This is a genomic window from Lysobacter silvisoli (assembly GCF_003382365.1).
GTDB lineage: Bacteria > Pseudomonadota > Gammaproteobacteria > Xanthomonadales > Xanthomonadaceae > Lysobacter > Lysobacter silvisoli.
Window position 1 is genome coordinate 168,670 of sequence record NZ_QTSU01000005.1, and the last position, 55,844, is coordinate 224,513.

Genomic DNA, 55,844 nt, shown 5'->3' on the forward strand with positions numbered 1-55,844 from the left:
GACCTCGCTCACGTCGTAGCTGGCGCTGACCGGCGCGGCGAAGGAGTCCTGCGACTCGCCGCTCTGGCGCAGCGGATCGGGGTTGAACTCGCCGCGGTAGCGGCGGTGCTCGACGCCGGCGGCGAAGCCGGCGGCGCGGTCGCCGATATCGAACAGGTCGCCGGTGATGTTGGCCGAGAACAGGTCCAGGACCTGCTTGCTCGAGTCGATCTGGCGGGTGCGGATCCAGTCGATCATGGCCTGGGTCATCGGACGGCCCTGGCCGCCGAACAGATCCAGCGGCACGCAGCCCGGCACCGCCGCGCACACGGTCGGATCGCCCAGGGCGAGCTTGATCTTGGCGACGTTGTAGCCGTTGAGGAAGGTCTGCTCGGCCTTGTTCTCGGAGTGGACGTAGTTGGCGTCCCAGCCGAAGCCGCGCTCGCCGATGTCGAACACGCCGTCCAGGCCGATGTTGAAGTAGGTGGTGTCCACGTCCTGGTGGAAGATGCGCGGGCCGACTTCGATCGGACGCTTGGTGATCCAGCCGAAGTTGGTGGCCGGGTCCAGGGTGATGCCGAACGGGTTGTACGGGTTGTTGGCGTGCACGATCACCGTGTCGGCGATGCCACCGGTGCCGGCGAAGGGACCGACGAAGATCGGTTCCGGCGCGGCCTGGTTGGTCGAGGTGCGGTTGTTGTACAGCGCCTTGACGTGCAACCGGGTGTTCTCGGTCAGGTCGTAGTTGATGCTGGTGAACAGCGCCTTGCGCTTGCTTGGGGTCAGCAGCAGGTTGAACGGCGCGAAGTTGAAGCGGTCGGCACCGCTGAAGCCGTGGTAGGTGCCGCCGTTGGGGTTGTTCGGGTCGAACACCGGCACGGTGGTGCCATTGTTGAGGGTGATGTCGTACCAGTTGTCGCCGGCCGCGTCGCAACCGCCCACGCCCGTCACCGGGCGGCTGGGGTCGCAGAAGGTGAAGCGGCCCTGCGGCACGCCCGAGCTGCCCGCGGCCAGGCCCGCGCCCGGTACCGGTTCGGACGACTGCTTCCACTTGCCCGAGCTGATTTCCTTCTGCTCGAAGTAGCTGGCGCTGAACACCGCCGACCAGCGCTCGCCGCTGCCGCCCAGGGTCAGGCTGGCCTCGGTGGTGTCGCCGCCGCGGTCCCACTGGCCGAAGTAGCCGTGGATCTCGGCGCCGTCGAACTTCTTGCGGGTGATGATGTTGACCACGCCGGCGATGGCGTCGGAGCCGTAGATCGCCGAGGCGCCGTCTTCCAGCACTTCGATGCGCTCGACGATGGCCAGCGGAATGGTGTTGACGTCGGCGCTGCCGCTGACGCCCGAGGCCGAGGATTCGTTGACCCAGCGGATGCCGTCCACCAGCACCAGCACGCGCTGCGAGCCGAGGTTGCGCAGGTCGACCTGGGCCGAACCGGCGCCGATGCCGCCGCCGTCGGGCGGATAGCCGAAGTTGCCGGAGGAGTTGAACTTGGCGTTCAGCGCCTTGCCGCCGGCGGTGAGCTGCTGCAGCACTTCGCCGACGCTCTGCACGCCGGTCTTTTCGAGCTTGGCGCGGTCGAGCACGAACACCGGCTGGGCGGTGACGGCGTTGGTCTGCTTGATGCGGGTACCGGTCACGGTGACCGTGTCCAGCGTGGTCGCGGACTGGGCGGGTGCGGCGGGTGCGGCGTCCTGGGCGGCGGCAAGGCCGGGCAGGCTGATCAGCAACGACAACTGGATGGCTTTCGCCAAGGACTGGCGGCGCAGCGGCTTCATCTCTCTCTCCCTAAGACGTGGCTGGATTTTTTTTGTAGGCGCCGCGTCCCCTGGCTGCGGCGTCACGAGGTTGTAAACAATTCGTGAATCCGCCACAAGCGGCAAAGTGCCTGCGCCGAGACCGAATGCTCAATTCCGCACACAAGCGCCCGCCGCGCCCCCTGTTCAGGGGCACGTTTCTTGCACAATCAATACGTTACACGTTCAGCCGCCGATCAGCAGGCTGACTGCGACCGTGACCAGGAAGCCCGCGAACACCCGCTTGAGGGTCAGGCCGTTGAGGCGGTGCGCCAGGCGGGTGCCGTAGGGCGCGGCGACCACCGAGGCCAGGGCCACGCCGATGGCGGCGGGCAGGTAGACGTAGCCGATGGCGTGATGCGGCAGCGCCCCGGGCGGGGCGTGCAGGGCATAGCCCACCGCCGAGGCCAGGCCGATGGCCACGCCGCAGGCCGAGGAGGTGCCGACCGCGCGCACCGGCGCCACCCCGCGCCAGACCAGCAGCGGCACGGTCATGCTGCCGCCGCCGATGCCCACCACCGCCGACACCGCGCCGATGCCGACCCCGGCCGCGCTCATCGGCACGCCGCGCGGCGGCGGCTCGTGGTCGGCCACGGTCGGCCGGTTCTTGCCGAACAGCAGCTGCGCGGCGGCGATCAGGCAGTAGCCGGCGACGATGTAGCGCAGCAGGTCGTCGTCGATGCGCACCGCGACCAGGCTGCCCAGCCAGCCACCGATGAGCAGGCCCGGCACCATCCAGCGCACGGTCGGCCACAGCACGCTGCCGCGTTTGGCGTGCGCGCGCGCCGAGGCCGCCGCGGTCAGCACGATGCTGGCCAGCGAACTGGCCAGGGCGGTGTGCATGGCCGCTTCCTGCGGCACGCCCACCCACGGCGCCAGCCACGACAACGCCGCCACCAGCACCAGGCCGCCGCCCACGCCGAGCAGGCCGGCGAGCACGCCGGCGATCGCGCCCAACAGCAGAAATACCGCCCAAGCGATCGTCACTGCATCGTCTCCGTCGTGGTGGCTCGTACCGGTCCGCGATCTTCGCGCGAAACACGCGTCGCGTCATTCGCATCGCCCGCACGTCGGAACGGCCACGCCTCCAAACATCCGCCCGCACCCGACACACCGTCATTCCGGCGAAAGCCGGAACCCATTTGGATTCCCCCCCTCGTCCCAGCCAAGATCAAAGTGGGTTCCGGCCTTCGCCGGAATGACGGATTCGTGGCCACCACCCGCGCCATCACGCAAGCGATTCACCATCGCTGGGCTATAGTCCGGCCATGCTGCCCCGCCCCTTCCCCCTGCTGTTCGCCGCGCTCGCGGCCACCCTGGCCACCGCCGCCTGCGCGCAGACCACCGCCGCGCCGCCGGCCGCCGCCAGCGTGCCCGCGCCCGTCAACGATCCCCAGCTGCCGCGCGTGCGCGCCGCGCTGGAAGCCGCCGAGCGCGGCCAGTTCGACGCCGCCCAATACGCCGACCTCGCCCGCCACCCGTTGTACGGCTGGGTCGAGTACGCCGGCCTGCGCCGCAACATCGACAGCGTGGGCAATGCCCAGGCGCAGAGCTTCCTGGGCCGCTACGGCAACCAGGCTGCCGGCACCGCGTTCCGCGAAGTGTGGCTGGCCGCGGCCGCGCGCCGCGAGGACTGGCCGGCGTTCATGGCCGCGTGGAAGCCGGAGCTGGCCAAGAACACCGGCCTGCGCTGCGCCGAACTCAGCGCGCGCCAGGCCCTGCGCCAGGCCGACGCGCAATGGACGCGCGATGCGCAGGCGGTGTGGACCGCCTCGGGCAAGGCGCTGCCCAACGAATGCGATGCGCCGATGGCACTGCTGGCCGCGCAGGGCGGCCTGACCTCCGAACTGCGCTGGCGGCGCATCGACGCCGCCGCGGCCGAGTGGCTGCCCGCGGTGATGCGCAGCGCCGCGCGCGGCCTGCCCGCCGACGAACAGGCCCAGGCCAACGACTACGCCGCGTTCCTGGAAGCGGTCAACGAGCGTGCGCTGAGCTGGCCCAAGACCGAGCGCAGCCGGCGCATGGCCTCCTACGGCCTGGCGCGGCTGGGCAAGTCGGCGCCGGTGGCGGCCGAGGCGCAGCTGCCCAAGTACGCCAATGCGCTGGGCTTCAGCGACGAAGACCGGGGCCGCGTGCTCTATCAGGTGGCGCTGTGGACGGTGGCCTCGTACGAGCCCGAGTCGGCGCAGCGCCTGGCCAACGTGCCGGCGGTGTCCTACGACGAACGCCTGCACGAATGGCGCGCGCGCGAGGCCATGTCGCGTTCGGACTGGGCCGGCGCGCTGGCCGCGATCCGGCGCATGGGCCCCAAGCAGCGCAACGATTCGCGCTGGCAGTATTTCGAAGCGCGCCTGACCGAACGCGCCGGCGACAAGGCCGGCGCCGACCGCCTGTACCGCGACGCCGCGCGCAAGCCCGAGTTCCACGGCTTCCTGGCCGCCGACCGCGTCGGCCTGCCCTACGCGCTGTGCCCGCTGATCCCCAACGACACCGCCGCGGCCAAGGCCGCGATCGCGCGCGACGGCGCGGTGCTGCGGGCGATGGGCCTGTACAAGATCGAGCGCAAGTCCTGGGCCACGCGCGAATGGGACGAGGCGCTGTCGCGCTTCGACGACGACCAGCGCCGGATCGCGGTGGAAGTGGCGCAGAGCTACGGCTGGTTCGACCGCGCGGTGTTCTCGCTGAGCAAGGACCCGCAGGGCAAGCCCAAGCCCGACGAGCTGCGCCTGTACCAGCTGCGCTTCCCGCTGCACCACGACGACACCATCCGCCGCGAGTCGGCGCGCAACGGCCTGGACCCGGCCTGGGTCGCGGCCGAGATCCGCGCCGAAAGCGTGTTCGACCCCACCGCGCGCTCCGGCGCCAACGCAATGGGCCTGATGCAGGTGCTGCCCACCACCGGCGCCAACGTCGCCCGCCGCCTGGGCCTGCCCTGGGGCGGCGCGTCCAGCCTGTACGACTCGGACACCAACATCGTCCTGGGCACGGCTTACCTGCGCGAGCTGCTGGACAAGTACGGCGGCCAGCCCTACTTCGCCATGGCCGGCTACAACGCCGGGCCCGCGCCGCTGGCGCGCTGGCAGTCGCAGCGCCCCGGCATGGATGCGGACTTCTGGATCGAGACCATCAGCTACAAGGAAACGCGCGAATACGTGGCGCGCGTGCTGGCCTTCAGCGTGATCTACGACTGGCGCCTCAACGGCGACGCGATGAACCTCACCGACCGCATGCGCGGCCGCATCGACGCGCCGCGCAAGCGCTTCGCCTGCCCGCTGGCCGCGGCGCCGGCGGCGAAGACGCCGTGAACGTACCCGCTCGCCGCCACATCGTGGTGCTGGGCGGCACCGGCTTCGTCGGCCGCCGCCTGGTCGAGCAACTGCTGCACGACGGCCACCGCACCACCGTGCTCAGCCGCGGCGCCGATCCGGCCAAGCGCGCGCAGCTGCCGCGCGGCAGCAGCCTGATCGAAGGCGACGTGCACGATCGCGGTTTTCTCAGCGCGGTGCTGGACGACGCCGACGCGGTGGTCAACCTGATCGGCATCCTCAACGAGCGCGGCGACGACGGCCGCGGCTTCGAGCAGGTGTACGTGAGCCAGCTGGAGTCGCTGATCGCGGCCATGCGCGATATGGGCGTGCGCCGGCTGCTGCAGATGAGCGCGCTGGGCGCGGGCAGCGGCGAAAGCCATTACCTGCAGGCGCGCGGACGCGCCGAGGCGCTGGTGCGCGGCTCGCAGCTGGACTGGACTTTGTTCCGGCCCTCGGTGATCGCCGGTCCCGGCGACGGTTTGTTCTGCCGCTTCGACCAGCTGCTGCGCTACGCGCCGCTGCTGCCGATCGGCCGCGCCGACGCGCGCTTCCAGCCGGTGTGGGTGGACGACGTGGTCGCCGCGTACTCGCGTGCGCTGGCCGACGGCGGCAGCATCGGCCAGAGCTACGACCTGGTCGGCCCCGACGTGCTCAGCCTGGCCGAGATCGTGCGCCTGACCGCGCGTGCGCGCGGCCGCCTGCGCGGGGTGATCGCGCTGCCGCCCAGGCTGGGCCGCCTGCAGGCCGGCATCGGCGAGCACCTGCCCGGCAAGCCGATCAGCCGCGACAACTGGCGCTCGCTGCAGACCGATTCGGTCAGCGCCTACAACGGCCTGCCCAAGCTGGGCATCGCACCGACGCCGGTGGTGCCGCGCGTACGCGAGATTCTGGGCTTGGAGCCGGCGCGCGGCTGAAGGTGGCCCGGTGCGCTGCATCGGCGTCACGAACATTCGTAGCATCACTGGATTCCCGCCTTTGCGGGAATGACGAGCGAAAGAAGGCGAGGCGACAAATCGCCGCACCAGCGCCGCCCCGCCCTCGCTCTCCCGCTCCACAAGCCTTAGCATCGGTATCCACTCCACACAGGACTGCCGCCATGGGCCTGCTCGACACCCTGCTCGGCCACGCCGGCGACAAGCCGGTCGACAAGATCGCCGAAGACTTCATGCCGCTGCTCGCGCCCGGCGAAACCGTGCAGCGCGCGTTCGGCGAGATCCGCGACCTGATCGTGTTCACCGACCGCCGCCTGATCCTGGTGGACAAGCAGGGCGTGACCGGCCGCAAGACAGAATTCCTCAGCCTGCCCTACCGCAGCATCGTGATGTTCTCGCTGGAAACCGCTGGCCACTTCGACCTGGAGTCGGAGCTGCGGGTGTGGGTGTCCGGCCAGGCCGCGCCGATCGTGCGCCACCTGGGCCGCAGCAGCGGCGCCGAGGACATCATCGGCCTGCTGGCGCAGAACGCGCCGCGCTGAGCGCGGTCCGCGCGGCATGAAGACCTACCTGGTCGGCGGCGCGGTACGCGACCGGCTGCTGGGCCGCGAGCCCGGCGACCGCGACTACGTCGTGGTCGGCGCGACCCCGCAAGCCATGCTCGACGCCGGCTACAAGCCGGTGGGCCGCGACTTCCCCGTGTTCCTGCATCCGCACAGCGGCGAGGAATACGCGCTGGCGCGCACCGAACGCAAGTCCGGACGCGGCTACCGCGGTTTCGTCGTCGACACCGATCCCGCGGTGACGCTGGAAGAGGACCTGGGCCGGCGCGACTTCACCATCAACGCCATCGCCCAGGACGAGGACGGCCGTCTGGTCGATCCCTACGGCGGCGCGCGCGATGTCGAGGCGCGGGTGCTGCGCCACGTCGGTCCGGCCTTCGTCGAAGATCCGCTGCGGGTGTTGCGTGCGGCGCGCTTCATGGCCCGCTTCGCGCCGCTGGGTTTCAGCGTGGCGCCGGAGACCGTGGCGCTGATGCGCGAGATGGCGGCCTCGGGCGAGTTGGCCGAACTGGTGCCCGAGCGCGTGTGGCAGGAACTGCGCCGCGCGCTCGCCAGCGAGCGGCCTTCGGCCTTCCTGCATACCTTGCGCCAGGCCGATGCGCTGGCCGCGGTGCTGCCGGAAGTGGACGCGCTGTACGGCGTGCCGCAGCGCGCCGAGTACCACCCCGAAGTCGACACCGGCACGCACATCGAACTGGTCTGCGACATGGCCGCACGGCTGGCGCCGGGCGACGACCTGATCGGCTATGCCGCGCTCACCCACGACCTGGGCAAGGCGCTGACGCCCGCCGACGTGCTGCCCAAGCACGTCGGTCACGAACAGGCCGGCCTGGCGCCGCTGCGCGCGCTCAGCGAACGGCTGAAGGTGCCGACCGAACACCGCCAGCTGGCCGAAGCCGCCTGCCGCGAGCATTTGAACGTGCACCGCTTCGACGAACTGCGCGCCAGCACCGTCTTCGATCTGATCGCGCGCTGCGACGGCTTCCGCCAGCCCGAGCGCGTGCGCCGCATGAGCGTGGTCTGCGAAGCCGACAAGCGCGGCCGCACCGGCCTGTCCGAAGTCGAGTACCCGCAAGGCCCGCGCCTGCGCGCGGCGCTGGACGCCGCCCTGGCCGTGCGCGCCGCCGACGTCGCCCAGGGCCGCAGCGGCCCCGAAGTCGGCGAAGCCCTGCGCAAAGCGCGCATCGCCGCAATCGCCCAGGCCTCCGGCAAGTCGCCATGAGCCCCCGCCTTGGGGTAGGAGCGGCGTAAGCCGCGACCGCGCAACCGCAGCTACGACGAACGTTCGCCGACCCACGCGGCTCCGGGTCGCGGCTCACGCCGCTCCTACCCCAAAGCAACGCCGCTCCCACAGGGCCGGCTTGGCTAAAGCTTCGCGCGTTCGAAACAAAACGCCGGGCGGCCTCGCGGCCGCCCGGCGTTTGGGTTCGCCGCAGAACGACGCGGCTTAGAAGCGATAGTCCAAGCGCACGTAGTAGCTGCCGCCGTTCATGCCGAAGGGCATGGTTTCCCAGCCGTACTTGAAGCCCAGCGACGGGAACGGGTTCACGCCGGGGTTGTCGGCGCCCACCGTCCACTTGTCCGGGTACTGGTCGAAGATGTTGTTGCCGCCCACGGTCAGGTGCAGATCCTCGTTGAACGAGTAGCGCACCGCCAGGTCGAACAGGGTCTTGCCGCCCCAGGTCTGCTCCGGCGCGAAGAACTCGCCGGTGACCGAGCCGTAGTAGTTGGCGCGACCGGTGATCTGCCAGTCGCCGGTCTGATACACCGCCTGCAGCACGTGGTGCGCGCGCGGCTGGCCGCGTTCGACCAGGGTTTCCTGCGCCTGATCGAACAGCTGGCCCGGCGCCAGGATCGACGAGTTGGAATGGATCTCGCGCACCTCGGTCTTGTTGAAGTGCACCAGCGCGGTCAGGGTCAGGTTGCTGCCGCCGGCGAACTCGGTGTTGTGGTTGGCGACGATGTCCAGGCCGGTGGTGCGGGTGTCGATGGCGTTGGTGAAGAACTGCGCCTGGCCCACGCGGAACGGCGACAGCGCGGCGGCGATCGGGCAGTTGCTGTTGCTGCCGTTGCAGGGCAGCCCGTCGGTGCCCACCGTCTCGGGCGCGATCACGCCGGAGAAGATGATGCGGTCGTCGATGTCGATGCGGAACAGGTCGGCGGTCAGCGAGAAGCGGTCGTTGGGCTTGAACACCAGGCCCACCGAGCCGCTGCGCGAGGTCTCTTCCTTCAGCGGCGCCACGCCCAGCGCGCGCGTCACCGCGCTGTCCTGACGCGCGGTCAGGGTGTCGGTGAGGGTGCCGTCGGGGTTGAGGTTGGTCGAGACCTGGTTGTAGTACTGCTGCTGCACGCCCGGTGCGCGGAAGCCGGTGGACAGGGTGCCGCGGATGGCGAAGCGCTCGGTGGCGTCGAAGCGCGCCGACAGCTTGCCGGTGGTGGTGTTGCCGAAGTCCGAGTAGTCCTCGAAACGCACCGCGCCGCCGAGCAGGAAGCGGTCGCTGAGGTTGGTTTCGGCGTCGAAGTACAGCGCCATGCTGTGGCGGCCTTCGTCGACCTCGGTGCCCGGGGTGAAGCCCGGGAAGCCCTGGATGCCGCCCGGCGCGAGGTCGCCGGTCTGGCCGCGGATGATGATGGCCGGATTGTTGGTGCGGCCGTAGGTGTACGACACCGGGTCGCCGGCCTCGATCGCGTAGTTGTCCTGGCGCCATTCGAAACCGGTGGCCAGGTACAGCGGACGCTCGTTGAAGCCGTTCACGCTGCCGCGGAAGTCCAGGTTGAACGTGGTCTGGTCGTACTTCAGCGTGCCAGTGTCGGCGCTGGTCGGCGAAGCGGCGTAGATGCCGGCGGCCGGGTTGGCCGGATCGCGCGGCTCGTACCACCAGCTCACGTTGACCGAGTTGGCCTCTTCGAAGCCGAACTTGCTGCGGCCGTGGTTGATCGAGATGTCCCAATCCCAGTTCTCGCCCAGCGGCGCCTTGTAACCCACCGCCAGCGAGGCGTCGTCCACCGTGGTCAGGATTTGCGGCAGGAAGCCGTTGGGGTACAGCGCCGGCACCGTGCGGTTGTCGCCGGCACTGCGGAAGAAGCCGGAGGAATCGCCCTCGCGGCGCGAGATGCCGCCGAACCAGTACAGCTCGCCCTTGCCCACCGGCAGGCCGCCGTTGAGCCACAGGTAATAGTCCTTGGCGTCGGCGTCGCCCAGGCGCTGGGTCACGCGTGGCGGGTTGGTGCGCAGGCTGTCGGGGCCGGCGCGGTTGGTCTCGTTGCGGTTGCGCGCTTCGGCCGAGAGGTTGATGAAGCCTTCGCCGCCGAGCTTGAAGCCGGTGTTGACCGAACCGTGCAGCATCTCGCCGTCGCCGGCGTAGTACTGCGCGCCCTCCACCGACAGTTCGGTGTGGTCGGTCTGGCGCTTGAGGATGATGTTGATCACGCCGGCGATCGCGTCGGAGCCGTACTGCGCGGCGGCGCCGTCGCGCAGCACTTCGATGCGCTCGATCGCCGAGACCGGAATCGCGTTGATGTCGGTGCCGGCCGAACCGCGGCCGATGGTCTGCTGCACGTTGACCAGCGCCTGCTGGTGGCGGCGCTTGCCGTTGACCAGCACCAGCACCTGGTCCGGACCCAGCGCGCGCAGCGTGGCCGGGCGCAGGATGTCGGTGCCGTCGCTGACGAAGGTGCGCGAGAAGTTGAACGAGGGTTCCAGCATCTGCAGGATCTGGCCGACCTCGAGCGCGCCGGTGGCGTTGATCTCTTCGCGGCCGATCACGTCCACCGGTGCGGCGGTGTCCTCGGCGGTGCGCCCGCGCACGCGCGAGCCGATGACCTGGACCGCGTCCAGGGTGGTCGCCGATTCTTCGCCGGCGGGCGCTGCGGTTTGGGCGTAGGCGGGGGCCAGGGCGCCGGCGGCCATAGCGGCGGCCACGGCCAGGGCCAGTCGATTGCGGTGCACTGCGGGCATGGGTTCGATTCCTTGCGAGGGGCGGGCGGCGGACGTCGCCGACGTCCGGGCCGAGGTTCACAAGTTCTTAACCTTTGCGCAATAAGCCGTGTGACTGTGCCGACTTTGGCTTGTCCACGCCCGTCACACTATGACGAACGCGTGTCCGCCAGACGCGCGTCGATGCGCTGCAGCAGCAGCGCCAGCGGGGTCGAGGCCGTGGCCAGGCCGGCCAGCACGCCCAGGGCGTTGGCCACCGCGTCGCGGCTGTCGCCCATGCGGCCCTCGGCCAGCGCCGCCTGGGCGTATTCCAGGGCCACGCCCAGCACGATCAGCCCGGCCGCGCTCAGCGCCTGCGGCCGCATGCGCGCGAACAGCATCACCGCGTAGGCGGCCAGCGCGAAGTAGGTAAGGAAGTGCCCGACCTTGTCCGAGCCGGGGAACGGCGAGGACGGCAGGCCGCTGCCGGGCAGCAAGGACACCGCCACGGTGGCGATCACGCCCGCCGCGCCCAGCGCCAGCCAGCGCCGCGGCGTGCGCAACGGGCGCAGCCACGGGCCCTTGGGCGCGTCATCGCGCCGGCGTGCGGCGCTCACAGGCGGTGGCTCAGGTCGCCGGCCAGGAAGGCCACGCCGAACTCCACGTCCTTCTCGAAGCCCATCACCTGGAAACGCTCGCCCATTTCGCTGGGCAGGGTCAGGCGCTTGACCTCGTTGTGGCGGCGCTGGCGCTCGGCCGGATCGGCGATGGCCTCGATGCGTTCCAACACGCCGGCCAGGCCGTTGCCGAGCAGGAAGCTGGCCTGCGAGCAGTAGCCGGCGAAATCGAAGCCGGCCGCCACGCCGGCCTCGGCCAGCGCGGTGAAATCCACCGACGCGGTCAAATCCTGCAGGCCCGGCCACAGCAGCGCGTCGTGGTGCATGCGATGGCGGTAGAACGCGCGCAGGGTGCCGTCGCTGCGCTCGGGTGCGTAGTACTCCGCGCGCGCGTAGCCGTAATCGACGAACAGCATGGCGCCCGCGCGCAGGCCGCCGGACACCGCCTGGATCCAGTACGGCAGCTGCGGCAGCAGCTCGGAGCGGTAGCCCTCGTCCAGCGTGCGTTCGATGCGGCGTTCGACATGGCGCACCGCGTTGCCGAGGAAGGCGTCGGCCTCGCGCAGTTCGATCGCGAAACCGTCGCCGGCCACGACCACGTGCTCCTCGTAGACCTCGCCGTTGCGGATCGCGAAGCGCGGCGTGGGCAGCGCGTCGATGACCTCGTTGGCGAACAGCACGCCGTCCCAATCCTCCGGGAATGGACCGTCCAGCCATTCCACCAACTCGAACAGCGGCGGCGTCAGCCGCTGCTGCAGGCGTTCGCGCTGGCGCAGGCGCAGCTCGGCGCTGGGCTCGAGGATGGCGTAGCGGTCGGGCAGCGCATCCAGCTCCAGCAGCCGCTTCAGCGCGACCTCGGCGAAGGCGCCGGTGCCGCCGCCCAGTTCCAGGAAACGCGCGCTCGGGCCGAGCTGGCGCAGCACCGGCGCCACCGCCTCGGCCACGCAGGCGGCGAAGATCGGGCCGATCTCGGGCGCGGTGACGAAGTCGCCGTCGGAGCCGAACTTACGCGAGCCGGCGCTGTAATACCCCAGCCCCGGCGCGTACAGCGCCAGCTCCATGTAGCGCGAAAACGGGATGGCGCCGTCGCCGGCCTGGATCTGCGCGCGGATCAGCGCTTCCAGTCGCGCGCTGTGCTCCAGCGCGTCGGGGCCGGGTGCGGGCAGCGTGGCGGGGTCTTGGGGTCGGGCATCGGACATGCGGGCAGTATAAGGAAGCGCGCCGTGATCCCATCGCGAGCGCTGCGCTCGCGTTTCCTCGTTACTCTCTACGCGTTCCTACGACCAGGCCCCCGTCATGTCCGCACCCGTCGCTCTGATCACCGGCAGCGCCAAGCGCATCGGCGCGGCCATCGCGCGCACGCTGCATGCCGACGGCTACGACCTGGCCCTGCACTATCGGGGCTCGGCCGACGCCGTGGCCGCGCTGGCGGCGGAGCTGGAAGCGGCGCGACCGGGCAGCACCCTGACCCTGCAGGCCGATCTGGCCGAGTTCGACCGCCTGCCCGAGCTGGTCGCGCATACGGTGGGCCGTTACGGCCGCCTGGACGCGCTGGTCAACAACGCCTCCGGCTTCGCGCCCACGCCGCTGGGCAGCGCCACGCCCGCGCAATGGGACGCGCTGTTCGCCAGCAACGCGCGCGCCCCGTTCTTCCTGGCCCAGGCCGCGGCGCCGCACCTGAAGGCCGCGCACGGCGCCATCGTCAACCTGGTCGACATCTACGCCGAACAGCCGCTGCGCGAACACACGCTGTACTGCATGGCCAAGGCCGCGCTGGTCATGGCCACGCGCTCGCTGGCGCTGGAACTGGCGCCGCAGGTGCGGGTCAACGCGGTCGCGCCCGGCGCGATCCTGTGGCCCGAAGACGGCAAGGACGAGGCGGCGCAGGCCGCGATGCTGGCGCGCACGCCGCTGGGCCGGACCGGCACGCCCGAGGAGATCGCCGAAGCGGTGCGCTGGCTGTTGCGCGAAGCGCGCTATACCACCGGTCAGGTGCTGCGGGTGGATGGGGGGCGGTTGTTGGGGGGGTAGCGCCGAAGTTGTCCCTTCTCCCGCTTGCGGGAGAAGGTGCCCGTAGGGCGGATGAGGGCGTGCGATGGCGCAGTTGCGGCGCGAGTGGGCTAGTCCGCGTGCCCTCACCCCAACCCCTCTCCCGCAAGCGGGAGAGGGGCTAGAAGCAGCGGTTAGTTACTTGGTCCGGAACGCGCTTTCCAGCTGCAGCGCGCGGAACGCTTCCGGCGCCTGGCCGTCGTGGGCGTAACGGTACAGCGCGGCCGAGTAGATGCCGCTCAGCGCCGCCTGGTACACGCCCAGCAGCAGCATCAGGGTCACGAACACTGCCGCCACCGCCACCGCCAGGCCCACCGAAGCCTGCGCGGCCAGGTAGGTCAGGCCGACGCCGGCCAGCACCACCAGCAGCATGATCAGGCCGAACACGGCGCCGATGCCCACGTTGCCGATCGCGTTCTCGCCCCAGGTCTTCTTCAGCAGCGCGATGCTGCGCTTGAGCGCCTCGATCGGGCCCACGTCCTGGCTCACCAGCACCGGCACCACCAGGAACGTCGCCAGGGTCCAGGCCGCGCCCAGGCCGGCGCCGATCATGCGCACCAGGAAGTTGTTGTCGCGGTCCTTCAGCGACTGCAGGATCAGGCCCACGGTGGCGGCGATGGCCGCATAGCCCAGGATCGCCGGCAGCCGCGACTTGGCCGCGTTGATGCCGTCGCGCAGGGTCGGATCGCCGCCGTCCAAGCGGATCATCGCCGCGCCGACCAGGGCGCAGTTGAAGAAGATGATCACGCTGTACTGACAGAAGTAGAACAAGAAGCCGAACACCACGCCGCCCACGCCCACGCCGTTCTCGAACACGCGCAGCGCGAACATCGGAATCAGGAACGTGGCCAGCACCACCAGCGTCGCGGCGCCGGACAGGATCGGGAACAGCATCAGCTCCTTGTCCGAACGCAGCACCCCCGCGCTCGCCTTGACCAGTTGCCAGCTACGCGAAAACTTGTCGAACATCGATCCGTCCCCCTGACGTGGTTGAAGGCTGCATGCTCGGGCCAAATCCCGCGCATCGCAAGCGCCGTGGGTAACGGACCGACCGGCGGAGGCGGCAGCGACCGGGTAGACGCCAGGCAGGCGCCGAATGTGACATCGGCGCCTACTCGCCGATGTCGGCCACCACCGCCGGCTCGCCGTGCTCGGGATGCGCGCGCCACAGTTGGGCCAGGCTGCGCCCGTCACCGGGCACCACCGCCTCGGGCGCGATGTCGGCCAGCGGCCGCAGCACGAAGGCGTGCTTGAGCTCCGGACGCGGAATGCGCAGGTTGCCCTGCCCTTCCAGCACGCGCTCATCGAACAGCACGATGTCGATGTCCAGGGTGCGGTCGCCGTAGCGCGGGCCGCTGCGGTCGCGTCCGTGCGCGTCTTCCAGCGCGTGCAGCCAGTCGTTGAGCGCCTGCGGCTCCAGGTCGCTGTCGATCACCGCCGCGCTGTTGTAGAAGTCGGCGCCGTCGAAGCCGACCGCACGGGTGCGGTACACCGGCGACAGCCGCACCGCGCCGAAGCGCTCGCGCAGCGCGGCGATCGCGCCGCGCAGGTGGAAGGCGGCATCGAGATTGCTGCCCAGACTGAGGTAGGCCTTGCCCATCGGCGGCGGTCCGCTGCGTGTGGTGGGAATGCGGGACGCCGCGGCTCAGGCCGGATCGCGCTCGCGCACGATGCTCACGCCCACCGCGCGCGCGCCGCGCACCGCGCCGGGCTTGCTCAGTTTCAACCGCACCCGGCGCACGCCGAACTCGTCGATCACGATCGCCGCCACGCGCTCGGCCAGGGTCTCGACCAGGCCGAAGTCCGACTGCGACACGTATTCGATGATGCGCTTGCTCACCGCCTTGTAGTTCAGCGTGTCCTCGATGGCGTCGCTGGCGGCGGGAATGCGGTTGTCGAACGTCATCTCCAGGTCGAACACCAGCGGCTGGCGGATGCGCCGCTCCCAGTCGTAGATGCCGATCAGCGCCTCGATCTCGAGGCCTTCGATGAAGACGTGGTCCATGGGCTGCCGTGATTCGTGACTCGTGATGCCGCAAAGCCTACAGGACGCGGCGCTCAAACCACCTCGGGCAAGGTCGCCATGTCCCAGCGCGGCGTCACCTTCACCGACGCGTCCTCGTGCTGCCCGGCCAGCAGCCGCAGCGCGCCGGCGTAGGCGATCATCGCGCCGTTGTCGGTGCAGAACGCCGGGCGCGGGAACGCGACCCGGCCGCCGCGGCGCTGCGCCATTTGCGCCAGCCGCGCGCGCAGGCGCTTGTTCGCGCCCACGCCGCCGGCCACCACCAGGGTCTCGCAGCCGGCCGCATCCAGCGCGCGCTCGCACTTGATCGCCAGGGTCTCCACCACCGCGTCCTCGAAACCGCGGGCGATGTCGGCCATGGTCTGCTCGCTCTGGTCGCTGTCGCGCCAGGCCAGCAGCACCTGGGTCTTCAGGCCGCTGAAGCTGAAATCCAGGCCCGGCCGGTCGGTCATGGGCCGGGCGAACTTGTACGCGCCGGCGCGGCCGCGCTCGGCCAGCGCGGCCAGCTGCGGCCCGCCCGGATAGGGCAGGCCCATGAGCTTGGCGGTCTTGTCGAAGGCCTCGCCGGCGGCGTCGTCCAGGGTCTCGCCCAGCAGCCGGTAGCGGCCGATGGCCTCCACCGACACCAGCTGGGTATGCCCGCCGGAGACCAGCAGGGCCACGAACGGCGGCTGCGGGCGGCCCTGCGGGTCGTCCTCCATCAGCGGCGCCAGCAGGTGGCCTTCCATGTGATGCACGGCCACGGCCGGGCGGTCCAGGGCCCAGGCCAGGGACCGGGCCACGCCGGCGCCTACCAGCAGGGCGCCGACCAGGCCGGGGCCCGCGGTGTAGGCCACCCCGTCCAGGTCGGCCACGTCCAGGCCGGACTCGGCCAGGGTCTGGCGGATCAACGGCAGCAACTTGCGCACGTGGTCGCGGCTGGCCAGCTCGGGCACCACCCCGCCGTACTCGGCGTGCAGGGCGATCTGGCTGTACAGGGCGTGCGCGCGCAGGCCGGCGTCGGTGTCGTACACCGCCACACCGGTCTCGTCGCAGCTGGTTTCTATGCCCAGAACCTTCACAGGCGGGCCTCTCGGATGGGGTCTTGCGCCTTCATGGGGGCTATGTTGCACCTTCCGTAGCCCCGCCGCTATAATGCACGGCTCGCCCGGTCTGCACGGGCCGGTCCCCGAATCCGAGATTACGTATGCCCAGCGTCAAAGTCCGCGAAAACGAGCCCTTCGAGTTTGCCCTGCGTCGTTTCAAGCGCACCTGCGAAAAGGCCGGCGTGCTCGCCGAGACCCGCAAGCGCGAGTTCTACGAAAAGCCGACCCAGGAGCGCAAGCGCAAGGCCGCCGCTGCGGTGAAGCGTCAGGCGCGCCGCGCCTCGCGCGACGTCACCAAGCGCCAGCGCTTGTACTGATCGCGCATCCCGTGTGCCCTGCCTTACGGTAGGGTACCGCGGATGACATCGAGCCGGCCGCGCCTTGCGCCGCCGGCTTTTTGCGTTTCGGCCGCCACGCAGCCGCGCAATTCCCCACAGCCCCCACCCGGCCGCCGTGCCAGGAGCCAGCCATGAGCCTCAAGCTACGCCTCACCGACGACATGAAGGCCGCGATGAAGAGCGGCGACAAGCACAGCCTGGGCGTGATCCGTCTGATCAACGCCGCGATCAAGCAGAAGGAAGTCGACGAGCGCATCGAGCTGGACGACGCCGCGGTGATCGCTGTGCTGGACAAGATGGTCAAGCAGCGCCGCGACTCGGTCAGCCAGTTCGAAGCCGCCGCGCGCGAGGACCTGGCTTCGGTCGAGCGCGAGGAGATCGCGGTGATCGAGCGCTACGTGCCGGCCAAGCTGGGCGAAGCCGAGATCCTGGCCGCGATCGACGCCGCCATCGCCGAGACCGGCGCCACCGGCCCGGCCGACATGGGCAAGCTGATGGGTCCGCTCAAGGCCAAGCTGGCCGGCCAGGCCGATATGGGTCTGGTGTCGGCGCTGGTGAAGAAGCGCTTGGCGGGCTGAAGTGCGATGCGCTTCCTGCGGTTCGTCATCCCGGAGCGCGACTCGCGCACCGGGATGCCGTATGGGCTGCTGACGATCGCCTACGACCGACTTCACTCGGGCGAACTGAGCTCCGACGTGGAAGCGCAGTTGAGGGAACACGTAGGCTGGCTGGAACGGAACCTGCCCATTCCGGACCGTTTCGCACGAAAGCGCAACGTATCCCACAAGAACACGCTCGGGCTTTCTTGGCTCAAGGCAGAAGCCACGCTGGCCGTAGGCCACATGCACGCGGTTGCTGGAATCCTGCGGACATATGGTTATCCGGTCGAAATGCTGGTGACCGCCCGTCCGGGCTATGTCGTATACGAGGACGACCAGCAGATCGTCGCCGAGCCTTTTCACGGCGAGCCCGCCTAATCCCCGGCGTCATGGCATCCTAGCCCTCCGATGGCCCGCATCCCCGACGCCTTCATCGACGACCTCCTCGCGCGCACCGACATCGTCGAGGTGATCGGCACGCGCGTGCCGTTGAAGCGCCAGGGCAAGGAGTACTCGGCGCGCTGTCCGTTCCACGACGAGCGCTCGCCCTCGTTCACGGTCTCGCCGAACAAGCAGTTCTATCACTGCTTCGGCTGCGGCGCGCACGGCACTGCGATCAGCTTCCTGATGAACTACGACCGCCTGGAGTTCCTCGATGCGGTCGAGGAGTTGGCCAAGCGCGTGGGCGTGGAAGTGCCGCGCGACACCCGCCAGCGCAACGAGGATTCCGACAGCCGCGATCTGTACGCCGCGGTCGAGGCGGCCGCGCGTTTCTTCCAGAAGCAGTACGGGCTCAGCGGCAAGGCTCAGGGCTACCTGGACAGCCGCGAGGTCAGCGCCGATATCCGCGAGCGCTTCCTCATCGGTTACGCGCCCGACGGCTTCAACGCCCTGCGCGACGCGCTGGGCACGGACGAGCGGCGGATGAAACTGCTCGAACGCGCCGGCCTGTTTTCCAAGAACGACAGCGGCCGCGTCTACGACAAGTTCCGCGACCGGGTGATGTTCCCGATCCACGATCGCCGCGGCCGGGTCATCGCCTTCGGCGGCCGCGTGCTGGACAAGGAAGACGGCCCCAAGTACCTCAACTCGCCCGAGACCCAGCTGTTCCACAAGGGCCGCGAACTTTACGGCCTGTGGCAGGTGCGCCAGGCGCACAACAAGATCCCGCGGCTGATCGTGGTCGAGGGCTACATGGACGTGGTCGCGCTGTTCCAGCACGGCGTGGACACCGCGGTGGCCACGCTGGGCACGGCGACCACGCCCGACCACGCCGAGCTGCTGTTCCGCAATGCCGCCGACGTGTACTTCTGCTTCGACGGCGACCGCGCCGGCCGCGGCGCGGCCTGGAAGGCGGTGGAATCGGTGCTGCCGCGCATGAAGGACGGCCGCCAGGCCTTCTTCCTGTTCCTGCCCGACGGCGAGGACCCGGATTCGCTGGTGCGCAAGGAAGGCGCCGCCGGCTTCGACGCGCGCCTGCGCGAGGCAGTGCCGCTGTCGCAGTTCCTGTTCGATTCGCTGGCCGCCGACGTCAACCTGGGCACGCTGGAAGGCAAGGGCCGCCTGGCCGAGCGCGCCAAGCCGCTGCTGGCGCAGATTCCCGACGGCGCCTTCGCCGACCTGATGCGCCAGCGTTTGACCGAACTCACCGGCGTGGGCGCACGCGCGAGCACGCCCGACACCCACGTGCCCGCGCAGCGCGCGCGCAACGCGCCCACGCCCGGCCAGAAGCGCTCGCTGGTGCGCGCGGCGATCTCGCTGCTGTTGCAACAGCCGGCGCTGGCGCTGCAACTGCAGGCGCCCTACGCCTTCGTTGGCTTGCGCCAGCCCGGCGTATCGCTGTTGTGCGAACTGCTGGATCTGGTGCAGCAGCGTCCCGACATCGGCACCGGCTCGCTGTTGGAGCACTTCGCCGAACACGAGCAGATCGGCGCGCTGCAGAAGCTGGCCAGCGCCACCCTGCCCGGCGGCGAGGAAAACCTGCAGCGCGAGTTCCTGGACGCGGTGTCGCAGCTGGAAAAGCAGACCGTGCTGCAGCGGCTGGACGAGTTGCAGGCGCGGCAGCGCGAAGAGGGCGCGCTCAGCGATGCGGAGAAGCGCGAACTGCTGGCCCTGCTGCAGATGCGCGCGGGCTTGCACAAGGTGCCCAGCGCGAACTAGCGCCGCTCAGCGGCAATGCGGCTGTCACCGCACCTAAACCGTTGCTTTTGCCCGTCTTCCCGCGAAGGCGGGAATCCAGAGCCGCGGTGTTCTGGTGTTATCTCAGCTTCCGTGCATGGATTCCCGCCTTCGCGGGAATGACGAGCGAGGCGTACGTGGACGCTCGGGAAAATATGGCGTCCACGCATCCCATACGGGCAACCCGTCAACCCCAGATTTCAGTCAACGCTCGTTTGAAATTGCCGCCCAACAACTTGGCGATGCGCGCATCGCTGTGGCCGCGCGCCGACAGCAGGCCGGCCAGGGTCTCGAGGCGGCGCGGGTGGTTGAGGTCGGGCAGAATCAGGTAGACATCGTCGGCCTCGCCCGGTGCGGAGATGCCCAGCGCGCGGCGCTCGGCGATGACCTTGCGGTGCTCGCGCTTGTACTCGGCGGTGAGCTGCACCGCCGACACGGTGCCGTCGCTGCCGATGCCCACGTGGTCTTCGCCGCAGACGTTGACCGCATGCTCCAGGTGCGCGATCAGGTCGGCCGCCATCGGCTGGCCCTTAACGCGCAGGAACGGCATCAGGTAGATGCCGACCACGCCGCCGCGCTGCGCCATCGCGCGCAGTTCCTCGTCGGTCTTGTTGCGCGGCAGCGCCGCCAGCGCCGCGCAGCCGCTATGGCTGACCAGCGCCGGCGACTTCGATGCCGCGAACGCGTCCAGCGCGGTGCGCCGACCGCTGTGCGACAGATCCACGGCGATGCGCTGCTCGTTCAAGGCCTCGATGATCTTGCGCCCATAACGGCTCAGGCCGGCGTCGGCCGGTTCCAGGCAGCCGTCGCCGACCAGGTTGCGCAGGTTGTAGGTCAGCTGCACGCTGCGCACGCCCAGGCGATGGAAGGTGGCGATACGGTCCGGGTCCTCGCCGATCGGCGTGGTGTCCTGGAAGCCATAGACCAGCGCGGTCTTGCGCTCGCGCTGGGCGCGGTCGAAGTCGGCGCCGTTGCGCGCGAGCAGCAAGTACTCCGGGCGTCGCGCGACCTCCTCGTTCCAACGGCTGATGTACTCGACCGTGTCCTCCAGAGCGTTGGCGTAGCGACCCACCGGCGCCACGGTGAGTTGCAACGCGCTCAAGCCGGAATCGCGCAGGTCGCCCAACTCCAGATCGGTGTAGGGCGAGTCGGGCTTGCGCCCCTCGCGGCCCAGTCCGCCGCAGGCGTCCATGGCGAAGGTATCGGCATACGGCGCCCAACCGGGCCTGCTTGCCGCCACCGCGCGCACCGGCCCACTGCCCGCCCATGCCGCCGCCATCGCCGTGCCGATCAGGAATCCGCGCCTGTCCATCGTCCGCCCTCGCTGAGTTCGCCCCGGTTGCGCGCGGATCAGCCCCAGACTTCGGTCATCACCCGCGCGAAGTTGCCGCCCAGGATCTTAGCGATACGCGCGTCCGAATGCCCGCGCGCCGACAGCAGCGCGGCCAGGGTGTCGAAGCGGTCGGCGGTGTTGAGGTCCGGCGGGAACAGCAGCAGGTTGGGATCGCGGTCCGGCTCGAAGATGCCGTCGGCGATCATCTGCTTGATCATCTCGGTGTTTTCCTTGCGGAACTCCGGCGTCAGCTCCACGGGGGTCAGGTTGAGATCGGTGCCGATGCCCACGTGGTCCTCGCCGCAGACCTTGATCGCATGCTCGATGTGCGCGATCACGTCGGCCGAGGTCTGCTGTCCCTGCTTGCGGATATAGGGCCAGAAGATCATGCCGGCCACGCCGCCGCGGTCGGCCATGAGCTTGAGCTCGGCGTCGCCGACCATGCGCGGCACGTCCACCAGCGCGCGGCAGCCGGTGTGGCCGATCAGCACCGGCGCCTTGGAAGCCAGGATGCCTTCGCGGATCGTGCGCTGGCCGCCATGAGCCAGGTCCACCACCATCTTCTCGGCGTTGAGCCGTTCCACCACCTGGTGGCCGAACCTGCTCAGGCCGGCGTTGCCGGGCTCGGTGCAGCCGTCGCCGACCAGGTTGCGGCGGTTGTGGGTGAGCTGGATCACGCGCACGCCCTGCGCGCGGAACTGCGGAATGCGCTCGACGTCCTCGCCCAGCGGTTCGGCGCCCTGGAAGGTGAAGATCAAACCGACCTTGTTCTCGCGCTTGGCGCGGTGCAGGTCCTCGCCGTTGCGCACCAACAGCAGCGCATCGGGATAGCGCTCGATGGTCTGCCGCCACTCGTCGGTGCGCTGCTTGAACAGGTTATAGGCCTCGTCCGTGTACCAGAAGCGGCCGTAGGGCGCGGGGTTGGTCATGACCGCGCTGAGCCCGGACTCGCGCAGCGCCTTCAGTGCGACCGGCACGCCGGGATCGTCGGGCTTGAGGAAGACCAGTTCGGTGCCGCCCAGGGCATCGATGGCCACGGTGTCGCGGTACGGTTTCCAGCGCGGCGCCGCCGCCACCGCCGGTACGGCCGTGGCCAACGCGGCCAGTCCGGCCGCCCCCAGGAACTCACGTCGGTCGATCATGCCTGCCCCCCTCTCCGTGTGGACTGGGGCCGACTCTAGCGCAGGCCCCGCCCACGCACCGACCGATTCGGCGCACGGCAAGAACCGTTCGACCGGAACAAGTGGCTCAAGCTGCCCGCTTTTCTTCCCCCTTTGGAAAAGGAGGACCGAGTGGGATTTGCTTTTGCCTACCCGCGCTAAGCCGCCGCGATCGCCTCGATCTCCAGCAACCACGCGCTGTCGTAGATATCCACGATCACCACCGTCAGCGCCGGCGCGTGGCGCAGACGGCCCAGCACCTGCTGGCGCACCTCGCGCGCGGCGTCGCGATCCTCGCGGCGGGCCAGGGAGACCGTGGTCTTGACCAGGTGTTCGTAACCCAGCCCCGCCGCGCGCAGTTGCGCCCCGACGTTCTCCCAGGCCAACCGGCACTGCGCGCGGAAGTCCGCGGGCACCTCACCCTCGGCATCCGCCGGCACCTGGCCGCTGACGAACAGCAGGCGCTGCGGCGCGCGCACCTCGGCGGCTTGGGCGTAGGTTCCGTCGGCCGGCGCATAGCTGCGCCGCGCCGCAACAGGCGGCGACGGCGCAGGTGCGGCAATGGCCAGCGGCGCGAACAGGCTCAGACCGGCAGTGCAAAAGGCGCGACGGTGCATGGAGGCGGCTCCGGGGACGGGAAATCACTATAACCGTTAAAACTTGTTTTACCGGTTTGGGCGCGCTAGCCTGCGCGGCATGGGCGGCCGTCGCCGCCGGAGCCGCCGACCATGCGCCTGCCTCCCTACGCCGCCGCCTGTCTGCTGTGCGTGTTCGCCCTGCCCGCTTGCGGCGCCGACGCACCGGGTGCGCAACGCTGGACCCCGCCCGCGCTGTCCAGCGACCAGTACGAATCCTCGCCGACCTTCTCGCCCGACGGCCGCGAGCTCTACTTCATGCGCGCCGACCGCGCTTTCGGCCGCTACCGCGTGCTGATGTCGCGCTGCGAGCGCGGCAGCTGGAGCGCAGCGGTGCCGCCCTCGTTCGCCGGCCCGGCCCAAGCGCAGGAAGCCGATCCGTTTCTCAGCCACGATGGCCAGCGCCTGTACTACGTGTCCTCGCGCGGCAACGCCGATCCCGACGATCTGGACATCTGGCGCGTGCAGCGCGGCCGCGACGGTGCGTGGTCGGTGCCGCAGCGCCTGCCCGAGCCGGTGAACTCGCGCGCATCCGAATTGCTGCCGCGCGAAACCGCCGACGGCCGCCTGTACTTCGGCTCGGCCCGCCCCGGCGGCCCCGGCCTCACCGACATCTACCTGGCCACACCGCACGGCGACGGCTGGGACGTGGCCCTGGTCGGTCCGCCGATCAGCACCGCCGAGCAGGAATACGAAGTGGAGGTCTCGCGCGACGGGCGCCAGCTGATCCTGGTGGGGCAGCGCGGCGACGGGCGTTCGCACTTGTACCGCTTCCAGCGCGAGGGCGAGGCCTGGGTCGCGCGCGGACGCGTGCCGGCGCGCGAGGACGTGTTCCAGGTCGGCCCGCTGCTATCGCCGCGCGGCGACAGGGTGCTGTTCGGGCAGGTCGCCGATACCCAGGATTCGGGCGAATTGTTCCTTGCCGATCTGGTGCCGGATCCGGATCGCCGCTGGCCGCCACGCTGCGCTGAGTAGCGACGGCGACGGCGACGGCCACAGCAAAAGCAAAAGCAAATCCCCCGTCGTCCGCTGCGCGGACGCCCGCCCCCTTTGTCAAAGGGGGCAAATAGCGCCGTTGCCTGTCTTCCCTTCGGCAGAGAGCGCCAACAACTCAGTCGCTTGTCTTCCCCCTTTGAAAAAGGCTGAGAGCGTGCGCTTGCGAACCGCAGGTTCGCGCACGATCGAACGCCCAACAAGCTGTGCTTGCTGGGCCGGAGGATCGAGGGGGATTTGCTTTTAGCCCACCGGCTGCAACTCGAACGCCGCCATCGGCTGCAGCAGCGGCTGCAACCAGTGGTCGACCAGGATGAACGCGAACAGGGCCATCAGGTAGACGATGGAATAGTTGAACACCTTCATCGCGTACAGCTCGTCCGGCGGGTCCATCAGCTTCCAGGCGTAGCCCAGGAACACCAGGCCCAGCACCAGCGCGCCGCCCAGGTAGAACAGGCCGCTCATGCCGGTGGCCCAGGGCAGCACGGTCACCACCACCAGCAGCACGGTGTAGAACAGGATCTGCCAGCGCGTGTACTGCACGCCGTGGGTGACCGGCAGCATCGGCACCATCGCGCGGGCGTAGTCCTCGCGGCGGAAGATCGCCAACGCCCAGAAGTGCGGCGGGGTCCAGACGAAGATGATCAGCACCAGAAGCAGCGCGTGCGGCTCCAAAGTGCCGGTGATCGATGCCCAGCCCAGCGCCGGCGGCGCGGCGCCGGCGATGCCGCCGATGACGATGTTCTGCGGCGTGGCGCGCTTGAGGTACACCGTGTAGACCACGGCGTAGCCGATCAGCGAGGCGAAGGTCAGCGCCGCGGTCAGGGGGTTCACCCACAGCACCAGGATGGTCATCGACAGCGCGGCCAGCGCCAGCGCGAACACCAGCGCCTGGGTCGGGGTGACTTGGCCGGCGACGATGGGGCGCCAGGAGGTGCGCGCCATCTTGGCGTCGATGCGCGAATCCAGCAGCTGGTTGATCGCCGCGGCGCTGGAGGCCGCGAGCCAGATGCCGAAGAAACCGAGCAGGCCGCGCCGCGTTTCCTCGGCGGTCGGCAAGCCGTCCACGGCCAGCAGCATGCCCACCAGCGCGGTGAACACGATCAGCGCGACCACGCGCGGCTTGGTCAGGTCCCAGTATTGGCGCAAGCGCAAGGTCGCCATGCTCACGGCTCCGGGGTGCGCAGGCGCGCGAGCAGCGAGACCAGCACGAACAGCAGCAGCACCGCGCCGGCGTTATGCAGCACCGCCACGGTCAGCGGCAGGCTGAGCTTGACGTTGGCGATGCCCAGGCCGACCTGGGCCAGGGTCAGCAGCGCGAGCAGGCTACCCCAGCCGCGCATGCCGGGCGTGCGCAGCAGGCGCTGCGCCAGGAACAGCAGGTAGACGAAGACCACGCCGGCCATGATCCGGTGCGCGAGCTGGATGGCGATGCGCGCCTCGCCGTCGAGGATGCCGCCTTCGTAGTCCACGCCGATGCCGCGCCACAGCACGAAGCCCTCGGCGAAGTCGTGGCGCGGCCACCACTGGCCCACGCAGGTTGGGAAATCGTTGCCGCAGGCCAGCGCGGCGTAGTTGGCGCTGGTCCAGCCGCCCAGCGCGATCTGCACGCCCAGCACGACCAGGCCGACGATCAGCAGCTTGCGCACGATGGCCGCGTCGGCCAGGCGGATCGGCTGGTGAGTCGCGCGCCAAGCCATCCACAGCAGCAGCGAGAAGGTCAGCAGGCCGCCGAGCAGATGGCCCATGACCACGATCGGCTTGAGCAGCCAGGTCACGGTCCACATGCCCAGCAGGGCCTGGAACACGATCACCGCCAGGGTCAGCGCGGCCACGCGCGCCAGGTCGCTGTTGTTCCAGCGCAGCGCGGCGAACAGCAGCACGGCCTCGCCCAGCGCGGCCAGCACCGAGGCGGCGGCGTGCTGGCCCTTCATGTACAGCGGGATCGACACCGCCACCAACGCGGCGGCCGCGATCACCTGCGCCACGCCGTAGCTGCGCCGGCGCGCGGCCAGCAGCGCCAGGGTCAGGGTCAGCAAGCCGAGCAGGCCGGCGATCATGCGGTGGAACTGCTCGCGCCAGGCCTTGTGCACTTCCACCGGGCGGATCGCGGTGGCGGCGTGGTCGGCGGCCTCGTGCGCGGCGGTGGGCCACGCGGCGCGGCCGTAGCAGGTCGGCCAGTCCGGGCAGCTCAGACCGGCATTGGACAGGCGCACGAACGCGCCGAACACGATCACGCACAGCGCGAGCGCGACCGCCAGCCAGGCGATGCGGTGGAAGTGGCGGTACCAGGTCGGTTTGAACGTCACGTTCATTGCGGAACTCTTGCGGTGGGGACACACCCGCGGCGCGGACCTCGCGGCCCGCGCGCGGTCACATCAGTTTCAGCAGCTTGGCCAGGTCCTGGCGCAAGCCCGAAGGATCGAAGCCGGGAGCGTAGCGCAGAATGACGAAGCCGTTCGGGTCGATCACGTACACCGGCACCCCGCGCGGATCGTCTACGCGCGGCAAGCCGGCGCGCAGCTCGGGCGAGGGCTGCAGCACGCGCAGCGCGGCCGGGTGCGAGGCGCCGGCCGGCGGCGTGCCGACCCAGAGCAGATGCACTTCGTCGGCGTCCTTGCCGAACAGCTGCCAGACCTTGTCCAACTCGGCGGCCAGCTGCACGCAGGGCTGCGCGCAGTTCGCCGGCGGCGCGACCACGATGCGCCACATGCGCTCGGCCGGGCGCCATTCGTAGACGCTGCCGTCGGCCAGGCGCGGGGTCACCGCGCGCAGGTCCGAAGGCGGCTGCAGCAGCTCGCCGTGGTTCTTCATGCCCTGCGGGCGCCAGCCGGAGAAGCGCAGCAGGCCGGCCACGAGCATGCTGCCGAAGAACACGGCGAAGATCGCCACCAGCATCCAGCGGTTGCGGTTGCGCGCGGCATCGGGAGCGGGAGCGTTCATCGGCGGGACTTCCGGAAAGTGAGGATCAAAGCGGTGATGAGCACGGCGGCGGCCAGGGCGAACCACTGCAAGGCGTAGCCGCGGTGCTGTTCCGGCGGCAAGGTGTTGGCCAGCAGCTCCAGGTCGCGGTCGTAGCCCAGCGGCAGCGCCGGGTCCAGGCGCAGCACGCGCGGCGCCAGCGCCGGCAGCTGCAGGCCCTGGCCGATCGCGGCGGTGTCCACGCGGGTCAGCAGCCAGCCCTGGCCTTCGCGGCCCAGCGCCGGGCCCAGGGCGATGCCGGTGGACGGCGGCGGCGCCAGCAGGCCGCGCAGTTCCAGCTCGCCTTCAGGCTTGGGCACGCTGGGGAAGTCGCGGCGCCCGTCCAGCGGCAGCCAGCCCAGATCGACCAGCAGGGGCGCGCCCGCGGCCGGCAGGAACACGCGATAGGCGCGCACACCGGCGCGGCCGTTGCGCTGCTGGTTGTCCAGCAACAGCGCGCCGCGCGCGTCGAAGCTGCCACGCCCGCTGGCCCAGTCGTAACCGCGGCTGCGCGCGGGATCGGCCGCCAGCGCCAGCGCGTTGGGCACGCGCTGGCCGAGCACGCCGGCGGCGGCGTCGAGCATGGCCTGCTTTTCGACCGCGCGGCGCGACTGCCACAGACCCAGGTGGGCGAAGCCGGCGATGGTCAGCAGCGCCAGCGTCCAGCCCACGATCAGGTTGCGGCGGCGGCTCACCCCATCCTCCCGCCGGGCTGCGATAATCGCTGTCGCGCCGCCACGCGCGCGCCGCCGGAGGCCGCCATGAACGACTCGCTCAAGACCCTGCTGATCATCGCGTTCCTGGTCGTCATCGTCTGGAACCTGGGCGCCGGCCTTTATTACATGCTCGTGGACAAGGGTCAGAGCAAGCGCACCGTCAACGCCCTGACCCGACGTATCGCGCTGTCCGTCGCGCTGATCCTGATCATCGTCCTGTCGATCAAGATGGGCTGGATCCAGCCGCACGGGATCGGCTCCAACCCGAATTGAGGCCCCCGCGCGGAGGCGACCGCGGCGCGCAGCGCGCCTGACGGCGGAAAACTCGCGACTCCCAAGACGCAAACGGGCCGGCAGTGCCGGCCCGGTGCGCAACGGTGTCGCCTGCGCTTACAGCACGTAGACGAACAGGAACAGGCCCAGCCAGACCACGTCGACGAAGTGCCAGTACCAGGCCACCGCTTCGAAGGCGAAGTGGTTGTCCTTGTCGAAGTGGCCCTTCAGGCAGCGGAACCAGATGATCGCGAGCATCAGCGTGCCCAGGGTCACGTGCGCGCCGTGGAAGCCGGTGAGCATGAAGAAGGTCGAACCGTAGATGCCCGAGCCCAGGGTCAGGTTCAGTTCCTTGTAGGCGTGGATGTATTCCTCGGCCTGGAAGTACAGGAACACGCAGCCCAGCAGCACGGTCAGGCCCAGGAAGGTCAGCAGCTGCTTGCGGTGGCCGGCCTTGAGCGCGTGATGGGCGATGGTGATGGTCACGCCCGAGGTCAGCAGGATCAGGGTGTTGAGCAGCGGCAGGCCCCAGGCGGGGATGGTCTCGAAGGTGCCGCCGATGGCGCCCGGGCCGTTGGTCGGCCAGCCCGCGGCGTAGTTAGCCCACAGCAGGTTGTTGGTCATCACGCCGTCGCCCTCGCCGCTCAGCCACGGCAGCGCGAACTGGCGGGCGTAGAACAGCGCGCCGAAGAAGGCGGCGAAGAACATCACTTCCGAGAAGATGAACCACATCATGCCCATGCGGAAGGACACGTCGACCTGGCGGTTGTAGTGGCCGCGCACCGACTCGCGGATCACGTCGCCGAACCAGCCGAACAGCACGCCGCACAGCAGGGCGATGCCGACGAAGAACGCGGTCTTGCCCCAGGCATCCTCGTTAAGCCAGTTGGCCAGGCCGATCATGGTCACGAACAGGGCGATCGAGCCCAGGAACGGCCAACGGCTGCTATGCGGCACGAAGTAGATGTTGGCGTCTGGCGTGTGAGCTTGGCCCATGGCGGCGTTCCGTTATGTGCTACTGAAATGTAATCGGCTCAAGGCGCCGACAGCGGCGACGCCGGCGATTTCGCCGTCGTGCCCTGCTGCTGCGCGGTGAGTACGTCGTTCTTGAAGAAGGTATACGACAGGGTGATGGTGCTGACGTCGTCGGGCAGGTTGGGATCGACGATGAAGCGCACCGGCATGTCGCGCTTCTCGCCCGCCGCCAGGGTCTGGGCGGTGAAGCAGAAGCATTCGGTCTTGCTGAAATAGCCCGACGCGCGCGCCGGCGCCACCGACGGCACGGCGCTGCCGACGATGGTGCGGTCGCTGTCGTTGTGGGCGTAGTAGGTGGTCTCGTACTGCTCGCCCGGACGCACCTGCATGGTCAGCTGGTTGGGGTGGAACGACCACGGCAGCTTGGAGTTCACGCCGCCGTCGAACTGCACCGTGACCAAGCGCGCGGCCTGCTTGGTCGCCGCCGCGGCCTCCCCTTCGGCGGCGGTGCGCTCCAGGCGGATGCCGAACACCTTCTCGCAGGCGATGCGGTACAGCGGCACCAGGCTGAAGGTGAACGCGAACGCGGCCAGCGCCACCAGCACCAGCTTGCCCAGCCCCGCGGCGTTGTTCCTGGCCTGCGGCTCGCTCATTGCGCGAACACCCCGCTGGCGATGAACGCCGCGTAGATCGCCACCGCGATCGCCGCCACCACCCACGCCGTGCGCCGCACGCCCTTGCGGCGCGCCTCGGTCTCCGGATTGTGCGTGGTCTTGTTCATCGTTTAGTCGCCGCGGATCCCCCGCCTTTGGAGGCCCCTTAAGTTAAGGGGCCGGCCTTGCGAAGCAAGGCGGGGTTGTGGGATGCAATCCGAATCTATCCGAAGCAACGATCTCCGAGCTTCTTTCTGTGCGTAAGGTTCAGTGCGTGATGTCGCCGTGGGCGAGGTCGCCATCGCGAATCACCGGCGGCGTGCTGAAGGTGTGGTGCGGCGCCGGGCTCGGCACGGTCCACTCCAGGCCCTTGGCGCTGTCCCACGAACGGGCTTCGGCCTTGGCGCCGTACTTCTTCGAGTGCCACAGGATGCCCAGCATCATGAACGGGGTCAGGAACATGCCGAAGGCGCCGATCGAGCTGACCAGGTTCCAGTCGGCGAAGACCACGTTGTAGTCCGGGATGCGGCGCGGCATGCCGGCCAGGCCCAGGAAGTGCTGCGGGAAGAACAGCAGGTTCACGAACACGATGGTCCACCAGAAGTGGAACTTGGCCATCTTCTCGTTGTACATGCGGCCGGTCCACTTCGGCCACCAGTAGTACACCGCGGCGATGATGGAGAACAGCGCGCCGGTCACCAGCACGTAGTGGAAGTGGGCGACCACGAAATAGGTGTCGTGGTACTGGAAGTCGGCCGGCACGATCGCCAGCATCAGGCCCGAGAAGCCGCCGATGGTGAACAGGATCACGAAGGCGATCGCCCACAGCATCGGCGATTCGAAGCTGATCGAACCGCGCCACATGGTGGTGACCCAGTTGAACACCTTCACGCCGGTCGGCACCGCGATCAGCATGGTGGCGAACATGAAGTAGATTTCGCCGCCCAGCGGCATGCCCACCGTGAACATGTGGTGCGCCCACACGATGAACGACAGGAACGCGATCGAGGCGGTCGCGTACACCATGGCCTGGTAGCCGAACAGCGGCTTGCGGCTGAAGGTCGGGATGATTTCCGACACCACGCCGAACGCCGGCAGGATCATGATGTAGACCTCGGGGTGACCGAAGAACCAGAAGATGTGCTGGAACATCACCGGGTCGCCGCCGCCGGCCGCGTTGAAGAACGAGGTGGCGAAGAACTTGTCGGTGAGCAGCATGGTCACCGCGCCGGCGAGCACCGGCATCACCGCGATCAGCAGGAAGGCGGTGATCAGCCAGGTCCAGCAGAAGATCGGCATCTTCAACAGGTCCACGCCCGGGGCGCGCATGTTGAGGATGGTGGCGATGACGTTGATCGCGCCCATGATCGAGCTGATGCCCATCATGTGGATGGCGAAGATCGCGAAGGCCACGTTGGAACCGCCCTGCAGCGACAGCGGCGGGTACAGGGTCCAGCCGCCGGCCGGCGCGCCGCCGTCCAGGAACAGGGTGACCAGCAGCACGCTGAAGGCGAACGGCATGATCCAGAAGGACCAGTTGTTCATGCGCGGCAGCGCCATGTCCGGCGCGCCGATCTGCAGCGGGATCATCCAGTTGGCCAGGCCGACGAAGGCCGGCATCACGCCGCCGAAGATCATGACCAGGGCGTGCACCGTGGTCATCTGATTGAAGAATTCGGGGCTGACGTGCTGCAGGCCCGGCTCCATCAGCTCGGCGCGGATGATGACCGACATGCCGGCGCCGATGATGAACATGATGAAGCTGAACACCAGATACAGCGTGCCGATGTCCTTGTGGTTGGTCGAGAAGAACCAACGCTCGATGAAGCCCTGCTTGTGGGCGTGGTGATCATCGTGATGATCGGCGACGGGGTGCGTGGCAGCCATGGCCTACCTCTGAATTAGTGCTGGTCGATCAGCCGGCGACCGCGGCGGCGGTCGGGGCGTCGGAGTTCGGGGTGCCGGCGGTGGCCGGAGCCGGGGCGGCCGCCGGAGCGGCTTCGGCCGGAGCGGCGGGCGCGGCCGGAGCCGGCGCGTTCTTCGCCTTCTGTTCGGCCAGCCACTGCTGGTACTCGGCCGGCGGCACCGCGCGCACCACGATCGGCATGAAGCCGTGGTCCTTGCCGCACAGTTCCGCGCACTGGCCGCGGTACACGCCCGGCTGCTTAATTTCGGTCCAGGCCTCGTTGACGATGCCCGGGATCGCGTCCTGCTTCCAGCCCAGCGCCGGCACCCACCAGGCGTGGATCACGTCGTCGGCGGTGATCACGAAGCGGATCTTGGTGTCGGTGGGCAGCACCAGCACGTTGTCGACGTCGAGCAGGTAGTGCTCGTGGTCGGCCTGGGTGACGGTCTTCTTGCTCTGGCGCAGCTGGTCGCTCTTGCGGTCCAGGCGGCTGGTGAAGGACACGCCCTCGCCCAGGTAGTCGTACTTCCACATCCACTGGAAGCCGGTGACCTTGACGGTCATCTTGGCGCCCTCGTGGGTGTTGTACATGGCGATCAGCTTGCTGGTGGCCGGGAAGGCCATCGCCACCAGCAGCACCACCGGGACCACGGTCCAGATGATTTCCAGCTTGGTGCTGTGGGTGAAATCCTTGTCCGCGACCGCGCCCTTGGAGTGGCGGAACTTGAACATGGCCACGGCCATGGCGCCGAACACCAGGATGCCGATCGCCACGCAGATCCACAGCGCCAGCATGTGCGCCTCGTAGGCGTTGACGGACTGGGCGGTGACGCCCCGGCCCATGTTCAGCTGCCACGGCTTGGGATCGGCCGCCTGCGCAAATGCAAGGACCGGCAGCGCCATGGCGGCGACGCCCACTGCCCACTGCTGGAAACGACCGGCTTTCATCAGTTCGAGCCCCGACTTAAATCATGAAAGGTTGCGTTGTCTGCTCCGCGGGCTGCCCCTCCGGGCCCCGGCCCCGGAGCCTGGCGGGGCGCGGGGGGACCGTCCTGGAAGAGGTGGCTGGCGAGCCCGGCTAGGGCCCATCACGCCGCGGACGGCGCTACGGATAATCCGCGAAATGGTAGCCGCCACCCCGCTTTGCGGCAACCCGCAGGGCTTGCGCGCGAGGCCTTGCGCCCTTGCGCGGACGGCTGCGTCGCGGGGTTTGGGGCACGCCGTCACGGCTGGCCGGCCCGACCCGGCAGCCCCGGCCGCCAGGACCGACGCGCCGATCGCCCGCCCGCGACAGGCCCGATTCGACCGAAAGCTCTAAACTACCGGGCTCCCCTCCCGCTCGCCGCGGTCCGAATGACCTACGACAACGCCTCCGATGCCGCCGACGGCCCGCCGCCGCGCGCGCTGATCAGCCCCGAACTGCCCCCGGCCCCGGCCGCCCCGCGCGCGGCCATCACCGCCGCCTGGGTCCGCGACGAAGCCGTCCACGTGCGCCGCCTGCTGGAACAGGCGCGGCTGCCCGAGGCCGACCGCAGCGCCGCCCAGGCCACCGCCGCCGACCTGGTCCAGCGGGTGCGCGCCCGCGCCCAGGACCAGGGCGCGATCGAAGCCTTCATGCGCCAGTACGACCTGGGCAGCGAGGAAGGCGTGCTGCTGATGTGCGTGGCCGAGGCCCTGCTGCGCATTCCGGACCAGGAAACGGCCGACAAGCTGATCCGCGACAAGCTCGGCGACGCCGACTGGAAGCGCCACCTGGGCCAGTCCGACTCGGTCCTGGTCAACGCCTCCACCTGGGGCCTGATGCTGACCGGCAAGCTGGTCGACCTGGCCGACGACACCAAGCGCGACGTGCACAACGCCTTCAAGCGCCTGGTCGGCCGCGTCGGCGAGCCGGTGATCCGCCTGGCCGTGCGCCAGGCGATGCGCATCATGGGCCACCAGTTCGTGATGGGCCGCACCATCGGCGAGGCCCTGTCGCGCTCGCGCAAGGGCGACAACGCCAGCTATCGCTATTCCTTCGACATGCTCGGCGAAGGCGCGCTGACCACCAAGGACGCGCTGCGCTACCAGGAGGCCTACCGCCAGGCCATCCACGCCATCGGCAAGAGCGGCCCGGCCGGCCACTTCCTGCAACACGACGTGTTCGCCGCGCCCAGCATCTCGGTCAAGCTCTCGGCGCTGCACCCGCGCTACGAGCACGCCAAGCGCGAACGCGTGTTCGCCGAACTGGTGCCGCGCGTGCTGGAGCTGGCGCAGCTGGCCAAGAGCTACGGCATCGGCTTCACCATCGACGCCGAAGAGGCCGACCGCCTGGAAATGTCGCTGGACGTGATCGCCGCGGCCTATTCGGACAAGTCGCTGGACGGCTGGCAGGGCTACGGCCTGGCCGTGCAGGCCTACCAGAAGCGCGCGCCGGAGGTGATCGACTTCCTCGCCGACCTGGCCCGCCGCACCGGCCGCCGCATCCCGGTGCGCCTGGTCAAGGGCGCGTACTGGGACAGCGAGGTCAAGCGCGCCCAGGTCGACGGCCAGCTCGGCTACCCGGTGTTCACGCGCAAGCCCAACACCGACGTGTCCTACCTGGCCAACGCCCGGCGCATGCTCGAGGCCAGCGACGCGATCTACCCGATGTTCGCCACCCACAACGCGCAGACCATCGCCACCGTGCACCGCATGGCCGCCGGGCGCGCGTTCGAGTTCCAGAAACTGCACGGCATGGGCGACGACCTCTACGCCGAGGTGGTGCCGGCCGACCGCCTGGACGTGCCCTGCCGCGTGTACGCGCCGGTGGGCTCGCACGAGGATCTGCTGCCCTACCTGGTGCGCCGCCTGCTCGAGAACGGCGCCAACTCCAGCTTCGTCAACCGCATCACCGACGAAGACGTGGCCATCGACGAGCTGATCCAGGACCCGGTGGAAACCGTGTCCGCCTTCGCCAGCATTCCCCACCCGCGCATTCCGCTGCCGGCCGATCTGTACCGCAGCTTTGGTTACGACAGGACCAACTCCATGGGCGTCAATCTCGCCAACGACCAGCAACTGCACTCCCTGGCCGACCAGGTCAACGCCGCGATCAAGGACTGGCGCGCCGCGCCGCTGGTGCCCGGCGCCAATGCCGGCGGTCCCGACATCGCCGTGACCAACCCGGCCGACCGCCGCGAGACCGTGGGCCAGTGGCGCGCGGCCGACAGCGCCACCGTCGAGCTGGCGCTCAAGAACGCGGTGGCCGCGCAGGAAGCCTGGGACGCGACTCCGGCCGCCAGCCGCGCCGCGATCCTGGAGCACGCCGCGCAGCTGCTGGAAGACCGCATGCCGCAGTACCTCGCGCTGTGCACCAAGGAAGCCGGCAAGACCATTCCCGACGGCGTGGCCGAAGTGCGCGAGGCGGTGGACTTCCTGCGCTACTACGGCGCCCAGGCGCGCAAGCTGTTCGCGCCCGAAGCGCTGCCCGGCCCCACCGGCGAGTCCAACACCCTGCACCTGTCCGGCCGCGGCGTGTTCGTCTGCATCAGCCCCTGGAACTTCCCGCTGGCGATCTTCCTGGGCCAGGTGTCGGCGGCGCTGGCCGCCGGCAACAGCGTGATCGCCAAGCCGGCCGAGCAGACCAACCTGATCGGCTACTACGCGGTCAAGCTGCTGCACGAAGCCGGCGTGCCCGAGGCGGTGCTGCAGTTCCTGCCCGGCGACGGCGCCACCGTCGGCGCCGCGCTCACCCGCGACCCGCGCGTGGCCGGCGTGGCCTTCACCGGCTCCACCGACACCGCGCGCGCGATCAACCGCGCCCTGGCCGCGCGCGACGCCGCCATCGGCGTGCTGATCGCCGAAACCGGCGGTCAGAACGCGCTGATCGCCGACTCGTCCTCGCTGCCCGAGCAGCTGGTCAAGGACGCCATCGGTTCGGCCTTCACCTCCGCCGGCCAGCGCTGCTCGGCCGCGCGCGTGCTGTTCGTGCAGGACGACATCGCCGACAAGGTGGTGCAGATGCTGGCCGGCGCCATGGCCGAGCTCAAGGTCGGCGACCCCGGCCTGCTGTCCACCGATGTGGGCCCGGTGATCGACGCCGACGCACTGAAGATGCTCGACGACCACGCCGCGCGCATGGACAAGGAAGCGAGCAAGATCGCCGAGGTCGCGCTGGACGCCGACGCCGCGCACGGCAGCTACTTCGCCCCGCGCGCCTACGCGCTCAAGTCGCTGGACCAGCTGACCAAGGAAGTGTTCGGCCCGGTGCTGCATGTGATCCGCTGGAAGGCCGATCAGCTCGACGCGGTCATCGACGCGATCAACGCCACCGGCTACGGCCTGACCCTGGGCATCCACTCGCGCATCGACGAGACCATCGAGCGCATCAGCGCGCGGGTCAAGGTCGGCAACTGCTACGTCAACCGCAACCAGATCGGCGCGGTGGTCGGCGTGCAGCCCTTCGGCGGCCAGAACCTGTCCGGCACCGGCCCCAAGGCCGGCGGCCCGCACTACCTGCCGCGCTTCACCACCGAGAAGACCATCACCGTCAACACCACGGCGGCCGGCGGCAACGCCTCGCTGCTGACGCTGGGCGACTGACGGCGTCCGCGTCCATGCGGTAAAGAAGAGCCCCGCGCAATGCGGGGCTTTTTTTGCATCGAAAGCGCAGTATGCAGAACAGTTGCGGCTGCATTTCATGTGCCTGCCGGCAGTTGCGATCGCCGGCCAAATTGACACGACGATCGACGCCGTGCTGGTATGAATTCTGCGAAAGCCTGCAGGCAGCAAGCGAAGCTCGCCGTTGTTGAAGTCGGGCGTATCCGTTGCGGACCAACTGATCTTGGACGCATCGATTCAAGGAGGAGCGCGACACGCCAATGAGCACGATGTCATTTCAGGCAAAACCGCCGGCGAATGCGCAGGGCTGTATACGCCGGCTGCTCCTGCTCCCGCTCCCGCTGCTCCTGGCCTGCCAGCCGCACCCTCGGGCCCCAGCCGATAGCGCGAACGCCGAGTTGTCGGTGATCGAGGTCGCGGCGCCGGTCTACCAGCCCGCGCAAGGCGCGCGACCTGCGGCGAACGAGGAAGCCATGTGCAAGGCCTGGGTCCTGGACAAGGCGCAGGCCGAATCGTTCTTCCGCCTGAGCCGGCCGCTGCGCGAAGGCGAACGGCACGACTTCGACTGGCTGCCGTGCTCGATCAAGGGCTGTCTGCGCGCGCAGGGGCGCGATTGGGCGTTCGAGATCAATGCCGCGGGCACCAGCGCCTGGTTCGGCGGCGAGGAAACGCGCTCGTTCGGCTGCTCGCAGGCGCAGTGCGAGCCGCTGGTGATCCTGATGCCGGATCCGGCGGGCGGATGAACCGGCCCGGCGCGGGCCGTATGCGCAAAAGAAGAGCCCCGCGAGCGCGGGGCTTTTTCCTTTGCGGGCTCAGCGCCTGTATCGCTGCCCAGGCGCCCCGCGATCGCGGGGCGCCGTCAGGGCAAGGACCGCTCAGCGGCGCGGGCCGCCGGGCTCGCACAGCACCGCATTGCGCGAGGTGCGCGTAGCGCTCTGGCCGTCGGCGGTGGTCACCACCAGGGTCGCCGTGGCGCCACTGGCGATCTCGGCCGAACGGCCGTCGGCGGACTGCCACAGCACGTTGCTCCAGCTGTAGCTGTACGGCGCGACGCCGCCGCTGACCGTCGCGGTCACCACGATGGTGTCGCCGCAGCCGCGGGTGAGCACCGGCAGGCCCACGGTGAACGGACCCACCGACTCGTAGGCCGGGCGGTCGTCGAACACCTGCGCCCAGCGGCCGTCGAAACCGCCGTTCTGGGCCAGCTGCCAGCCGTTCAACAGCCACTGGCCGGCCTCGTAGTGCTCGCGCGTGTCGATGCCGCCGGAGTGGACCAGCAGGTCGTGCTGGCGCCAGTACACGTTCAGCGACGCATAGTCGCCGCTGGCGTCGGCGCGGTTGCGGTTGTAGCTGTCGCGGCCGGCGCCGGTGTAGCCGCCGAGCTTGTCCGAACCGGAGATGGTGTCGGCATTGGTCTCGGCCGAGTACGCGCCCCACAGCCAATCCTTGCCCAGCACGCCATCGCGGCCGTCGGTGAGGCTGGAACTGGAGGTGTCGCGCGAGAGCACGTAGAAGCGCTGCAGGCCGGCCGGCACTTCGATCTGGCCGGCTTCGTCGACGATCGGGCTGTCGAGCAGGATGTCGGCGGTCTGGCCCGAATTCCAGTTGGTCGACCAGTTCGCGCCCGACCACTGCCCGCCGAACACGTCGGCCAGGTCCTGCAGTTCGTAGGTGATGCGCTTGACCAGCGACCACGACACCGTGTCGTCGCGTCCGGCGGCCAGGGCGAAGGCGTTGTCGTAGCGGATCGTGCTCGCGCCCCAGGCCGACACCGCCGAGGGCGAGGTCTCCGGCACCCAGACGTAATGCACCGACTTGTCGTCGTCGTTGGTCACCTCCACTTCGGCCGAGTTGTTGTTGGTGCGGCGCGTGGCGATGGTGGCGTAGCTGTCCTGGACGAAATGCAGCTCGTGGCCGTGCGTGCCCAGCTCGGTGTTGTCCTCGTCGGCCTGCCAGATCATCACGTGCTTGCCGTCGGCGACCTGCATGAAGTTCAGGTCCGGGCTGCCGTAGCTGCGCATCACGTGGTCTTTGTGGCTGGTGATGGTCACGTGGCCCACGTACTCGCCGCCGGCGCCGGGCGTGCCGCCCACGCCACGCACCACGATCTCGATGCGCTCCCAATCGTGGATCTCGTTGGCCTTCTTATCCACCGGATGATAGACGTGGTACAGCAGCAGCAAGGCCTTGCTGTTGCCGTCCATGAACTCGACCGCCGACGAATACAGAGTGGGACGGATGCGCCAGTTCGAATAGGCGCCCGAACGCGTCTGCGATGCGTAGATGTACTGCGACAGCAGGTTCGGCCAGGTGTAGCGGTTGTTGGCGAAATTGCCGTCGCGGTCGAAATCGTAGTTGGATATCCAGTCGCGTCCCGGCTTGCTGGAGTTCTCCTCGGCGCGCTGCAGGATCACCGGCGCGTAGTACTGCTGATAGGTCTTGCGCTCGGCCGCGGTCAGCAGCCAGGCCTGCGCCTGCACGCTGCGCACCGGCAGCAGCGCGAGCAGCACCGCCAGCGCGGCGAGCAGCCAGCGCAGGCTTACGGCGGGTACGGTGAAACCGCCCGAACGCGAATAACGCTCGGGGCGAATAGCCAGATCCATGTTCGTCTCCTTAGTCCTTCAAGGTGCCTGCGTGGCAGGCCGCTGCGCGATGCGGCGCACGCGGCGCATCGCGAGCCCATTGCGCGCACCGGACCGGGGCGCTGTCAATCGCGGCGATCGTCCGCCTTGAATCGGTTGCGCGCATGCGCGCGAATCGGTTGGCCCACGGTAGGGAGCGCGCCCGCTTGCGACGTTGCGCTGCCGCGCATTCAGACAGCCGCGGAGGGCGCCTGCTGAGCGCGCGCGCCGAACAGCCGCGCCAATCCCAACGCGCACCCCAGACCGACCGCGCAATAAACCAGCCACGGCAGGCAAGGCCACTGCCGCGCGCCGGCCAAGTCCACCAGCCAGCCGCCGGCCACGCTGCCCAGCGCGCCGCCCACGGCCAGGCTCAGCGAACTGGCGCCCAGGAACGCGCCCAGCGCGCGCGGATCGGCCATGCCGGCGATCAGGGTCTGCTGGGTCGGCCGGGTCATCACCGCGCCCAGCGCGAACGCGGCCACGCAGGCCAGGAAGCCGGCGAAGTCCGACACCCAGCCGATCGCGCCGGTGGCCAGCGACATCAGCGCCACGCCCGCCACCAGCACCTGCGCCGTCGACCAGCGCCGCTCCAGCCAGCGCACCAGCACGTACTGCAGGCTCACCGTCAGCACCGCGCTGACCGCGAACATCAGCCCTACCCCGTCGCTGCCGCCGTACAACTTTTGCGCGAGCAGGGGAAAACTGAGATTGATCTGCACGGCCAGGAACCAGTACAGGCCCATCAGCGCGATCAGTGCGACGAAGCGGCGGTCGCGCCAGACCAGGCCCAGGCCGCGCGACGGCGGCGCCGGCTCGGGCATCTCGACCTTGGGCAGCCAGACCAGGGCGACGACGAAGTTGGCGGCGAAACAGGCGGCCGCGACCAGACACACCACGCGGAAGTCGTAGCGCAGCAGCGCCACGCCCAGCAGCGGGCCCAGGGTGGTGGCCACGCCGCCGACCCAGTTGCTGGCCGCGTAATAACGCGGCCGGGTCTCGGCCGTGGTCAGTGCCGCGATCGAGGCCTGGTAGGGCGCCTCGAACAAGGCACCGCCCAAGGCCGACAACACCATCGCCCACAGCAGAGCGGGCAGGTCTTGCGCATACGCCAGGCTGGCGAAGCCCAGCGCGCGCAGCAGCACGCCCAGGCAGATCATGCGCCGCGCGCCGTAGCGATCCGAGAGCAGGCCGCCCAGCAGCGCCAAGCCTTGTTGCGTCAACTGCCGCACCGCTAACGCCACGCCCACCGCGGCGGCGGCGAAGCCGAGCCGGTCGACGTAATGCACCGCCACCAGCGGCATCAGCATGGCGTAGCCGGTCACCATCAGGAAGGTGTAGACCAGCAGGCCGTTGAGGCCGCGCCGGCGCGCGGCCTGGTCCAGTGGCGCGCTCGCGCTCATGCCGCCGCGCGCGCGCCGTCGTAATCCGGTGCCCGGTACAGATGGATCGGCGTCGGGTCGGCGCTGAACTGCGAGAACGGGAACGGTTCGGCCGACACCGCCGCCACGCCGTGGCCCAGGAAGCGCGGCACGATCGCGCTGCCGGTCTGGGCGTAGACCACCAGGGGCACGCCGCGCGCGCGCAGCGTGGCCAGGATCTCGTCGAAGGAACCGTTGGACAGGGTCATGCCGGTGGCGATGACCAGGTCGGCCTGGGCCAGCACCGGCCGCATGTCGCGCGCGACCTCGGTGCCGTCCTGGGTGCGCGCCAGATTGAAGTCGCAGGGCAGGCACACGCCGCCGTGCGCCTGGATCGCGGCGACCAGCGGATTGACCACGCCGATCAGGCCCACGCGTTGACCGGGCTGGATATGCAGCAGCCCGGCGATGGCCTCGTCGCGCGCCTTCGCACGCTGCAGCGGGGTGCCGTGCGGCAGCCACAGCGTGCGCGCCTCGCGCTGCTGCAGGTGCGGCCGGGTCAGCGACAGGTAGGCGTCCAGAGCAGCCACGCGTACCGGCACGCGCGCATCGGTCAGCAACTCCGCCAGGTTGCGACCGGACAGTTCCTCGGCCACGTCGGGATGCAGTTGCTCGCGTTCCACGCAGCAACCGCCGAAGCCCGCGTCCACGCGCAGCACCAGGTAGTGATTGCGGTACTTGGTGTCGGTGCCGGGAAACTGGGTGCTCTGCCGCACCCAGAACGCGCCCACCGCATGCAGGCCGGCGGGATCGGGACCGTAGTCGCCGCGCAACACGGCGGCGGTGAGGTCGGCGACGGATTCGGGCGGAACGAGGCGGGCGTTGGACATGACGGTGTCTGCGATGAGAGTGCGAGGAGTGCTCAGGCGTAATGCAGCGCGATCCGGCCCAGGGCCCGCTCGGCATGCGCGCGCGCCTCCAGCCCGCTCGCGTCGGTGGCCACCACGTGACCCAGGTAGCAGGCGTTGTCCACCGGCTCGCCGACGTCGCAGCCGACGATGGGCACCAGGCTCCAGCGCGCCACATCGGCATCGGCGGCCAGCGCCTGCGCGCCCTCGATCGCGGCGATGCGGCCGGCGCGCGGCGGTACCAGGAATTTGATCGCCGCGCTGGCGATGCCGGTGGCTTTGCGCTGCAGATCCGGCGCGCGGCCCAGCGCCAGTTCGATCTGCGCGTCGAGCAGGTCGATGCCGGTCACGCGCTGGATCAGTTCGACGATGTAGTTGCCGCCGGGGCGCGGATTGATCTCGACGATGCGCGGGCCATCGGCGGTCAGCTTGACCTCGGTGTGGCTGATGCCGTGGTCGTGGCCCACCGCCTGCAGCGCGCCGCGCACCAGCGTTTCGATCTCCGCCGCCAGCGGCGCCGGCAGCCGCGCCGGAAACATGTGCCCGTCCTCGATGAAGTACGGCAGCCCGGTCACGCTCTTGTCGGTGATGCCCAGCACCGTGGTCGCGCCCTGGAAGGTGCAGGCCTCCACGCTGACTTCCTCGCCGCGCATGAATTCCTCCAGCAGCACCAGCGGCACCCGCGCCTGCTCGCGGAAGTTGACCGGGAACCGTTCCAGCGCATCGAAGGCCAGGCACAGCTCGGTCTCGTCGTGGACCAGGCGCACGAAGGCGCTGGAGGCCAGGTCGGTGGGCTTGAGCACCAGCGGGTAACCGATGCGCGCGGCGGCTTCGCGCGCCTGCGGCCAGGACTCGGCCACGGCGAACTTCGGATTGGGCAGACCCGCCTGTTCGAGCGCGGTGCGCACCCGGTCCTTGCGTCGCGCCAGCGCCACCTGCGCCGAATACGCCTGCGGCAGGTCCAGCGCCTGCGCCACCTGGGCCACGGTGTCGATGTAGTAGTCGCAGATGGTGACCACGCCGTCGAATGGCGTCTGACCATGACGTTCGCGCAGGAATGCGATCAGCGCCGGTACGTCGTTGGTATCGAAGTCCAGCACCTGCTCGGCGTTGGCCACCACCGGATGCGCGCCGTCGGCGTCGTCGGCGTAATGGCTGCGGCTGCGGGTGACGAAGCTGTAGCGATGGCCCAGCCGGCGGATGGCCGGCGGGAAAATGCGGCCAGTGCCGCCGACCCAACTTTCGATCATCAACAAATGCGCCATGGCGGCGGTCTCCTGTAGGGAATTCAATGCGCGGCGGGGGCCGGCGGGTAGTCGCGGCGGGCCCAAGCCATCGCCGACCAGGGCAGCGCCAGCTGGTCCAGCGACTCGATCGTTTGCGGCGCCAAGGTGCGCGGGTCGGCGGCGCTGTCGTGGTGGGCGAACACGCCCTCGACGTAGCGGTGGCCGGTGTCGGCGGCCACGAACAGCACGCTGCGCTCCGGCCGCCGCGCCGCCTCGTGCGCGGCCACCAGATACGCGCAGCCGCTGGACAGCCCGGCGAACACCGCGTGCTCGCGCAACAGCGCCACCGCGCCGGCCACGCCGTAGTCGAAGCTGACCCAATGCACCTGGTCGTACAGCGCGTGGCGCACGTTGCGGAACGGGATCGAAGTGCCGATGCCGGCGATGATGATGCCGGGGTCCTCGATGTGCTGGCAGCCGAAACTGACGCTGCCGAAGGGCTGCACGCCGATCAGCTCCACGCCGTCGTCGATCGCGCGCAGGGCCTGCGCCAGGCCGCCGGTGGAACAACCCGAGCCGACGCCGCCGACCACGCTCAGCGCCGCGCAACCCAAGGCGTCGGCGATGGCCTCGGCCACCGGCGCGTAGCCGTGGTAGTGGATGTCGTCGTGGTACTGCTGCATCCAGTGCATGTCCGGCCGCTCGTGCAGCAGTTGCTGGATGCGCGCCACCCGCAGACTCTGGTCCAGCTTCAGCGTGGCCTGCGGCTCCACCTGTTCGACCGTGGCGCCGAGCACGCGCAGCTGCAGCATCAACGCGCGGTCTATGGTCTTGGAGCCGACGATGTGGCAGTGCAGGCCGTAGCGGTGGCAGGCCACCGCCAGCGCGTAGGCGTACAGGCCGCTGGAACTGTCGAGCAAGGTCGCGCCTGGGCGCACGCGGCCGCTGGCGAGCAGACGTTCCACCGCCACCAGGGTGGAATACAGCTTCATGGTCTCGAACCGCGCCACGTACAGGTTCGATGCCAGCTGCACCAATGCGGGCGCCTTGACCGCATCGGCGATATGCGCATGCACCGCGTTCACGGCCCGGTCTCCACGAAACGGCACTGCCGGCCCAGGCCGTGGAAGAACGCCGACAACTCGCTCATGCGCGCCGCGCTGGGCCGGCGCGCGTACAGGTAGCCGATCAGGCTGCCGGTGTGCGCGACCACGATGCCGTCGGCGCCGAGCTCGCGCCGGTGCCGCTGCATGGCCGCGAAGCTGGGCTTGGGCAGCACCCCCTGCGAGAGCGCGGCGCTGCGCGTGGAACAGGCGCAGATCGCGCGCGGATCGCGCTGGCCGAACGCGGCCAGCATGGCGTCCAGGTTGCGCGCGTACTCGCCCTGGCGGCGGCGATAGTGGGCGAGCAACGGCGCCGCGGCCGATTCGGTTTCCACCGCGCCGCCTTCGTCGATGTAACAGGCGTGCAGCCGCAGCGGCCGGGCGAAGGTGCGCACCACTTCCTGCAGGCCGCTGAGGTAGAGCGCGTGGCGGTCCAGGAACACGCTGTCGGAGCGCTCGATCTGGCGCAGCAGCGCGGCCACCAGTGGCGGCGGCGAACGTCGCGCGAACACCTGATCCAGGCAGCGCACCGTGGCGACGATGTCGGCGGTGGAGCTGGCCATGCCCTTGCCGATGGGCAACTCGGAATCGTGGCTCCAACGCCCGGGCGGCAGGCGCAGGCCGTAGTGCTTCAGGTACAGCGCGATGGCCTGGCGGCAGCGCGGCTTGCTAGTCAGTTCGGCGTCGATGTCGCCGGCCTCGCCCTGGGCGAAGTGTACCCAGCTGTAGCGGCGGATCGGCAGCGAGATCAGGCCGATGTGCAGCTCGCCGCCGCGCTCATAGGGCCCTTGCAGCAACTCGCCCAGAGTGCCGTGGCAGACGCCGCTGCGCACCGTAGGCGCGGCGGCCGACGCAGGCACGGCGCGGCGGCGCAACGATGCGCGCTGCGGCGCCAAGGCGAGCGCGGTGTTTCCCTGATCCATGGGTCATCCCTCGAAGTCCACTGCCAGTTGCACCACGTAGCGGCGGCCGTCGGTGAGGCCGAAGCTGTTGTGGCCGTACAGATTCCAGGCGTAGGTGTCGCCCACGTTCGCCACCAGCAGGCGCAGGCTGGCCGGCGCCGCGCCGAGCTTGAAGCGGTAGCGCGCGCCGACATCGGCCAGGGTGTAGGCGGGCAGGCGGTTGACGCCGTCGCGCGAGGCCACGCGTTCGCCGTAGTGGCTCATCGCCACGTCGAACGACCAGCCCGGCAGCGCCGGCGGCCGGTACTCCAGATCGCCGCGCAGCACCCGTTCGGCCTGGCCGATCGGACGCTCGCCGACCCGTCCTTCGCGCACCGCCGCGCCGCTCACGCGCGGCCGCATCAGCACCGCACCGGCCACCAGGTTGAAACGGTCGTTGAGCGCGCCGCTCAGGCTCAGCTCCATGCCGCGGTGGCGCACTTCGCCCAGCGGTCCGAACACGTTGTTCTCGTCGGTGACGAAGTAGGGCTTGCGCACGTCGAAGCCGCCGGCGACCAGCTTCATGCCGTTGCCCAGGGTCCAGCGCAGCCCGGCGTCGGTCTGGCGCGTGCGGATCGCCGGCAGCGCCTGGTTGCGGTTGGCCGCGTCGTCCGGCGCCACCCCGCTTTCCTCCAGCCCGCGGGTATGGCCGGCGTACAGGGCCAGGCGCGGACTGAGGTAGGCGCTGACACTGGCGCTGGGCAGCCAGGGATCGTCGCGCGTGGACACGCGCGGCAGGCCGGGCTGGTCCACCTGCTTGTGGTAGCGGCTGCGCTGCAGGCCCAGGCTGAGCTCGCCCACATCACGCCAGCGGCCTTCGTAGGCCAGCCCGCCGGTCCACTGGCGCACGCGGTCGCGGGTGCGCTGGGCGAATGCGAACGCGTCGGGTTCGGGCATCGGCCGCAACTCGCCCAGGCGCCGCCATCCGTAGTCCAGCGCCGGCGCCGAACCGCCGTAAAGGCTTTCCAGGCTGCGCCCGCGCACCGCCGCATGCAGCAGGTGCAGGCGCGGGCCCTCACTGAAGCTGCGGCTCAGGCGCAGCTCGCCGCTGCTGGACACCGAGCGCTGGCTGGGATCGGCGATGACCTTTTCGCGAGTCATGCCATCGGGCGTGGTATCGACGAACAACTCGGCGAAACCGCTGGGCATGTGGAAGATCGAGCGCACCGCGCTGCCCGACAGCGCCCAGTCGCGGCCGATGCGCGCTTTGGCGATCACGCCGTAGTTGCGGCTGTCGTATTCGTTGTCCGACCAGCGCTGGCCGAAGTGGCGGCGGCGCTGCACCTTGGGCGGCAGGTAGTTGCCGGCGGTCACGATCACCGGCGCCACTTCCTCGTCGCGCCCGCGCGAGATGCTCCAGAACGGCAGGATCTCCACGTGCTCGCTGGGCCGCCAGCGCGGTACCACCGCCGCGCGCAGGTAGCGCGCGTCGGCGCCGTCGTAATACTCCTCGCGCGCCCACGACACGTTGGCCGCCACGCCCAGGCGGCCCTCGACGATGGGCAGCTTGGCGTCCAGCTCCAGCGCCGGCGCGCCATAGGCGTTGAGCGCGCCGATGACACTGAGCACGCGCCGGTCGCCGGCCTTCTTCAGCCGGTAATCGACGATGCCGGTGGGCGCCGGGAACGGATACCCCAGCGCCGACAGGCCCACGCGAATAGTGGAACCCTCCACCAGCGCCGGCGGCACCGTGCCCTGGCGGTCGAAGTACAGGCCCTCCATGCGCACGTTGCCGGCCTCCACCGGCGAGAATCCGCGCACCTGCTTGCTGCTGTACAGGCCGATGCTTTCGTTGCCCAGGGTCGCGCCGAACGCGTCCTCGGCCGCGGTCACCGCGTTGTCGCCGGCGCGTTGCGCATAGGCGGGCGCGCAGGCGATCGCCGCCATCCATAGCCAGGCTTTCATCTCAATCCTCCATGGGCCAATGACGCAGGCGGCGCAGCGCCCAAAAGGACAGCGCGGCGGCGAGCAAGGCCAGCCACAGCAGCGCAGGCAGCACCGCACGCAACCGCGCCTCGGAGCCCGGCTCGCGGCCGGCCCAGGCGGGGATCGCGTCGTACTCGCCGAAGTTCTGCCGCCCGCGCGACTGCGCGGGACGCGGTGTGGGCGCCGCGATCTGCCGCTGGATTCGCGGGTAGAACCAGTCGCGCAAGCGCTGCTGGTAGTCGCGCACCTGGGTTTCGAAACGGCGGTGGCGCTGCGCATCGGTGCCGGCCAGCTGCGCCAGCGCGGACTGCAGGCCCAGCGGCGGCGATAGGTAGGCCGCGAACGCCGACGCTTGCGCGCGGCCGTCGCGCGCGGCCTGGCGCTGCGCCTCCAGCCTGGACAGCCGCCGCTCCAGCTCGGGCGCCAGGAAGGTCATGCGGGTGGCGTAGTCCAGGCTGCCGACGCGATCGGACGCACCGATCAGGTCGCTGCGCCGCGCGAACGCGGCGGCGGCGATCGCATCGCGCTGCGCGGCGATGGCGTCGTTGCCGCGCCGCTGCGCGTCCACCAGCGCGGTGGCCGAGGGCATCGGATAGCGCGTCCGCGCATAGGCATCGGCCGCCAGCGGCACGCCGATGGCCAAGGCGGCCCACAATGCGACCAGGCTGCCCACCGCGCCGGCCGCGCTAGGCCAAGCGGCGAGTACGAGGAAAGCCAGGGCCAGCCATAGGCCCAGGTAAGCCAGGCTCAGCGCCGCCGCGGCCGCCAGCTCGGGCCACGCCGCGCGCGCATCCACACCGGCCCAGCACAAAGCCAAGATCAGCGACGCCAACACCAGCGGCGCCATCCACAAACCGATCGCGGCGATACGCGCACTCAACCAGATGCGCGGACCGATTCGTTGCGCGGCGATCAAGCGCAGCATGCCGTTGTCGCGCTCGAAGCTCCCAACAACGCGGCCAACAGGATCGTCGCCACCGGCAGCAGATAGGCCAGCACGAAGCCCAGATCGAAGCGGCCCAGGCCCAGGCTGCGCGGCGGCTCGAAGTCGTACACCGGTTCCACCCCGAACGGCGTTTCCAGCTTCACCGGCAACCGCGTCGGCAACAGGTCGCTGGCGCCCACGGCCAGCGGCGAGGACGGCAGATTGGGCTTGTACGCCTGAGCGCGCAGGAAGTAGCGGCTGTAGCCGGCCACGTCGGTCGGGTCCTGCCAGTACGGCAAGGGCTCGGCCGCCGGCTGCGCGTAACCGCGCGCACGCTCGCGCGTCTGCTCCAGCCAGGCGCGGTCGGCGGCGCGCGCCTGTGCGATCGCCGCGTCCTGCGCGCGATGCAGGGCCGCGCCGCTGTCGGCGCCCCACAGCATCGCCAGCGCCAGCAGGCCCAGCACCAGCCACAGCAGGCGGCTGCGCCCGACCTGGCGCAGTTCCCAGCGCAGCAGCGCGAAGAAACCGGGCGCGCTCATGGCCGCAACCTGCGCGTGGCCACGGCCAGCAGGGTCAGCGCCAGCGCCGACCACAGCAGCAGGGCGGCCGCGGCCGGCGCCGCCACCGCGCGCGCGGCCGGCAGCGCCAGCGGGCGGTGATGGAACTCGGGCACCTGCGCCCACAGCCGCTCGTCGTTGTTATGACGCGCGCCTGTGTCGCCGCTGGGGTGCGCCATCACGTCCTGGTTCATGCGGTTCACCAGCGCGCGCCGGTAGCGCTCGGCGCCGTCGATGAAGCCGCGGTGGTGGGCGAAGTCGCTGCCGGCCAGCGCGGGCGACAGGCCCTGCAGCGCGATCGCCGGCGACAGCAGGCCGAGCACGGCGTACGTACGGTCCTGGCCGACCACGCGGTCGTAGTAGCCGCCCAGCACGCGGTCGAACACGCCGTGCGAATGGCGTTCGTTGAGGTCCAACTCGGCGCCGCGCAGGTCCACCGGCAGCTGTGCCTGCTCGCGCACGCCGTAGCGCGCCAGCAGTTGGGCGCGGTTGGCCTGCCCCGCCTCGGCGGTCCAGTACGAGGGCGCTTCGTCGAGCAGGCGCTGTTTGACCGCCTGCGTGGACGGCAGCGGTTGCGCGCGCTGGGCCAGGCCGTCGGCCCAGCGCGGCAGGATCAGTGCGAACGCGATCCACAGGCCGAACAGCGTCGCCAGCGCGATGCGCACGTTGCCGGCCAGCAGCGACACCGCCACCCCCACCGCGGTGAGCACGCCCAGCCACAGCGCCATCGCCGACGCCCACAGGCTCAGGCGCAGGCCGGTGTCGACATCCAGCAGGCCCTGCGCCAAGGCCAACGATGCCGCGCACAGGACCACCGGCAGCAGCAGGGCCAGCAGCAGCGCGCTCCAGATCGCCAGCACCTTGGCGCGCACGATGGCCGCCGGCCGCACCGCCGCGCCCAAGGCCAGGCGCAGGCTGCCGCGCTCGCGATCCATGGCCACCGCGCCGAAGGCGAGCAGGAACGCCACCAGCGGCGCGAAACCGATCAGCAGACTCGAAGGACTCAGCGCCGCGGCGCGCTGCAAGGGCGAGGCATCGCCTTGCGGCCGGTACAGCGCGTCGTTCTGCACGTGCGCCTCCAGCCACACCGCCTGGCCGACATAGGGCTCCGCGCCCGGGTCCAGCGCCGCCAGCGGCGGCGTGGGCTTGAACGCATAGATGCTGTAATGCGCGGCCGAGTGCGGGTCCTTCGCGCCCTGCCCCAGCCAGCGCGCGCGCTCGGCCTGGGCCATGCGCGATTTCTCGGCGTTGCCGGCGGCGATGCGTTCGGCGTTGAACGCGAAGGCCAGCAGTACCAGCGCGCCCAGGCACAGCAGCGACCACCAGGCGCGGCGGTCGCGCCGCAGCAGGGTCCATTCGTAGGCGGTGGCATGCGCCTTCATCGCGACAGCTGCTCCAGGTACAGCGCCTCGATCTGCGCCGCGCTGAGCCGGTCGGTGCGCTGCTCCAGCAGCAGCCGGCCGTCGCGCAGGATGCCCAGGCGCTGGGCCACGTCCTTGACCCGGTACAGGTCGTGGGTGGCCATCAGCACCGCCATGCCGCGCTGCGCGGCCGCGCGCACGCCGTGGCTGAGATCGTTGGCGGCGCTGGCGTCCAGGCCCGAGGTGGGCTCGTCCAGCAACAGCACGCGCGCATCCTTGGCCAACGCGATGGCCAGCCCGACTTTCTGGCGCATGCCCTTGGAATAGCCGCCGGCGCGCCGCGCATGCGCTTCTTCCTGCAAGCCGGCCTCGTTGAGCAGCGCGCGCGCCTGCGCGTCGTCCAGGCGCCGGCCGCCGAGCAGGGCGAAGTAGCCCAGGTTCTCGATCGCGCTCAGCGTCGGGTGCAGCATCACCGTTTCCGGCAGGTAGGCGATGCGTGCGCGCGCGCCCAGCGGATCGGCCACCGCATCGATGCCGGCCACTTCGATGCGGCCAGCGTCGGGGCGCAGGAACCCCAGAATCAGGTTCAAGGTGGTGGTCTTGCCCGCGCCGTTGGGCCCGAGCAGGGCATAGACCTCGCCCGGCGCCAACGCCAGGCTCAGCGACTCCAGCGCGCAACGCTCGCCGAAGCGCTTGCGCACCGAATCCAGCCGCAATGCCTGCGCCGCCGCCGGCGCGTCCAGGCGGCTCACAGGTCCACCTTGAACGTGAGCTCGACGCTGCGCGGGGCGCCAATGACCAACTGGTCGGCCGCGCCGCCGGACCACTGCGCGTAGAACGCATCGCCCAGGTTGCGCCCGTGCAAGGCCAGCTCGCCGAACGGCAGCCGGTAGGCCAGCGACGCGTCCCACACGGTATGCGAATCCACGCGGATGCTGTTGGCGTTGTTGGTGTAGAACGCGCCCACGTAGCGCGCGCCACCGCTCAAGCGCAGCGGCACCGCGTTGAAGCGGTAGCTGGCGTACAACTGGGCCAGACGTTCGGGCACGTTGGGCGGCGTGTTGCCGGCGCGGTCGATGCCGCCGGCCTCGCGCAGTTCATCGAAGCGCGCGTTCAACGCCGCCACGCTCGCGTCCACCCTCAGCTGCGGCGTCAGCGCGGCCGACAGCGACAGCTCCGCGCCGCGCGAGGACTGGCGCCCGCCCTGGATCGAGATCGCGGCGTTGGCCGGATCGCGGGTGACGATGTCGTCCTGGCGGATCCAGTACCCGCCCAGAGTCAGGTCGATGCGGTCCTGCCAGAACGTGCGCTTGAGGCCGATATCGACCGCGCGTCCGTGGGTGAGGTCGAAACGCGCATTGGCCTGCGACAGCAGCGGCAGGCTGCCCACCGGCGCGACCGCGGCGCTGTATTGCGCGTACAGCTGGGTCTGCGGCTGCAGGTCGTAGACCGTGCCCACGCGCCAGGACAGCGGATCGTAATCGCGCGAGAAGCGCGTGAGCGCGCCGGTGTTGTAGTCGCGATTGCTGCGTTCCAGTTCGATGCGGTCGTAGCGCAGCCCGGCCAGCAGCAGCCAGCGCGGGGTCAGGTTGAGTGCGTCTTCGAGGAACACCGAGGCGGTGCGCGTGCTGGAATCGAAGTCCACGCGGTTGCCGGCGCCGGGAAACAGCGCGGCCTCGTTACCGACCGGGAACAAGCCGCGCTGCGGCGCGAACGGGTCCACCGCCGCGGCCGTGCCGAAGCGACGCGGCACCGCCAGATCGCCGTCGCTGAACTCCACGCCCACCGAGTAGCGGTTGCGGCGTCCCGCCCACAGCGATTCGCCGATCAGGCTGGCGCGCTCGACCCAGTAACGGTGGCGGTGCTCGATGCGGGTGATGCCGCGCTTGAGCAGGCCGCTGGCGGCATCGAAGCTGTAGGTTTCGGAATTGAGCCAGCGCCGAGTGGCGTCGTAGTAGCTGGCTTCGTTGACCAGGCGCAGGTTCTCGCCCAGCTGCCACGACACCCGCGTGCGCAGCCAGTCGCTGCGCGCGGTCTGGGTGCCGTCGGCGACGTTGTAGTTGACCTCGCGCATCGCGCGGTCGAGCACGTAGCCGTTGCCGCTGCGGACCAGATCGCTGGGATCGCGGGCCACGGCGCGCGGCACCAGCGGCGTGCCCCAGTAGGCGCTGTCGTAGTCGTCCTCGTAATGGTCCAGCGCGATCTCCGCGTCCACCGCATCGCTGGGGCGCCAGCGCGCGCTGAGCGTGGCCGAGGTGGCGCGGTTCTCGGTGGCGTCCACATAGCCGTCGCTGCGGCGGTGGCTGGCGATCAGGCGCAGCGCGAAGCGCTCGTCCAGCGGCCAGTTGCCGTCCACCGCATAGCGCTGTCCGCCGAAGCTGCCCCAGCCCAGCAGCGCCGACAGCCGGCGCCCGTCGAAGTCGGCGCGCTTGGGCACCAGGTTGATCGCGCCGGCCAGTGCGCCTTCGCCGTACAGCACCGAGGCCGGCCCCTTGAGCACCTCGATGCGTTCGAAGCTCCAGCTGTCGAAATCGCGGGTGACCAGCGGCGCGGCGGTCTGGCGCGCGCCGTCGTACAGCAGCGAGATCGCGCCGCCGCTGAAGCCGCGCATGGACGTGGTGCCCGGCGAGGACGGCAGCTGTCCGGCCAACACGCCGGGCGCGGCGTTGAGCGCTTCCACGCTGCTGCGCAGGCCGCGTTGCTGCAGATCGTCGGCGGTCAGCACTTCGACCGCGGCCGGGGTCTCGCGCGGGCTCAGGCCCAGGCGCGAGGCGGTCGCGGACGGCGTGTCCAGGCGCGCGCGCTCGGCGGTGCCGGTCACGGTCACGCCGTCGAGCTGATGCGCAGTGGTCGCCGCGGCGTCGGCGTCGGCGCCCTGCGCTCTGGCCGGCGCGAGCGACAGCGCGCTCAGCGCCACCGCGCTCACCGTGGCCAGCTTGCGGGCGCGGCCGCGCCCCGTTGCGGCCGCGTCGCGGCCCCCGCCCTGTCGTGCGCCCACTGCGATCCCCTCAGTCTTAATTGAAACGTTATATCATTTCAATCTAGAGCGGGATGGCGGCGGCGTCAAGACGTTTTCGTCGGCCCAGGTACGGAAAACGCCAACCCGGACGCAAAAAAAGAGCCCCGCCGTAGCGGGGCTCTTCGGGTGTCGCCTTGCCGGCCGGATCAGAAGTGGTACTGAGCCGAAGCGCCGAACAGGTTGACGTTGCTGTCGTAGGAACCGAACAGACGCTGGCCGCCCTGGGCCGCCGGCGTGACGATGCCGATCTGCGGACGGTCCGGCTCGATGCGGGTGTAGGCGAAGCTGAATTCCAGCTGCTCGCTGAAGTTCCAGGTCGCGCCGATCGAGTACCACTTGCGGTCTTCGTCCGGCAGGCGCGGGGTGCGCGTGGCGTACGTGGTCGGGGTTTCGTCGTAGGCGTAACCGGCGCGCAGGGTCCAGGCGTCGTTGAGCTTGTACTCGGCGCCCAGCGACATGAAGCGCGTGGTATCCCAGCCGAAATGCTCGACCGAGTCCGCGTCCGGGTTGGCGAAGTCGATGCGGATTTCCTGCAGCGAGCTCCAATCGGTCTCGGCGTAGTCGGCCAGCAGCGAGAACTGGTCGTTGAACTTGTACTCGACGCTGACGGTGGTGACCGACGGCGTGGTCAGCTTGGCCAGCGCGCGGCCGTCCTTGAACAGCGGGGTGGCGCCCAGCGGGCCACCGGCTACGGCGGCCGGCACGGTCCAGTCGACGGTGCCGCTCAGGTCGTGGTCGATTTCCGAGCGGTGCGACAGGCCGATGGCCAGCTTGTCGTTCGGACGGAAGTTGACGCCGATGACCCAGCCCATGCCGGTGTCGTCGCCTTCGACCTTGGCGAAGCCGTCGGAGCCCTGCGGACGCGCGAACGCCGGCGCGGTCGGACGCGCCGCCGGCGGCAGCTGGCCGAACAGGATGGCGCCGAAGTCGACGGTCTTGGACAGCTCGGCCTCGGCCTTCTCCCAGATGATGCCGCCGCCCACCGACAGGTGGTCGGGCACCAGCTCGAACGCGGCCGACAGGGTCAGGTCGACGGTCTTGAGCTCGGACTTGGCGGCGTAGTAGCGGCCGACCCAGCCGGGCTCGTACTCGGTCTTCAGACCGAACGGCGCGCTGACCATGGCGCCCACGGTCAGACCGTTGTTGAACTTGTGGATCAGCGACATGGCCGGAACCGGGGTGACGTCGCCGGCTTCGCCGCCGTCGCCGCCGGTGAGCGGGCGGCCGATCAGGTCGTAGCCGCCGCCTTCGAAGCGGGCGTTGAGGTCGATCACGGTGACGTCGGTCTGCACCGTGGTGCCTTCGAACTGGGTCATCGCGGCCGGGTTGTTGGCGACCACCGAGGTGTCGCCGGCTGCCACGCCGGTACCGGCGAACGCGCGGCCCTGGGCCTTGACGCTGTTTTCCTTGAGCTGGAAGCCCGAAGCGTGAACCTGGCCGAGGGCCAGTGCGCCGGTGATGCCCAGCGCGAGGGCGGTCAGGCGCGTATAGCGGTGTGCGTGCTGCATGCGTAAGTCTCCATTGGAGTATTTTTTGGTCTTCCACGGCTGTCCGCGCGCGCCGGCGAAAGCCGGGCCCGCGCCCGCCGGAAAGCCCCTCCCGACGTACGACGCCGTATGCACTATAGCGCGGCTGTTAACCGAAAGCTAACAATAGCGACCGGTCCGACCGCTACCGTTCTCAGCCAGGTTTTCGTCCAGGTTTTCCCAACGCCGGCATCCCCCTGTTCAGCCTGCCGGCGGCGGGCACCGCGACGCCCCGAATCATGTTCATCGCCATCCCCTCCCGCGAAAAGGCACCCTTGCGCTGGGCCACGCCCCTGCTGTTCGCGGCGCTGTGGCTGTGCTTCATCGGTTCGGCCCTGCTGCCGGACCCGGAGCAGCGCCGGCTGATGCTGGAATGGGGCGCGCTGTCGGGCGGCCTGTCCAACCCCGAAGCCTGGTGGAACGCGGTGCGCGACGGCAGCGGCCTGCGCTTGTTCAGCGCGCTGTTCCTGCACGCCGACTGGGCGCACCTGCTCGGCAACCTGGTGTTCCTGCTGATCTTCGGCCTGCCCGCGGAGCGGGCGATGGGGCCGTGGCGGTTCCTGGCCTTGTTCCTGTGCGGCGGCGCGGTGGCGAACCTGGCGGCGGTGATCACCATCGGCACGCCCGACCGCATGATCATCGGCGCCAGCGGCGCGGTGTCGGCGCTGATCGGCGCCTACCTGGCGCTGTTCCCCGGCGCCAAGCTCGGCGTGGTGGTGCCGCTGGGGCTGTTCCTGCAGTTCGTGAAAGTGCCCGCGCCGTTGCTGATCGGCATCTGGGCGTTGCTGCAAGTGGTGTTCACCTTCATCGGCCCGGCCTTCGGCGCGGTGGCGTGGTCGGCGCACCTGGCCGGCTTCGCCTTCGGCGGCGGCTTCGCCCTGATCGCGCGCGCGGGCATCGCCCGGCGCATGCGCCGGCGGCGAGGCTACTGACCTTGCAAGTCACGGCCGCGCCCTTACTTCCGTTGCATCGATAGACACCCCGCACGCCCACCGACCGCCATGGCCAAGACGCTCTACAAAGTCACCTTCCTCAACGCCGGCAAGGTCTACGAACTGTACGCGCGGCATGTCGCCTCCGGCGCGCTGTGGGGCTTCACCGAAGTCGGCGAACTGGTGTTCGACCTGCACGAAGGCTTGGTGGTGGACCCCACCGAAGAACGCCTGCGCGACGAATTCGGCAACACCCGCGTACTGCACCTGCCGATGCACAGCATCGTGCGCATCGAGGAAGTGGAGCGCAAAGGGCAGTCGGCGATCCGCGATGCCGCTACGGGCGAGAAGGTGGTGACGCCGTTTCCGTTGCCGGCTAAGCCGCGTTGAGTTGGGGCGGCTAAAAGCAAATCCCCCCTGCCCCCTTTTCCGAAGGGGGGAACAGCAACGGCAGCGACGACGTCTCCGCTTTTGATTCCCCCCTTTGGAAAAGGGGGGCTAGGGGGATTTGCTTTTGCCTCAGCGCTTAGCAGCGCCTTCCCCGGCCTGCGCCACTGCCGGCTTCTTCAACTCCGCCAGCGCCGCGGCGATCGGCGCATCGCCTTCCAGTACTTCGCCGGCATTCGTACCCGGCGCATCGTCCGCGTCGCCGCGCAGATGCCCGGGCAGGTTGGCTTCGCTGTAGCCGGTGCGGCCGCCGTTGGTGGCGTCCTTGCCTGGGTGCAGGGCGACGTCGGGCACGATGCCCAGCGCCTGGATCGACTTGCCGCTGGGCGTGTAATAACGCGCGGTGGTGAGCTTGACCGAGTCGCCGTTGTCCAAGGGCAGCACGGTCTGCACCGAGCCCTTGCCAAAGGTGCGGCTGCCGACCACGCGCGCGCGGCCGTTGTCGCGCAGCGCGCCGGCCAGCACTTCCGAGGCGCTGGCCGAACCGGCGTCCACCAGCACCACCACCGGCGCGCCGGACAAACGGTCGCCCGGCGTGGCGCCGAACTCGGCGTCGCTGATGGCGATGCGGCCGCGGGTGCTGACGATCTTGCCCTTCTCGAGCAGGTCGTCGGCGATCTGCACGGCCGACGTCAGCAGGCCGCCGGGGTTGCTGCGCAGGTCGATCACCAGACCGCGCAGATTGCCGCCGGCCTGGGTCTTGAGCTTTTCCAGTTGGCTTTCGAAATCGGCCGCGGTGTCGGCCTGGAACGCGGCGATGCGCAGGTAACCGTAGCCCGGTTCGAGCATGCGGCTGCGCACGCTGGCCACGCGGATGGTCTCGCGCGTGACCGGCACGTCGAAGGGCTTGTCGCGGCCTTCGCGCACGATGGTCAGCACCACCTTGCTGCCGGGCTCGCCGCGCAGCGGGCCGGAGCTGTCGCCTTCGTCGGCCTTGAACGGCTTGCCGTCGATGGCCACGATCAGGTCGCCGGCCTTGATGCCCGCGCGCGCGGCGGGGGTGTCGTCGATGGGCGAGATCACCCGCAGGCTGCCGTCGGGCTGGCGCTGCAGTTCCACGCCGATGCCGTCGTAGGCGCCGCGCGCCTGCTCGTCGAAGTCGTCGGCGGCGGCCTTGTCCAGGTAGACGCTGTGCGGGTCCAGGTCGAACAGCAGGCCGCGGATCGCCGAATGCATGAGCTTGCGGTCGTCCACCGGTTCCACATAGGCCTGCTTGACCGCGTTGTAGACGGCCACGTAGCGGCGGATCTCGTCCAGCGGCACCTTGGAATCGGCCTCGTCCTGCTTGGCGTCGGCTTTCTTGGCGCCGTCCTTCTGCGCCGGGTCCTTGGCAGGGGCGGGCGCCTGCGCGGGCGGCTCCTGCGCGGCCGCGGGCAGCGCCAGCGCGAACGCGGCCAGGCCCAGCCACAGGGCGCGGCGCAAGG

General features: G+C 69.9%; 50 protein-coding genes (2 of these 50 only partly in view). 15 read left to right on the plus strand and 35 right to left on the minus strand.

Features of this window, described 5'->3' with window-relative positions:
- Window positions 1-1,755, minus strand: partial view of a TonB-dependent receptor plug domain-containing protein gene (locus DX914_RS19565; protein ID WP_115861989.1) — the 5' portion only. Its footprint begins 1,152 nt before the window's first position; the window shows 1,755 of its 2,907 coding nt (coding positions 1-1,755); its start codon is at window positions 1,753-1,755; its stop codon lies off the left edge, out of view.
- Window positions 1,756-1,959: 204 nt separating this feature from the next.
- Complete coding sequence (locus tag DX914_RS19570; RefSeq protein WP_115861991.1) at window positions 1,960-2,760, minus strand: sulfite exporter TauE/SafE family protein; 801 nt, start codon at window positions 2,758-2,760, stop codon at window positions 1,960-1,962.
- A 281-nt stretch (window positions 2,761-3,041) separates the two neighbouring features.
- Here DX914_RS19570 and DX914_RS19575 point away from each other — a divergent pair, with 281 nt between their 5' ends.
- The 4 genes from DX914_RS19575 to DX914_RS19590 all read left to right on the plus strand — a co-directional run bounded on the left by DX914_RS19575 (window position 3,042) and on the right by DX914_RS19590 (window position 7,798).
- Window positions 3,042-5,078: a lytic transglycosylase domain-containing protein gene (locus tag DX914_RS19575; RefSeq protein WP_115861993.1), complete on the plus strand. Its 2,037-nt coding sequence runs from the start codon at window positions 3,042-3,044 to the stop codon at window positions 5,076-5,078.
- The gene (locus DX914_RS19580) at window positions 5,075-5,995 is read left to right on the plus strand and encodes a complex I NDUFA9 subunit family protein (protein WP_115861995.1); all 921 of its coding nucleotides are present in this window, start codon (window positions 5,075-5,077) and stop codon (window positions 5,993-5,995) included. The genes DX914_RS19575 and DX914_RS19580 overlap by 4 nt, the downstream gene beginning before the upstream one ends.
- 182 nt (window positions 5,996-6,177) lie before the next feature.
- Complete coding sequence (locus DX914_RS19585) at window positions 6,178-6,555, plus strand: PH domain-containing protein (protein WP_115861997.1); 378 nt, start codon at window positions 6,178-6,180, stop codon at window positions 6,553-6,555.
- A 16-nt stretch (window positions 6,556-6,571) separates the two neighbouring features.
- Window positions 6,572-7,798: a multifunctional CCA addition/repair protein gene (locus tag DX914_RS19590; protein ID WP_115861999.1), complete on the plus strand. Its 1,227-nt coding sequence runs from the start codon at window positions 6,572-6,574 to the stop codon at window positions 7,796-7,798.
- Window positions 7,799-8,023: 225 nt separating this feature from the next.
- Here DX914_RS19590 and DX914_RS19595 read toward each other — a convergent pair whose 3' ends face one another.
- From DX914_RS19595 to DX914_RS19605, 3 genes are all read right to left on the minus strand, one after another.
- Window positions 8,024-10,534 (minus strand): TonB-dependent receptor plug domain-containing protein, encoded by a 2,511-nt coding sequence (locus DX914_RS19595; RefSeq protein ID WP_115862001.1) that lies wholly within the window; start codon window positions 10,532-10,534, stop codon window positions 8,024-8,026.
- A gap of 128 nt (window positions 10,535-10,662) precedes the next feature.
- On the minus strand, window positions 10,663-11,109 hold the full coding sequence (locus DX914_RS19600; protein ID WP_115862003.1) for a VanZ family protein: 447 nt from the start codon (window positions 11,107-11,109) through the stop codon (window positions 10,663-10,665).
- A complete protein-coding gene (locus DX914_RS19605) occupies window positions 11,106-12,308 on the minus strand; it encodes a class I SAM-dependent methyltransferase (protein ID WP_115862005.1) in 1,203 nt (400 codons plus the stop codon). Before DX914_RS19605 ends, DX914_RS19600 begins: the two co-directional genes overlap by 4 nt.
- Window positions 12,309-12,405: 97 nt before the next feature.
- On the opposite strand from DX914_RS19605, the gene DX914_RS19610 reads away from it, so the two are divergent.
- Window positions 12,406-13,140 carry a pteridine reductase gene (locus tag DX914_RS19610; protein WP_115862007.1) on the plus strand — a complete coding sequence of 245 codons (735 nt, stop codon included), beginning with the start codon at window positions 12,406-12,408 and terminating at the stop codon, window positions 13,138-13,140.
- A 156-nt stretch (window positions 13,141-13,296) separates the two neighbouring features.
- Here DX914_RS19610 and DX914_RS19615 read toward each other — a convergent pair whose 3' ends face one another.
- The 4 genes from DX914_RS19615 to tsaD all read right to left on the minus strand — a co-directional run bounded on the left by DX914_RS19615 (window position 13,297) and on the right by tsaD (window position 16,242).
- Complete coding sequence (locus DX914_RS19615) at window positions 13,297-14,127, minus strand: DUF6159 family protein (RefSeq protein WP_115862009.1); 831 nt, start codon at window positions 14,125-14,127, stop codon at window positions 13,297-13,299.
- 142 nt (window positions 14,128-14,269) lie between these two features.
- Window positions 14,270-14,758, minus strand: coding sequence for a 2-amino-4-hydroxy-6-hydroxymethyldihydropteridine diphosphokinase (gene folK, locus DX914_RS19620; RefSeq protein ID WP_115862011.1), 489 nt, complete (start codon window positions 14,756-14,758; stop codon window positions 14,270-14,272).
- A gap of 45 nt (window positions 14,759-14,803) precedes the next feature.
- Window positions 14,804-15,163, minus strand: coding sequence for a dihydroneopterin aldolase (folB, locus tag DX914_RS19625; RefSeq protein ID WP_115862013.1), 360 nt, complete (start codon window positions 15,161-15,163; stop codon window positions 14,804-14,806).
- A 53-nt stretch (window positions 15,164-15,216) separates the two neighbouring features.
- A complete protein-coding gene (gene tsaD / locus DX914_RS19630) occupies window positions 15,217-16,242 on the minus strand; it encodes a tRNA (adenosine(37)-N6)-threonylcarbamoyltransferase complex transferase subunit TsaD (protein WP_115862015.1) in 1,026 nt (341 codons plus the stop codon).
- Between the two features lie 125 nt (window positions 16,243-16,367).
- Between tsaD and rpsU the strand changes: the two genes are divergently transcribed.
- The 4 genes from rpsU to dnaG all read left to right on the plus strand — a co-directional run bounded on the left by rpsU (window position 16,368) and on the right by dnaG (window position 19,363).
- The gene (rpsU, locus tag DX914_RS19635; protein ID WP_031371286.1) at window positions 16,368-16,583 is read left to right on the plus strand and encodes a 30S ribosomal protein S21; all 216 of its coding nucleotides are present in this window, start codon (window positions 16,368-16,370) and stop codon (window positions 16,581-16,583) included.
- A gap of 152 nt (window positions 16,584-16,735) precedes the next feature.
- Window positions 16,736-17,182, plus strand: a complete 447-nt coding sequence (locus tag DX914_RS19640; protein WP_115862017.1) for a GatB/YqeY domain-containing protein — start codon at window positions 16,736-16,738, stop codon at window positions 17,180-17,182.
- A 6-nt stretch (window positions 17,183-17,188) separates the two neighbouring features.
- Window positions 17,189-17,581 carry a hypothetical protein gene (locus DX914_RS19645; RefSeq protein WP_115862019.1) on the plus strand — a complete coding sequence of 131 codons (393 nt, stop codon included), beginning with the start codon at window positions 17,189-17,191 and terminating at the stop codon, window positions 17,579-17,581.
- A gap of 30 nt (window positions 17,582-17,611) precedes the next feature.
- Window positions 17,612-19,363 (plus strand): DNA primase, encoded by a 1,752-nt coding sequence (dnaG, locus tag DX914_RS19650; protein ID WP_115862021.1) that lies wholly within the window; start codon window positions 17,612-17,614, stop codon window positions 19,361-19,363.
- 205 nt (window positions 19,364-19,568) lie between these two features.
- Here the strand turns inward: dnaG and DX914_RS19655 are convergent, their stop codons facing one another.
- The 3 genes from DX914_RS19655 to DX914_RS19665 all read right to left on the minus strand — a co-directional run bounded on the left by DX914_RS19655 (window position 19,569) and on the right by DX914_RS19665 (window position 22,491).
- Window positions 19,569-20,693 carry a dipeptidase gene (locus DX914_RS19655; protein ID WP_115862023.1) on the minus strand — a complete coding sequence of 375 codons (1,125 nt, stop codon included), beginning with the start codon at window positions 20,691-20,693 and terminating at the stop codon, window positions 19,569-19,571.
- Between the two features lie 38 nt (window positions 20,694-20,731).
- Window positions 20,732-21,856: a dipeptidase gene (locus DX914_RS19660; protein WP_115862025.1), complete on the minus strand. Its 1,125-nt coding sequence runs from the start codon at window positions 21,854-21,856 to the stop codon at window positions 20,732-20,734.
- A 176-nt stretch (window positions 21,857-22,032) separates the two neighbouring features.
- Window positions 22,033-22,491 carry a RidA family protein gene (locus DX914_RS19665; RefSeq protein WP_115862027.1) on the minus strand — a complete coding sequence of 153 codons (459 nt, stop codon included), beginning with the start codon at window positions 22,489-22,491 and terminating at the stop codon, window positions 22,033-22,035.
- Window positions 22,492-22,602: 111 nt separating this feature from the next.
- Between DX914_RS19665 and DX914_RS19670 the strand changes: the two genes are divergently transcribed.
- Window positions 22,603-23,484, plus strand: a complete 882-nt coding sequence (locus DX914_RS19670) for a TolB family protein (protein WP_115862029.1) — start codon at window positions 22,603-22,605, stop codon at window positions 23,482-23,484.
- Window positions 23,485-23,745: 261 nt separating this feature from the next.
- On the opposite strand, the gene cyoE is transcribed toward DX914_RS19670, so the two are convergent.
- Genes cyoE through DX914_RS19690 form a run of 4 tightly spaced genes read right to left on the minus strand, consistent with a single transcriptional unit; the run spans window position 23,746 to window position 27,158 of the window.
- Window positions 23,746-24,666 (minus strand): heme o synthase, encoded by a 921-nt coding sequence (gene cyoE, locus DX914_RS19675; RefSeq protein WP_115862031.1) that lies wholly within the window; start codon window positions 24,664-24,666, stop codon window positions 23,746-23,748.
- Window positions 24,667-24,668: 2 nt separating this feature from the next.
- The gene (locus DX914_RS19680; RefSeq protein ID WP_115862033.1) at window positions 24,669-25,817 is read right to left on the minus strand and encodes a COX15/CtaA family protein; all 1,149 of its coding nucleotides are present in this window, start codon (window positions 25,815-25,817) and stop codon (window positions 24,669-24,671) included.
- A gap of 58 nt (window positions 25,818-25,875) precedes the next feature.
- The gene (locus DX914_RS19685; protein WP_115862035.1) at window positions 25,876-26,445 is read right to left on the minus strand and encodes a hypothetical protein; all 570 of its coding nucleotides are present in this window, start codon (window positions 26,443-26,445) and stop codon (window positions 25,876-25,878) included.
- Window positions 26,442-27,158, minus strand: a complete 717-nt coding sequence (locus tag DX914_RS19690; protein ID WP_196778972.1) for an SURF1 family protein — start codon at window positions 27,156-27,158, stop codon at window positions 26,442-26,444. The genes DX914_RS19685 and DX914_RS19690 overlap by 4 nt, the downstream gene beginning before the upstream one ends.
- Window positions 27,159-27,224: 66 nt before the next feature.
- On the opposite strand from DX914_RS19690, the gene DX914_RS19695 reads away from it, so the two are divergent.
- Window positions 27,225-27,452, plus strand: a complete 228-nt coding sequence (locus tag DX914_RS19695; RefSeq protein ID WP_115862113.1) for a twin transmembrane helix small protein — start codon at window positions 27,225-27,227, stop codon at window positions 27,450-27,452.
- A gap of 117 nt (window positions 27,453-27,569) precedes the next feature.
- Here the strand turns inward: DX914_RS19695 and DX914_RS19700 are convergent, their stop codons facing one another.
- The 5 genes from DX914_RS19700 to coxB form a co-directional block, all read right to left on the minus strand.
- On the minus strand, window positions 27,570-28,448 hold the full coding sequence (locus DX914_RS19700) for a cytochrome c oxidase subunit 3 (protein ID WP_115862037.1): 879 nt from the start codon (window positions 28,446-28,448) through the stop codon (window positions 27,570-27,572).
- 38 nt (window positions 28,449-28,486) lie between these two features.
- Window positions 28,487-29,080: a cytochrome c oxidase assembly protein gene (locus tag DX914_RS19705; RefSeq protein WP_115862039.1), complete on the minus strand. Its 594-nt coding sequence runs from the start codon at window positions 29,078-29,080 to the stop codon at window positions 28,487-28,489.
- The gene (locus DX914_RS20715) at window positions 29,077-29,208 is read right to left on the minus strand and encodes a hypothetical protein (protein WP_269204258.1); all 132 of its coding nucleotides are present in this window, start codon (window positions 29,206-29,208) and stop codon (window positions 29,077-29,079) included. The genes DX914_RS19705 and DX914_RS20715 overlap by 4 nt, the downstream gene beginning before the upstream one ends.
- Before the next feature lie 139 nt (window positions 29,209-29,347).
- Window positions 29,348-30,967 (minus strand): cytochrome c oxidase subunit I, encoded by a 1,620-nt coding sequence (gene ctaD, locus DX914_RS19710; RefSeq protein ID WP_115862041.1) that lies wholly within the window; start codon window positions 30,965-30,967, stop codon window positions 29,348-29,350.
- 28 nt (window positions 30,968-30,995) lie between these two features.
- The gene (gene coxB / locus DX914_RS19715; protein ID WP_115862043.1) at window positions 30,996-31,934 is read right to left on the minus strand and encodes a cytochrome c oxidase subunit II; all 939 of its coding nucleotides are present in this window, start codon (window positions 31,932-31,934) and stop codon (window positions 30,996-30,998) included.
- Window positions 31,935-32,339: 405 nt separating this feature from the next.
- On the opposite strand from coxB, the gene putA reads away from it, so the two are divergent.
- Together putA and DX914_RS19725 are read left to right on the plus strand one after the other, a co-directional pair.
- A complete protein-coding gene (gene putA / locus DX914_RS19720) occupies window positions 32,340-35,549 on the plus strand; it encodes a bifunctional proline dehydrogenase/L-glutamate gamma-semialdehyde dehydrogenase PutA (protein WP_115862045.1) in 3,210 nt (1,069 codons plus the stop codon).
- Window positions 35,550-35,965: 416 nt separating this feature from the next.
- Window positions 35,966-36,310 (plus strand): hypothetical protein, encoded by a 345-nt coding sequence (locus tag DX914_RS19725; RefSeq protein ID WP_115862047.1) that lies wholly within the window; start codon window positions 35,966-35,968, stop codon window positions 36,308-36,310.
- A gap of 132 nt (window positions 36,311-36,442) precedes the next feature.
- Here the strand turns inward: DX914_RS19725 and DX914_RS19730 are convergent, their stop codons facing one another.
- From DX914_RS19730 to DX914_RS19790, 13 genes are all read right to left on the minus strand, one after another.
- The gene (locus DX914_RS19730) at window positions 36,443-38,170 is read right to left on the minus strand and encodes a SprB repeat-containing protein (RefSeq protein WP_196778973.1); all 1,728 of its coding nucleotides are present in this window, start codon (window positions 38,168-38,170) and stop codon (window positions 36,443-36,445) included.
- A 209-nt stretch (window positions 38,171-38,379) separates the two neighbouring features.
- A complete protein-coding gene (locus DX914_RS19735; protein WP_115862049.1) occupies window positions 38,380-39,591 on the minus strand; it encodes an MFS transporter in 1,212 nt (403 codons plus the stop codon).
- Window positions 39,588-40,439 carry a Rossmann-like domain-containing protein gene (locus DX914_RS19740; protein ID WP_115862051.1) on the minus strand — a complete coding sequence of 284 codons (852 nt, stop codon included), beginning with the start codon at window positions 40,437-40,439 and terminating at the stop codon, window positions 39,588-39,590. The genes DX914_RS19735 and DX914_RS19740 overlap by 4 nt, the downstream gene beginning before the upstream one ends.
- A gap of 32 nt (window positions 40,440-40,471) precedes the next feature.
- Complete coding sequence (locus DX914_RS19745) at window positions 40,472-41,722, minus strand: ATP-grasp domain-containing protein (RefSeq protein ID WP_115862053.1); 1,251 nt, start codon at window positions 41,720-41,722, stop codon at window positions 40,472-40,474.
- Between the two features lie 23 nt (window positions 41,723-41,745).
- On the minus strand, window positions 41,746-42,768 hold the full coding sequence (locus tag DX914_RS19750; RefSeq protein ID WP_196778974.1) for a pyridoxal-phosphate dependent enzyme: 1,023 nt from the start codon (window positions 42,766-42,768) through the stop codon (window positions 41,746-41,748).
- Complete coding sequence (locus tag DX914_RS19755) at window positions 42,765-43,709, minus strand: GHMP family kinase ATP-binding protein (protein ID WP_115862055.1); 945 nt, start codon at window positions 43,707-43,709, stop codon at window positions 42,765-42,767. The genes DX914_RS19750 and DX914_RS19755 overlap by 4 nt, the downstream gene beginning before the upstream one ends.
- Before the next feature lie 3 nt (window positions 43,710-43,712).
- Entirely contained in the window at window positions 43,713-45,632 is a 1,920-nt protein-coding gene (locus DX914_RS19760) for a TonB-dependent siderophore receptor (protein ID WP_158549410.1), read from the minus strand.
- 1 nt (window position 45,633) lies between these two features.
- Entirely contained in the window at window positions 45,634-46,578 is a 945-nt protein-coding gene (locus tag DX914_RS19765) for a DUF3526 domain-containing protein (RefSeq protein WP_115862059.1), read from the minus strand.
- Window positions 46,566-47,117, minus strand: coding sequence for a hypothetical protein (locus DX914_RS19770; protein WP_115862061.1), 552 nt, complete (start codon window positions 47,115-47,117; stop codon window positions 46,566-46,568). Before DX914_RS19770 ends, DX914_RS19765 begins: the two co-directional genes overlap by 13 nt.
- Entirely contained in the window at window positions 47,114-48,517 is a 1,404-nt protein-coding gene (locus DX914_RS19775) for a DUF3526 domain-containing protein (protein WP_115862063.1), read from the minus strand. The genes DX914_RS19770 and DX914_RS19775 overlap by 4 nt, the downstream gene beginning before the upstream one ends.
- Window positions 48,514-49,248 carry an ABC transporter ATP-binding protein gene (locus DX914_RS19780; RefSeq protein ID WP_231118339.1) on the minus strand — a complete coding sequence of 245 codons (735 nt, stop codon included), beginning with the start codon at window positions 49,246-49,248 and terminating at the stop codon, window positions 48,514-48,516. The genes DX914_RS19775 and DX914_RS19780 overlap by 4 nt, the downstream gene beginning before the upstream one ends.
- On the minus strand, window positions 49,245-51,494 hold the full coding sequence (locus DX914_RS19785) for a TonB-dependent receptor (protein ID WP_158549411.1): 2,250 nt from the start codon (window positions 51,492-51,494) through the stop codon (window positions 49,245-49,247). The genes DX914_RS19780 and DX914_RS19785 overlap by 4 nt, the downstream gene beginning before the upstream one ends.
- 167 nt (window positions 51,495-51,661) lie before the next feature.
- Window positions 51,662-53,023, minus strand: a complete 1,362-nt coding sequence (locus DX914_RS19790; protein ID WP_115862072.1) for an OmpP1/FadL family transporter — start codon at window positions 53,021-53,023, stop codon at window positions 51,662-51,664.
- A gap of 257 nt (window positions 53,024-53,280) precedes the next feature.
- On the opposite strand from DX914_RS19790, the gene DX914_RS19795 reads away from it, so the two are divergent.
- Together DX914_RS19795 and DX914_RS19800 are read left to right on the plus strand one after the other, a co-directional pair.
- Window positions 53,281-53,973, plus strand: coding sequence for a rhomboid family intramembrane serine protease (locus DX914_RS19795; RefSeq protein WP_115862074.1), 693 nt, complete (start codon window positions 53,281-53,283; stop codon window positions 53,971-53,973).
- A 69-nt stretch (window positions 53,974-54,042) separates the two neighbouring features.
- Window positions 54,043-54,363: a DUF1820 family protein gene (locus tag DX914_RS19800; protein ID WP_115862076.1), complete on the plus strand. Its 321-nt coding sequence runs from the start codon at window positions 54,043-54,045 to the stop codon at window positions 54,361-54,363.
- Window positions 54,364-54,492: 129 nt separating this feature from the next.
- On the opposite strand, the gene DX914_RS19805 is transcribed toward DX914_RS19800, so the two are convergent.
- A protein-coding gene (locus DX914_RS19805) for a S41 family peptidase (RefSeq protein ID WP_115862078.1) crosses the window boundary here: on the minus strand, window positions 54,493-55,844 show its 3' portion. It continues 37 nt past the right edge of the window; only the last 1,352 of its 1,389 coding nucleotides appear in the window; the start codon falls outside the window, past its right edge — the gene reads right to left on this strand; the stop codon is at window positions 54,493-54,495.

What these genes read in the sequence shown, in the direction of transcription:
- DX914_RS19645 (WP_115862019.1), top strand. Translation starts at nt 17,189, where the DNA reads ATGCGCTTCCTGCGGTTCGTCATCCCGGAGCGCGACTCGCGCACCGGG.
- DX914_RS19680 (WP_115862033.1), bottom strand. Translation starts at nt 25,817, where the DNA reads ATGAACGTGACGTTCAAACCGACCTGGTACCGCCACTTCCACCGCATC.
- DX914_RS19700 (WP_115862037.1), bottom strand. Translation starts at nt 28,448, where the DNA reads ATGGGCCAAGCTCACACGCCAGACGCCAACATCTACTTCGTGCCGCAT.
- DX914_RS19705 (WP_115862039.1), bottom strand. Translation starts at nt 29,080, where the DNA reads ATGAGCGAGCCGCAGGCCAGGAACAACGCCGCGGGGCTGGGCAAGCTG.
- DX914_RS19595 (WP_115862001.1), bottom strand. Translation starts at nt 10,534, where the DNA reads ATGCCCGCAGTGCACCGCAATCGACTGGCCCTGGCCGTGGCCGCCGCT.
- DX914_RS20715 (WP_269204258.1), bottom strand. Translation starts at nt 29,208, where the DNA reads ATGAACAAGACCACGCACAATCCGGAGACCGAGGCGCGCCGCAAGGGC.
- DX914_RS19730 (WP_196778973.1), bottom strand. Translation starts at nt 38,170, where the DNA reads ATGGATCTGGCTATTCGCCCCGAGCGTTATTCGCGTTCGGGCGGTTTC.
- DX914_RS19800 (WP_115862076.1), top strand. Translation starts at nt 54,043, where the DNA reads ATGGCCAAGACGCTCTACAAAGTCACCTTCCTCAACGCCGGCAAGGTC.
- DX914_RS19590 (WP_115861999.1), top strand. Translation starts at nt 6,572, where the DNA reads ATGAAGACCTACCTGGTCGGCGGCGCGGTACGCGACCGGCTGCTGGGC.
- DX914_RS19655 (WP_115862023.1), bottom strand. Translation starts at nt 20,693, where the DNA reads ATGGACAGGCGCGGATTCCTGATCGGCACGGCGATGGCGGCGGCATGG.
- DX914_RS19670 (WP_115862029.1), top strand. Translation starts at nt 22,603, where the DNA reads ATGCGCCTGCCTCCCTACGCCGCCGCCTGTCTGCTGTGCGTGTTCGCC.
- DX914_RS19760 (WP_158549410.1), bottom strand. Translation starts at nt 45,632, where the DNA reads ATGAAAGCCTGGCTATGGATGGCGGCGATCGCCTGCGCGCCCGCCTAT.
- DX914_RS19745 (WP_115862053.1), bottom strand. Translation starts at nt 41,722, where the DNA reads ATGGCGCATTTGTTGATGATCGAAAGTTGGGTCGGCGGCACTGGCCGC.
- DX914_RS19660 (WP_115862025.1), bottom strand. Translation starts at nt 21,856, where the DNA reads ATGATCGACCGACGTGAGTTCCTGGGGGCGGCCGGACTGGCCGCGTTG.
- DX914_RS19640 (WP_115862017.1), top strand. Translation starts at nt 16,736, where the DNA reads ATGAGCCTCAAGCTACGCCTCACCGACGACATGAAGGCCGCGATGAAG.
- cyoE (WP_115862031.1), bottom strand. Translation starts at nt 24,666, where the DNA reads ATGGCGACCTTGCGCTTGCGCCAATACTGGGACCTGACCAAGCCGCGC.
- folB (WP_115862013.1), bottom strand. Translation starts at nt 15,163, where the DNA reads ATGGACCACGTCTTCATCGAAGGCCTCGAGATCGAGGCGCTGATCGGC.
- DX914_RS19695 (WP_115862113.1), top strand. Translation starts at nt 27,225, where the DNA reads ATGAACGACTCGCTCAAGACCCTGCTGATCATCGCGTTCCTGGTCGTC.
- dnaG (WP_115862021.1), top strand. Translation starts at nt 17,612, where the DNA reads ATGGCCCGCATCCCCGACGCCTTCATCGACGACCTCCTCGCGCGCACC.
- DX914_RS19755 (WP_115862055.1), bottom strand. Translation starts at nt 43,709, where the DNA reads ATGGATCAGGGAAACACCGCGCTCGCCTTGGCGCCGCAGCGCGCATCG.
- DX914_RS19605 (WP_115862005.1), bottom strand. Translation starts at nt 12,308, where the DNA reads ATGTCCGATGCCCGACCCCAAGACCCCGCCACGCTGCCCGCACCCGGC.
- coxB (WP_115862043.1), bottom strand. Translation starts at nt 31,934, where the DNA reads ATGAAAGCCGGTCGTTTCCAGCAGTGGGCAGTGGGCGTCGCCGCCATG.
- DX914_RS19735 (WP_115862049.1), bottom strand. Translation starts at nt 39,591, where the DNA reads ATGAGCGCGAGCGCGCCACTGGACCAGGCCGCGCGCCGGCGCGGCCTC.
- DX914_RS19610 (WP_115862007.1), top strand. Translation starts at nt 12,406, where the DNA reads ATGTCCGCACCCGTCGCTCTGATCACCGGCAGCGCCAAGCGCATCGGC.
- folK (WP_115862011.1), bottom strand. Translation starts at nt 14,758, where the DNA reads ATGGGCAAGGCCTACCTCAGTCTGGGCAGCAATCTCGATGCCGCCTTC.
- DX914_RS19740 (WP_115862051.1), bottom strand. Translation starts at nt 40,439, where the DNA reads ATGTCCAACGCCCGCCTCGTTCCGCCCGAATCCGTCGCCGACCTCACC.
- DX914_RS19795 (WP_115862074.1), top strand. Translation starts at nt 53,281, where the DNA reads ATGTTCATCGCCATCCCCTCCCGCGAAAAGGCACCCTTGCGCTGGGCC.
- ctaD (WP_115862041.1), bottom strand. Translation starts at nt 30,967, where the DNA reads ATGGCTGCCACGCACCCCGTCGCCGATCATCACGATGATCACCACGCC.
- DX914_RS19790 (WP_115862072.1), bottom strand. Translation starts at nt 53,023, where the DNA reads ATGCAGCACGCACACCGCTATACGCGCCTGACCGCCCTCGCGCTGGGC.
- DX914_RS19575 (WP_115861993.1), top strand. Translation starts at nt 3,042, where the DNA reads ATGCTGCCCCGCCCCTTCCCCCTGCTGTTCGCCGCGCTCGCGGCCACC.
- DX914_RS19685 (WP_115862035.1), bottom strand. Translation starts at nt 26,445, where the DNA reads ATGAACGCTCCCGCTCCCGATGCCGCGCGCAACCGCAACCGCTGGATG.
- DX914_RS19585 (WP_115861997.1), top strand. Translation starts at nt 6,178, where the DNA reads ATGGGCCTGCTCGACACCCTGCTCGGCCACGCCGGCGACAAGCCGGTC.
- DX914_RS19765 (WP_115862059.1), bottom strand. Translation starts at nt 46,578, where the DNA reads ATGCTGCGCTTGATCGCCGCGCAACGAATCGGTCCGCGCATCTGGTTG.
- DX914_RS19665 (WP_115862027.1), bottom strand. Translation starts at nt 22,491, where the DNA reads ATGCACCGTCGCGCCTTTTGCACTGCCGGTCTGAGCCTGTTCGCGCCG.
- putA (WP_115862045.1), top strand. Translation starts at nt 32,340, where the DNA reads ATGACCTACGACAACGCCTCCGATGCCGCCGACGGCCCGCCGCCGCGC.
- DX914_RS19775 (WP_115862063.1), bottom strand. Translation starts at nt 48,517, where the DNA reads ATGAAGGCGCATGCCACCGCCTACGAATGGACCCTGCTGCGGCGCGAC.
- DX914_RS19770 (WP_115862061.1), bottom strand. Translation starts at nt 47,117, where the DNA reads ATGAGCGCGCCCGGTTTCTTCGCGCTGCTGCGCTGGGAACTGCGCCAG.
- rpsU (WP_031371286.1), top strand. Translation starts at nt 16,368, where the DNA reads ATGCCCAGCGTCAAAGTCCGCGAAAACGAGCCCTTCGAGTTTGCCCTG.
- DX914_RS19615 (WP_115862009.1), bottom strand. Translation starts at nt 14,127, where the DNA reads ATGTTCGACAAGTTTTCGCGTAGCTGGCAACTGGTCAAGGCGAGCGCG.